Raw genomic sequence first — 55,146 nt, 5'->3', positions numbered from 1 at the left:
ATCCCGCCGACCGCCTTCAGGCTTCCGGCGCAGCGGGCGCCGTGCCCGACGAGGTCGATGTCCTCATCGTCGGCTGCGGGCCGGCCGGCCTCACGCTCGCGGCTCAGCTCGCGCAATTCCCCGACATCAAGACCTGCATCGTCGAGCAGAAGTCGGACCGCCTGCTGGTCGGGCAGGCCGACGGCATCGCCTGCCGTACCATGGAGATGTTTCATGCCTACGGCTTCAGCGAGCGCGTGCTGAAGGAGGCCTATTGGGTCAACGAGACGACGTTCTGGAAGCCCGACGAACGCAGGCCGGACACCATCATCCGCAGCGGCCGGGTGCAGGACGTCGAGGACGGCCTGTCTGAATTCCCGCACGTCATCCTCAACCAGGCACGTATCCATGACGGCTTTCTCGACGTCATGCGCAAATCGCCGGCCAAGCTCGAACCCCATTACAGCCGCCGTCTTCTCGACCTCCAGGTCGATCCGGCCGCAGGTCCCGGCGATCATGCCGTGACGGTGCGTCTCGAACGCGTCGATGCCGCGAACGAGGGCAAGGTCGAGACGGTCAAGGCGCGCTATGTCGTCGGCTGCGACGGCGCGCGCAGCACGGTGCGCAAGTCGATCGGACGCGAGCTGCACGGCGATTCCGCCAACCACGCCTGGGGTGTGATGGACGTGCTGGCCGTGACGGATTTTCCGGACATCCGCTTCAAGTCGCTGATCCAGTCGGCCAGGGACGGCAGCCTGCTGATCATTCCGCGCGAAGGCGGCTACATGGTCCGCATCTATGTCGAGCTCGCCAAGCTCGAGGTCGGCGAGCGCGTCGCGAGCCGCAACATCACCGCCGATGACGTCATCGCCAAGGCGCAGCGGATCCTGAAGCCGCATACGCTGGAGGTGAAGGAGATCGCCTGGTGGTCGGTCTACGAGATCGGCCAGCGCCTGACCGACAAGTTCGACGACGTGCCGGACGCGGAGACCGCAACGCGCCTGCCGCGCATCTTCATCGCAGGCGATGCATGCCACACCCACAGCCCGAAGGCGGGGCAGGGCATGAACGTCTCGATGCAGGACGCCTTCAATCTCGGCTGGAAGCTCGCGGCCGTCATGCGGAAGCAGTGCGCCCCACAGCTGCTGCATTCCTATTCGGCCGAGCGCCAGGCGGTCGCCAAGGAGCTGATCGATTTCGACCGCGAATGGGCGGGCATTCTTGCCTCCGCCGCAAAGGCCGGCGGCGCCGATGCTGCCAAAACCCAGGACTATTTCGTCCGGCACGGCCGCTACACCGCGGGCACGGCGACGCATTACAGGCCGTCGCTCCTCACCGGCGCGGCGTCGCATCAGCACCTCGCGCAAGGCCTCGTCATCGGCAAGCGCTTCCATTCCGCCCCGGTGATCCGGCTGGCTGACGCCAAGCCGGTGCATCTCGGTCATGCCGGGCAGGCCGACGGCCGTTTCCGGATCTATGCCTTCTCTCCCGCGGAAGATCCTGCAGCCGCAGGCTCGGCCCTTCGCGCGCTCTGCAATTTCCTGACCGAGGCGCGGGAGTCGCCGGTGAGGCGCTATACGCCTGGCGGCGCCGACGTCGACAGCGTGATCGATCTGCGCGCGGTGTTTCAGCAGAACCATCGTGAGCTCGCCGTCGAGGCAATGCCGCCGCTGCTGCTCCCGCGTAAAGGCCGTTACGGCTTGCGCGACTACGAGAAGATGTACTGCCCGGACCTCAAGAGCGGCCACGACGTTTTCGCCATGCGGGGCATCGATCGGACAGCCGGTTGCATGGTCGTGGTGAGGCCGGACCAGTATGTCGCGAACGTGCTGCCGCTCGACGACTTTGCCGGGCTTGCATCGTACTTCGACGCGTTCATGTTGCAGGTCAACTGACGATCGGACAGCGACGCTGGCGCGTTGCGCCGATGAACGGCGAATGAATATTGAACCGCGACCGACTGCGTTTCAATCTTTCGGGCAGATGCGGCCCTCGCGCACGGAACGCCCATTCCGCCAGCGCGTTCCGACTCGAAAGAAGAGGAACACGCCATGAAATTCAAGAGCGTTTTGATTGCCGCATTGCTGTTCGCGCCAACGGCCGCACTGGCCGCGCCGGGCATCGTCACCGTCTCGACCGGCCTGCGGGCCGGCCCGGGCGCAGGCTTTCCCCTGGTCGATCGCATCCCCGGAGGCGCCCGCGTCAACATCCATGGCTGCCTGCGCGGCAACGCCTGGTGCGATGTCAGCTTTTCCGACGATCGCGGCTGGGTGTCATCGCAATATCTCGAATATCTCTATCGCAACCGCTACGTTTATCTGCCCGACTATGTCGACGAGATCGGCGTGCCCGTGGTCCCGTTCGTGCTGACATCGTACTGGTCGAACCATTATTCGGGGCGTCCCTGGTATCGCCGCCACGCCTACTGGAGCAGCTACTGGACATCGCACCGGAGCATCGCGACCCGAATGACGCTTGACCCGCGCGCGGCCCGTATCGGTCGCGCGGCGACGCGCGATGCGGCGGTTGCTTTGGAGCGGGAAGGCGTGCGGGGCAGGGGCGCCGCGATCTCCGGACGCAACGCCGCGAACGCGCGGCCCGACGCCGCGATCGCCACGCGTGACGCTGCGATCACGAGACGTGACGCTGCGACCACGAGACGTGACGCTGCGATCACGAGACGTGACGCGGCGATCACGAGACGTGACGCGGCGATCGCGAAGCGCGACGCGGCTGTTGCCGCCGACCGGACGCGTGCCGGACGGAGCGAGCGCGCCGCGCATGAGCGGACCCATGTGCAGACTCGCAGTCCGCGCGATGCCCAGGCCCGCATGATACACGAGCGGGCCGCAAGCCCCGCTGCGGTGCGGACCCGGCCGATGGCTCGCGCGCATGAAGCCCCGCGTGGCTCGGCCGCACCTGCCGAGCGACGCGCAATGCCGCATGTCGCGCAGCCGAATGTGAGCCACGGCGCGCCGATGAATGCCCGAGCGCAGATGCCGGCGCCCCGTGCCGCTGCGCCTGCAATGCCGCAGGGCGGTGGCGGCGCTCCGCACGTCAACGCCGCGCCCCGCGGCGGCGGTGCTCCGGCCGGCGGCCCCGGCGGCGGCCATCAGAAGCGCTAAGAAGCCCGAAGGAAAGCCCGGCCCGCGCGCCGGGCTTTCTGCAGGATCGAGTCGGGTTCCCTGCGCGTACAATTTAAGAAAGTTCTTCGCGGGCAGATTTCATCGATCGTAAGATGTGTACCCAAAGATGCAAGCATCCACTCGGGGCAGCGGGGCACGGGAGGATGAAGATGAGACAAAGCCAGGCGGAGACGCGCCGCCACAACGTCGCGAAGCGGTCGATGACCAAAGAGGCCAAGCAGCTGGCGGGTCTGATTGCCGGGCTGCGCGAATCCCTGGAAGGGATTCACAAGGAGCGGATGGGCGCGAAGCTCACCGGCGCCGAGATCGGCATGCTCGACGAGCGTCGCAACAATCTGCTGCTCACCATCGCAGCCCTCGACGACCGCCTCTCGGCAGTGCAGGGACTGATCGATCTCGGCCGTCCCCATATCATCCGCGTGCATTAGCGGAGCGCGAGGTTGGGACGCTCGGTTCCGTTGCAGCTGATGTGACGGACCAGCTCCCGTGCCCGATTCAGGACGACATGAAGGCGGCTCGGCGCCGGCCGCCGGCGTCGCGCCTGCGGATGGCACCAAATTGCCACGCTCCCGGCGAATTGCCGCCAAAGCCCGCTGCCACGAGGAGGGCGGGTGCAGGGCGACGCAAGGGGACGCGAATTGGCCTACAAGATGATCGCAGAACGCGACAATGAGAAGTACAGTTTCGCCCGCGAGAGCCGGCTGCTCATCGTGGCAAAGGCCAGGGTGTGGGCGAGCGAAGGGTGGCGCGTCGTCATCACCGACCAGGATGGCAAGGCCTACGCGCCGCCCGAATTCGATCAGCTGTCGGCGGCGTAACCGACGCGCGGCCGAGGGGACGTCATTTGACATCGCTGTTTGGTCCGGGGCGCGCGCCGATCGCGGCCTTGATGAGTCTTGCAGCCGCGGCCGTTTTCACGGCGACGGTCGCGGCCGCGCAAAATCTCGACGCCGGCAAGTCGCCCGCCAAGCTCTTCGCTGACAGCTGTGCGACCTGCCATCGCAGTCCGCGCGGCCTTGCCAAGGGTCGCTTTACCCTGACGCTGTCCTGGTTCCTGAAGGACCATTACGCGACCAGCTCGGACTCGGCGAGGATGCTCGCCGCCTATCTGGAATCGGTCGACGAGCCGCCGCCGCGCGCTGCGGCCAGGCCCGCGAAGAAGCCGGCGCGATCCACTCCGAATCAGCCCAAGCCGGCGCAGAGCCAGTAGCTCTGCGCGCCGCAGCTTGCCGGGATCAACGCACCGCACTCTCCGAGAACAGGTTGATGATCACGACGCCTGATACGATCAGGGCGATACCGACGAAGGCTGCGGAGTCCAGGATCTGGCGGAACAGCACGAACGAGACGGTGGCGGTCAGGATGATGCCGACCCCGCCCCAGATCGCATAGGCGATGCTCAACGGAATGACCCGGATCGCGACCGACAGCGCATAGAACGAGGCGACGTAGAACATCACCATCGCCAGCGTCGGCCAGGGACGGGTGAACTGCGCGGACTGCTGCAGGAGCGCCGACGCGATGACCTCGAACACGATGCCAAGGGCGAGGGCCGCGTAAGCATTGAAAGCGGAGGTCATGAGCCTCTCGGCGCAAGAGAGAAACCGCAGGGGCAGCCAAGTCAGCCCCATGGATGGCTTTTTGCCGCGAGCAGATATCATGTGTGAGTGACGAACCTGCGACACCGGTTGGAATGCGAACGGGGCCGCGAGACGCTATGACCGACATGTCTGCGCCTATCTTGCGAGGTTGTCGCGGCGCTGAGGGATTGCCAGCAGCAGCGTTCGAAGGTTGATTGTTGTTCAGATCTCGGGGGATTATGGGTTAGCCTCGCCGCATTCGTCATCCATTCATCGAGTCCCCGCGCCATGCACGTTCTCCGCGCCCAGTTCCGCATCGAGACACAGCGCGCGCTGGAGTTTGCCGCATCTCGCGGCTTCGGCGTGATCGTGGCGGCGGACGGGCGCGGGCCGCGGGCCTCGCACGTGCCATTCGTGCTGACCGAGCGCGGCGGGCGCACCGTCGTGCAGATTCACTTCACCGCCAAGAATCCGCTTGTGGCGCTGGCCGATGGCAGCAGACGATTTCTGCTGATCGTTACGGGCGACGATGCCTATGTCTCCAACGACTGGTATGCCTCACGCGACAACGTCTCGACCTGGCTTTACGAAGCGGTGCACCTGTCGGGCGTGGCCCATCTGCGCGGGCTCGACGAGAACCGCGGACACGGCGATGCGCTGCTCGCAATCTCCGAGGCGCGCTTACCGAAAGAACCCTGGGACCTCGCGCAGATGGAGCCGGGCAAGCGTGAGAGCATGCTGGCTGCGATCCGCGTCGTCGATCTCGTGGTGGATGAGGTCGAAGGCCAGGCCAAGCTCAACCAGCACAAGAGCGATGCTGACCATGTCGCGGTCGTCGATCGATTGGCGCGGTCGGAGGAGTCGGGTCACCGGCGGCTGGCGCGCAAGATGCAGGCGCTGCGGCAGGGGCTTGGATACGAGATGCCGTAGCGCTTGCCTCGCGCAACGTTTGACCTTACGGACCTTCCTCATGCTCGTGATCTCCATTCAGAGCCAGGTTGTCCACGGCCATGTCGGCAACAGCGCGGCCGCCTATGCGATGCAGGCGGAGGGGGTGAACGTTGCAGCGGTGCCGACGACGCTGCTGTCCAACCATCCGCGCTATCCGAGCCTGCGCGGCCGGGTGCTGGAGACCGAGCTCGTCGCCGATCTCCTGAGGGGTGTCGAGGAGCGCGGGCTGGTCGACGAAGCCGCCGTGCTCGTGACCGGCTATCTCGGCTCACCGGGCAATGCCGCCGCGATCGCCGATTTCGTCGAGCGGGCGCTGACGCGGAATCCGAAGCTCGTCTATCTCTGCGATCCCGTGATCGGCGATGACGGCCGCGTCTATGTCGCCGACGGCATTTTGGACGTGGTCCGGCACCGGCTGCTGCCGGCGGCGAAGCTGACGACGCCGAACCAGTTCGAGCTCGAGCTGCTTTCCGGCCTCACGATCGCGGATGCGCAGGGCCTGCGCGCCGCGTGTGCGGCGCTGGCGGGGACCGGTCGCATCGACGTCGTCGCGACCGGCTGCACGCTCGCCGATACGGCGGCAGGGCAGGTGGAGACGATCCTGTGCGCCGGCGGGCAATTATCGCGCTTTGCGACTGCGCGCCTGCCGATCCGCCCTTACGGCACCGGCGATCTCCTCACCGGCCTGATCGCAGCACATTTGGCCAAGGGCCAGGCGACGGAGGCAGCGGTGCGGCTTGCGGTCGACACCGTCTTTGCGGTGCTGGTACGCACACAGGACGCCGGCACGGCCGAGATGCGGCTGGTGCCGCTGCCGACGCCGGGACGCGCGACGTAACGGCTTCAGGTCGCGGGCTTACCGGCCGATTGCGCCGACTTCTGCGGCTTGGCGGGACTCTTCTGCTCGCGCGCGACCTGGGCCTTTGGCGGCTTGGCATGCGATGCGGCACGCACCGCCTGCTTGGGCTTCACGCTGGCGACTTGCTTGCCGTCGCCGGTGCCGCGGCGCGAGATGTACTCCTTGCCGTCGATGGGACCGACATGCGGCGGATCGCGGCCGAGATAGGGCCGGCCGATGCCATACGCCTTGCCGTTGGCGTCGACCCACTTCCACAGGATTTCGGTCGAGACCCAGCGCTGCGCACGGTTGTTGCCTTGCGTGCTGACGATGTCGGCCGCCATGCCGTGGCCGTAGCCGCCGCGCAAGCTGCCGCCGTGATAGGACCGGTCGGAGGCCGCTTTCAGGCCGCTCGCGATCGACTGGCGATAATCATCGCGGAACGCGCTGGTGATGCCGGGCGAGAGGCCGGCGGCCTCCGCGGCGAGCAGCGTGCGGAACAGCTTCAGCTTGAAGCTCTTGTCCATGCCGCCGATGACGTAGTCCATCATCGACATGCCGGCGTGCTCGGCCGCCTTCGGATCCTTCCAGGTGAAGTCCTGATCGACCAGCTTGGTGAAGTTGCGCATCACCGTGACCGTCTTGCCCTTGCGCTTGATCGTGACGGCGCGGCGCTCCTGGACCTTGATCGTGTCTTCCTTGGCGGTGCGTTGATAGAGCGCCCAGAGATAGCGGTCGACGCAGGCCTCCATGACGAAGCATTCGTCGAGCACGGCGACGGTGTCGGCCGGCGGCGATGGCTTGCTCACGGGCGTGACCGGGCCGCTGGCGATTGCCGCGGGCAACAGCGCGTCGGTCGTCACGATCTCGGTGGGATCGGCCGAGGCAAGCTTGATGGGCTCCGGCACAGCGACCGGGGCAGCCTCGCCGACGACGGGCTCCGGCTCGGGCGACATCTGCAACGCAGGCGGCGCCTCCACCGGCAGGATCAGCGCCGGATCGGCCGAGGCGAGCTTGATGGCGGGAGCGGGCGTCTCAGGCGCTGCTTCGCTCGTGGGAGCCGGTGCCGCGGCCACGGCAGCCGCGATGTCGGCGGTCAAGGCGATACCGTCCTCGATCGTCGCAGCGCGCGGCACGTCGGCGAGGTCGAGCCGGCTGACATCCTTGACGAGATCCTTAGCCAGGTCCTTGGCGCGCGAGACGGCAGCCGCATTGGCACCGCTGTTCTCGATCAGAGCAGGGGCATAGGCGGAGAGGGAGAGCGCCAGCCAGCCGGCGAGCACGGCCGAGGGGCATGTGACCGCCACCAGAAGAGACTGCCGATCGTTCATGATCCCTGCCTCCAAACGGTCTGCCCGAACCCGTCTTGTCCGGACAGTCATGATGCAAACAGCCTGACGCAAACAGCCTGGCACGGAAAGGCACGCAGTGCGTCGATTGTTCGGAGGACCGTGTGGCGGCGCAATGGCGCAAATCGGCAAAAATGGGCTTTTCGCAGCACTGTTGCTGAGGCGCAACGCCGGTTCCACGAAAGCAGCTTGATTGCCGCGTCGCGGCAACTTTGTTGCGGCTGGCACGTTTGGTCGGCCATGACGCATGCCTCGCTTCGTCCCATGGACGCCTTCGATCCCACCGAACCCGCCATCCTGCACGACCGCCTCACGGACACGATCATCACCTGGACGGCTGACCAGGCCGACGATTACAGGCGGGCCAGCCGGCCGGGCCCCGAGGGAACGGTGGCCTGGAAAACCTATCTGTTCGATGGCTGGGGCAACGTGCTCGGTGGCTGAGCACCGTCCGCCGGTGCGCTTGTCGCGGCCGGCGTGATTCGGCCAAAGCCTTGAACGCATTAAACATCTTGTCATGCGCGGGACGCGATGTTGCAATGCGACAAAGTATGTCGCAATGCAGCAAATTCGACCTAACTATGCTCCGACTCTTCCACTTCCGGAGCATCACCAATGAACAAGAAGACTTTGTCGATCGCCGCAGCCATCCTGACGATCGCGGGCAGCACCGCGGCTTTTGCCGCCGAGCTGCCGACTTACGAGACCAACGGATTTGCGGTCTCGCCATTGCAGGTTCGCGTCCTCGGCGCCGCCCATGTCGAGCAGCAGGCTGCTGCGCCGACCACGGTCGCCTCGGCCCACCAGACCAACGTCCTCAGCCCGCGCAAGCTGACGACCGCGAACGTCACCACGGGCGCTGCCCGCTGAGCTGACACGCATGAAGGCAGGTGGGTTCCGCGGAGGCGCGGGATCCACTGCCTTCGTTTACGTCCGCCGCTACGCCTTCCTGACGAACTCCGACTTCAAGTTCATGGCGCCGATGCCGTCGATCTTGCAGGCGATGTTGTGGCCGTCGCTGGCGTCCTGGAGACGGATGTTGCGCACCTTGGTGCCGCCCTTGACCACCGAGGACGAGCCCTTGATCTTGAGATCCTTGATCACGATGACGCTGTCGCCATCAGCGAGCGCATTGCCGTTGGCATCGCGCACGCCGGCATCCGGCGCACTCTCCGCGGCCGCTTCCGCCGCGCCGCTCCATTCATGGCCGCACTCCGGGCAGACCCAGAGATCGCGGTCCTGATAGGCGTGCTCGGAGCTGCAGGCGGGGCATTTCATCGCGTCGGTCATGGCAAGTCTCGTCTAACCCTTTGCTCGTCTCACGTTCGCGGCGCGACCGTAGGGGCCGGGAACAGGAAAGCAAGGGAAAGCTGCCGACGGCTGTGCCGGCCCATCGCCTGCCGGTGCGATATCACCGAAACAGCGCAACGAAGATCACGTAGAGCCAGCCGAGGATGCCGTGGATGATCGCCCACAGGATCGAATGGTTGTCGGCATAGGAGATCGCGATGGCGAGCGCCGAGCCGAAGCCGACACCGTATTTCGCGCCTTCGACGCGCACGCCGTAATAGCGATTGCCGTTCATGATGATCCCTCCTGACCTCAATTGAGCGCGAGCTTATGCATTCGTCTCGACCCTGGCGAGCATGATCGATGAGCCAATGTCGCGCGCGCAGGTCGTATCGCGAGCGCCGTCCTTGACGCAGATCAACCTGGCCTTGCCGGGCAAATCTAGGCTGGCTCCATGATTCAATCACGGTGAGGTTGGGCGATGTCGCATAGTGCTCGAATCTATCTCGGCCTCGCTCTCCTGGTCGTGTTGTCGCTGCTGTTCCTGTTCAGCGTGGTCCACACCGCCGCGGGCGCGCCGCGGTCCGGCCCGCGCGCGGTCGCCGAGGGGCATCGCTTGGCGCAGGCATGGTGCCAGAGCTGTCACGCGGTCGAGCCGGGCATGGCCGGATGGTTCGACGAAGCCCCGAGCTTCCAGGCCATCGCCGACCGCAGCGGCACCACCGCGCTGGCGCTCAAGGTGTTCTGGCGCACCAGCCACCACAACATGCCGAACATCGTGATCTTGCCGGAGCAGGCGGACGTGCTGTCGGCCTATATCCTCAGCCTCAGGCGCAGGTGAGCACCTCGCCGACACGGCGGACACGATTTTTGCGAAAACAACCCCATGCACAGTAGAGCGGGCCTTGATAAGGCTCGCGTTTTCGGCTGCGCCGAAATTGGGTTGCGGCGTCGGGCAAAACAGCGGCATCATCCCGGATGACGCTGACGCGCCATCCGGGCTAGGCTTGCGACGCAATTGCGCAGCGAGTCCGACATGAGCTTCCTTCTCAACATCGATGTCCCCGATATCGAGCAAGCCACCCGCTTCTACACCGAAGCCTTCGGCCTCACGGTCGGCCGCCGCTTCGGCACCGGCTTCGTCGAGCTGCTCGGCTGGCCGGCGCCGGTCTATCTCCTGACCAAGCAGGCCGGCACGGTGGGCGCCGGCGGCGACCGCCGCCGCTACGCCCGGCACTGGACGCCGGTGCATGTCGACGTCGTCGTCGAGAATGTCGATGCGGCCGTCGAACGCGCGCTGCGGGCCGGCGCGGTCCTGGAGGTGCCGGCGCGCGATGCGCCCTATGGAAGGATCGCGATGCTGGCCGATCCGTTCGGGCACGGCTTCTGCCTGCTGGCGTTCAGCGCGAAGGGATACGACGCGCTTTTGGAGGCTCGTAGCCCGGATGGAGCGCAAGCGTAATCCGGGAAGCTTCACCCAGCGACACAAGACCCCGGATTGCGCTACGCTCCATCCGGGCTACGTTCGCATGCGGAAGCCAGGATCGGGGCGGCATGGCAAAACGAGCGAAAAGCAAACCGACACGGAAGCTGAAGACCTACCAGACCTCGCTCGGCTTCTACGACCAGGCCATTGCCGCGCCCTCGATGAAGGCGGCGCTCGAGGCCTGGGGCGCCAGCTCCAATCTGTTCCATCAGGGCGCCGCGAAGGAGACCGACGATCCTGATGTCGTCGCGGCGACGCTGGCCAAGCCCGGCGTCGTGCTCAGGCGCCCGGTCGGATCCGACGGTCCCTTCACCGAAAGCGCCGAGCTGCCGACCGATCTTGCCGAGGACGATGCCAGGCCCCGGCGAAAATCCGGCAAGCGTCCGGCCAAGACCGCAAAGAAGTCCGCCAAGTCCGCAAAGACGCCGTCGCGCAAGGTCGACGAGCAGGCGGCCCGCAAGGCCGCGGCGGCGTTCGAGAAGGAGGAGCGGCGGCGCGAGGCCGCGCGCCGCAAGGAGGAGGCCGCCCGCGCCAAGCAGCGCGCGCGCCGCGACAAGGCCGTCGCCGCAGCGGAAGCCGCGCTGGACAAAGCGCGACGCGAGCACGAGGCGAAGGCGGAGGAGATCGAAGCCGCGCGCGCCGCACTGGACGAGCGCTCTGAAGCGGAACAGTCGCGATGGGACAAGCAGCGCATGAAGCTGCAGGAGGCGCTGCGCCGCGCGCGTGAATGAGGCGTGCCTGCTGAAGCTGTTGCCCCGCACTCCGCCCTCATCCTGAGGAGCCCGCCCAAAGCGGGCGTCTCGAAGGATGGCCGCGGAAAACATCTCGCGCGAAATTCGCTTGCCTTGCCTGATATCCTTTTGCACTCTTCGCTGCGAAGGAGACAATGCATGACAAGAATAACCGCCGCCTGCGCGCTCGGAACCGCCCTGGTGCTGTGCAGCCTTGCAACATCAGGCGCCGAGGCGAAGCCGCGCAAGGCCGTCGTCGTTCGCGCCCCGCAAGAGCGGCTCATCATCACCGCGCCCGTGCTGCGGCCGACGCCGTGGGATTACAACATCGTTCCGCGCTATCGCTATCGCCCCGAGGACGACAAGGTCGATCCCTACGGCCCGCCGCTGGTGCCGTCCTACGTTCGCTACGAGGGCTGGCGCTGGCCGTATTGGTGGTAGCTGACGACAATTCGTAGGGTGGGCAAAGGCGCGCTTGCGCCGTGCCCACGTTCTTTCTCCGATATGATCAAGGTCGTGGGCACGCTTCCGCCTTCGCTCTTCGAGCTACGGCGGACAAGCCGCTTTGCCCACCCTACGGCACCGTGCAAGTGCAACCGCAGCGCGACGCTCTCCGTCTTCAGCCCGGCTTGCATGGAACGGCACTCTCGGCGTTGTCCACAGGGGCAATGCGCGGGCCGCGCGGTTAACAGATTGGTTATGTCTTTGCGGGCATTTTCGCGACCTCAGTCAGCGAGGAGGCACCATGTCCGACATCACCATTCCCGGCGGCAAGATCCGTTCCTTCGTCGAGCGGATCGAGAACCTCGACAGCGAGATGCAGGAGCTGAGCGAGCAGAAGAAGGAAGTCTTCGCGGAAGCCAAGGGCGAGGGCTTCGACGTCAAGATCCTCAAGGAGATCATCAAGCTGCGCAAGGAAGACAAGAACGAGCGCGACGAGCGCGAAAGCCTGCTCGACCTCTACATGCGCGCGATGGAGACGGCTTCGCCGGAGCAGGCGAAAGCGGCGTAAGACGATCGGGTTGATGCTCGATGGTAGCCGCGATCTGCGGATGGCGGCTACCGCGTAGGGTGGGTTAGCCGAAGGCGTAACCCACCACCGGGTGTCTCCGAGAACGCAAAAGAGGTGGATTACGCTTCGCTAATCCACCCTACGCGCCGAGACATCGCGCGTCACTTTTCCTTCTTTTTCACGCTGATGTTGCCGTCGCCTTCGATATAGGCCTCGATCACGTCCGCAGGGCTGTCGACGCCTTCTTCCCGAAGCTTGCTCAGCAACTCGTCCATCGTCACCAGCTCCTGTCGCAAATGGCGGCGAAGCACCTTTCCGTTCTTGATCAGAAGCAGCGGCGGGGGCCGAACGAGTCGCTCCACGAAGGGCACGTGATAACCGAGCCAATCGATGGCAAGGTTCCAGAAGATAATGGTGGCAACGAGCACCAGGCCTTCGGTGATCGACCGGTATTCACCCGCCATGCCGTTCTGTGCGGCGTCGGCCAGGAGCACGACGAGCAGCACATCCGGGATGCTGATTCCGCCGGTTTGTCGCTTCAGGATGAGGCGCATCAAGATGAAGATGCCGAAATACATGATGGTGCCCCGCACGAGCATTTCCAGGAGCGAATGCGTCGGAGCAAAGATCTCGTGCCAGGGCAGCTCGAAGTTCAACATGGGGCCTCGCATCTGGACGGAAGCAACGTGGTGGAGCAGGTTCGGGCTCTTCAGCTCCGGCGCCGCTTGGTGGCTTGGCCGATCACCCTGGGATGGGAGAAGTCGGCTTCGCTTTCGATGGATTGCGCGGGGTTGCTGACGGGACCTGTGAAGGCGTCCGTCCACTCGCCCAGCATCTCGTCGCGGTCCGGCCAGGTGTCCATGGATTCCTGGTCGCGATACATCGCGAAGGGGCGCAGCGTGCTCTCGTAGAAATCGACCTGGGCGTGGCGGCGATATTGCGCGGGCTGGTAGCCGTTCCAGTGCAGGAGCTGCTTGAGCGGCCGGCGGTAGCGGCGGTCCTGGTCGACGGCGGGATAGCCGATCGGGATCGTGCCAAAGGCCGTCATCCATTCGGGATAGCCCAGCACTTCTGCGAGCTCGCGATTGGTCTCGGCCTCGCCGCCGCCGGACAGCCAGGCCGAGGTCAGCCCTTCCGCGGTGACGCCGAGCTGGATGTTCTGGATGGCCGCGCCGAGCGAGCAATAGAAGATCGCCTCGTTGTTGTCGCGATATTCGGCATCGAACTCGGGCGAGGTCGCCTGCGGAAAGCAGACCTTCCAGCGGGGATCGCCGAGCACGAGGATGATCGCGACGGTGTTGGCCAGATAAGTCTTCTTCACCGCCGGAAAGCCCTTGGCGTGATCGACCAGCCGCTGCGCCTGCCGCAGGAACACCGCGAGCACCTTCTCGCGCATCGCGGGATCGTCGACGACAACGATATCCCAGCACTGCACGTTCGCCCCCGACGGCGCCCAGCGCCCGCAATCGACGATCCGCTCCAGCAAATCCCGCCCGACGCTGCGGCCCGGCTCGAACTTCCGCACGCTGCGGCGCTTGCGAATGACGTCCTGGAATAGCGGGGCGTCGGTCATGGAGCGGTTCTCCCGGTGTTGTCGTTGGGAGGAGTGTAGGGCGAGAGGAGTGGGGGAGGAAGGCGGGACCGCGTGGGGTCCGACGGATATCGCGCCTCTCGATGTCGTGTGAGGAACCAAGGGCGAAAGCATTCGATTGAATGGCATCGCCTCACACGCAATGGAGACAACGGATGGAACTGTCCGGGAAAAGAATCGCGATCCTCGCCACCCACGGCTTCGAGCAGTCCGAACTCGAAGTGCCGCGTGACACCCTCAAGGCGGCCGGCGCGACAGTGGAGATCATTTCGCTGCAAGCCGGCGAGATCAAGGGCTGGGACGAGAAGGACTGGGGCCGCCCGGTCAAGGTCGACAAGACCCTCGACCAGGCCTCTGCCGGCGATTATGACGCCCTCGTGCTGCCCGGCGGCCAGATCAACCCCGATCTGCTGCGTGTCGAGCCCAAGGCGCTTCAATTCATCAAGAGCGTTTTCGACGCCAAGAAGGTCGTCGCCGCAATCTGCCATGCGCCCTGGCTGCTGGTCGAGACGGGCATCGCGCGGGGCCGCAGGATGACATCCTACAAGTCGATCAAGACCGACGTCGCCAATGCCGGCGCGAAGTGGGAGGATGCGGAGGTCGTCGTCGACCAGGGCCTCATCACCTCGCGCAACCCCGGTGACCTCAAGGCCTTCAGCGCGAAGATCATCGAAGAGGTGAGGGAAGGTCGCCACACGCAGCGGAGCAGTGCAGCGTAGTCGCCATCGCAGTGATGATGCACGCGACGACATCGAGCCGTATAGCGGCGGTGGAATGCAGCAGCGGCCATCAATAGCGGCCGCCGCTGCCCTTTTGCTGATCGATCCAGGCTGACAATGATTTCGGCGCGGGTTTCGCAGTCCGGCCGGTTGATGCCTTCGGATTGCTGCGAACGCCTGTCGCCGAACGGGCGCGAGAGGCTTCGGCTGCGCCAGCGCCCTTCAAGGCCGCCACCGATGCCTCCGCGGCTTCCTTCTCCAGGCGCAACTGCTTCAATCGCGCCATCTTGAGGCGCTCCGCCTCGACTTCGGGGCGTTCGGCGAGTAGCGGCTTGGCTTGAGCAAACTCCTCCGTGACGACGACCCCGAGAATGGTGGTCTCGCCGAGCGCCTTGCAGGCCTCTAACCGATGCAGTCCCTCGACCAGCACGAGGCGATCTCCGTCGCGCTGAACGGAGATGGGTGTCTGTTGTCCGATGTCCAGGATACTTTCCGCGATCTCCGCGACGGTGGCGGGCTTGATGGCTTTCCTCTGCTTCGTAGGTACGAAGATCTTCTCGATCGGGAAGCTTTCCGGTTTGGGCATAGCTCGACTCCGCTTCTACCGACCGTCAGGACACATGCCGGCGGAGTCAGTTTAGGAGGGAAGGGTTCGACGGCAAAGGCAATTTCTGCTCATACGATGGGCTGAGCTCTTGCGAAACTCATCAATGGTCTTGGGTGGAAAGTTGGGTTTCGCAAGGGCTTTATCCATCCTACGGTCTTTAAGACGCGACAATGGGAGGGAGTATCCCTCTAATAACCTCGGAGACGCCGGGCGCACTGTTGTTACGCAACGCGCGTACAATCCATTGCTCGAATTGTCTCTTGGTCGTTCCCTTTGCCTTGCAAGCAATTCCGAGAATGCCTTTGTTGTCATACCACTTGAGCAACTCGGGGGCATTTCGATCTTCGATGGCTTTTTGGATGCTTCTCGTCGCCAGTCTAGCCAGATCCTCGACGTTAATGGCGGTTGTTTTTGACACGAAATCAGCGGCAAGCGTCGAAACGTCTTTGGCACTCTGGAGATCTAGCTTCTTTAGCGTACGATCTATCCTTCTTCGACAGTACCTCAGGACGACCGGAGTTTGATTTGCGGGCATTTTAGCTTGATCGAAGAGTTCATCTAGAATGTCAGAGACTTTCGACTCGACTGTTGCTCCCTCAAAACCCTCTGCACACCCAATTGCTCTGAGGACGTCCGGTAGAAGAAAGAGATTTTCTATCTCGGAAACTGGAAGAATAGCGATACCTTTGCTCATCAGAAATTGGATTTCATTAGAGTCATAGGCGTCGGAATCGACGATGCCAGAACACATTGTCGCGGTAAGGGCAGCGTTGGCCCGCATCGAGGTAACCGCGTGAATGACCTCTTCGCACGAGCCTCGCGGGATTATGGTCCAATCTGGATAACAAGCCCGATAAATGGCTCGGTCCAGACTTTCGCTCAAGCCTTCGACAAACAGGATCGGTTTGCGGCTCCCAAGAATGAGGGTCGCGATATCTTCAGGAAAACCCGTGTCTTCTGGCACGGGTTCGATCGTCCAGTTTCTCGGCGGCTCATAGTCTCTAAGAATGTATTTTCGTCCGTCCCGCGAGGCGACAAATTCCAAATCATGCGAGATAAGGACTATCGCGCAGTCAGACCTAGCCGCTTCCAGTTCATCCCACAGCCGCGACATGATTGAACGATGGATGTGAAGTTCCGGCTCATCAAAGATAATGAGACTATCCGGCGGCGCCATCAGTGCTTGACCGATCAGATAGAACGTTGCGCGTTCGCCGTCGCTCATTTCCGCTGCGGAATACTGCGCGCCTGAGGCGGCAACGACCACAATATCATCACCACTAACCCGAAGCTTTCTGTGCGGAAGCAGGCGATCCCATATTTCGATCAATTTCTTAAACTTGGTCGAGCACTCCGGGTAAACGCCGTTCCCTGAACGATCCTTGCTGGCCCTATACGCAGCCAGAGCGACGTTTGTTTGGTCGGCAAAGAGTGCCTAGATCAGATATTGATAGTCATCGAGCAGGGTCGTCGCGGCCTTACTGTTCCATCGGGCAATCGCCCGATCAGTGATCAAAAAGGAGTCTTGTCTATTGCCGGTATGAAGGGCACGAAGCGCGAATTCTTCGTTTATCTTGATAACGGTGGGATCGAGCTTCAATGCGCGGTGAGCGGAAATTCGGTGAGCCTTTCGCTTTAAGGCATCCTCGATGAATACCGCGAGTCGGGTCTTGCCACCACCGTTCGCTCCGACAAACAAAAGGGACGTCCCCGGAGCGACTTCGAATTTCATTTCTCCCGTTGAGGTCGGAATAGAAAAATTGAACGTCATGGCAAGCAGTCCGGATGAGCGAAGCGCGTAGGATGGGTTGAGCCCCTGCGAAACCCATCGTTGCCTTGGTTGCTGTTGATGGGTTTCGCTTTCACGCTACCCATCCGACGGGGTCCAGGCTCGATCCGGCAGAGACCTTCAAGTCCTTCGTCGATTGGAGGGGCCGGCCAGCGGATCATCCCGCTAGACTACGCCGCATGCTCCGTCGATCGCGTAACATCCCCGCGTCCGGCAAGCAGGCCAGCGATGGAAATGTCCTCGTCGAGTGCGTCCCAATGCAGCCCGACGCGGCTCAATTCGACCTGGTCGCGCTCGGCGGGCGTGGCGTGCAGCAGCCGCGGAAACCAGGCGAGGGGGACACCGAGCGTCCGGCCGTCCGACAATTCGACCCACATCGTATGTTCGTCAAAGCGAACGCTAGTTGCCGAAATGCTCATGCCAAGCCTTCAGGAGAAGATCGCGGTTGTCCTCGACGACGCGCAGGATATTCGAAAGTTCCCGCGGATTGAAGCCGTAACTGTCGGCGATCGATATGGCCGGCTCAAGCCAGACCTTGGCATCACGGCCGCCGCCTTTGACGTGGACATGCGCCGGCTCGGGCGGCTGCCCCTCGTTCGAGAAGAAGTAGTAGCGCAAGCCGCCCTGGCGTAATGCAACCGGCATCGATGCCTCCGGGCGACTTGCGCTGCTGGTATCAGCTACACCCCGTCGTGCTGCCGCACGTATCACACTTCATGCAGGTCCCATTCCGCACCAGCGTGAAGTTGCCGCACTCGCTGCACATCTCACCCTCGTAGCCCTTGGCCTTGGCTTCGGCGCGGCGCTCCGCCTTGGAGGGCACCGCAACCGCGGCGCTGCCAGCCTTGCTCCATTGCAGGGCTTCCAGTTTCTCCGTCGGCGAGAGGTCGTGCTGGACTTCCTGCTTCAGGGCAACGGCGCCTTCGATGGCGTCGCCGGCGCGGGCTGAGGCACCGTGCGCCAGGGCCGTGACCTTGCTGCCACCGCTAGGCGCGCTGTCGTTTCCTTGCGTGACCGCGGCCGAGCCGCCGCGCATCACGACGAGGTTGTCGGTCCGCGAGCGGGTGAGGCCGCGCGAGACCAGGCGGGTGGCGTGGTGGCCGCCGTCCTCGTCCGGCTCCTTGCCTTCATCGACGCCCTTGCCGAGCGCGTCGAAGCCGGTCTCGTTGGGGTCGACATGGGCGAGGTCGAAGCGCGACATGTAGCTCACCGCGAGCTCGCGGAAGACGTAGTCGAGGATCGAGGTCGCGTACTTGATGCTGTCGTTGCCCTGCACGGGGCCCGCCGGCTCGAAGCGGGTGAAGGTGAAGGCGTCGACATATTCGTCCAGCGGCACGCCGTATTGCAGGCCGAGCGACACCGCGATGGCGAAGTTGTTGATGAAGGAGCGCAGCGCCGCGCCTTCCTTGTGCATGTCGATGAAGATCTCGCCGAGACGGCCGTCGTCGTATTCGCCGGTGCGCAAGTACACCTTGTGGCCGCCGACGACCGCCTTCTGGGTGTAGCCCTTGCGGCGGTCCGGCATCTTCTCGCGCTCGCGCATCACGATGATGCGCTCGACCAGCTTCTCGACGATCTTTTCCGAGACCTGGGCGGTGCGGGCGGCAAGCGGCTTCTCGTAGAGATGGTCGACCGCATCGTCCTCGTCCTCATCGTCGCTGATGAGCTGCGAGTTCAGCGGCTGGCTGAGCTTGGAGCCGTCGCGATAGAGCGCGTTGGCCTTCAATGCGAGCTTCCACGACAGCATATAGGCGGACTTGCAGTCCTCCACCGTGGCGTCGTTCGGCATGTTGATGGTCTTGGAGATCGCGCCCGAGATGAAGGGCTGCGCCGCCGCCATCATGCGGATGTGGCTCTCGACCGACAGATAGCGCTTGCCGATCTTGCCGCAGGGATTGGCGCAGTCGAACACCGGATAGTGCTCAGGCCTAAGGTGCGGGGCACCTTCCACCGTCATCGCGCCGCAGATGTGGACGTTGGCCGCCTCGATCTCGCGCTTGGTGAAGCCGACGGCCTGGAGCAGGTCGAAGCCGGGCGCCGCGATCGCCTCGGCGCCGATGCCGAGCTGGTCGCGGATGAAGTCCTCGCCGAAGGTCCACTTGTTGAAGGCGAACTTGATGTCGAACGCGGTCGGCAGCGCCTTCTCGACCTTGGCGATGGCTTCGTCGGTGAAGCCCTTGGCCTTCAGGGTCGAGGCGTTGATGCCGGGCGCGTTGGAGAGCGAGCCGTGGCCGACGGCGTAGGCCTCGATCTCCGCGATCTCGGCTTCGCGATAGCCGAGCGCGCGCAGCGCTGCGGGGACCGCGCGGTTGATGATCTTGAAGTAGCCGCCGCCGGCGAGCTTCTTGAACTTGACCAGGGCGAAGTCGGGCTCGATGCCGGTGGTGTCGCAATCCATCACGAGGCCGATCGTGCCGGTCGGCGCGATCACCGTGGTCTGGGCGTTGCGATAGCCGTGCTGCTCGCCGAGCTCGAGCGCCGCATCCCAGGCCGCCTGGGCATGGCTGACGAGGTCGGCTTGCGGGCAGGAGACGAGGTCCATCGGCACCGGGTTGACGCTGAGCGCCTCGTAGCCGTTGGACTGGCCGTGGGCGGCGCGGCGGTGGTTGCGGATCACGCGCAGCATATGCTGGGCATTCTTCTTGTAGCCGGGGAAGGTGCCGAGCTCGGAAGCGATCTCCGCCGAGGTCTTGTAGGTGATGCCGGTCATGACGGCGGTCAGCGCGCCGCAGAGCGCACGGCCTTCCTTGCTGTCGTAGGGCAGGCCCATGGTCATCAAGAGGCCGCCGATATTGGCGTAGCCGAGGCCGAGCGTGCGGAACTCGTAGGAGAGCTCGGCGATCGCCTTCGACGGGAATTGCGCCATCATCACCGAGATTTCGAGCACGATGGTCCAGAGCCGGCAGAGATGCTCATAGCCCTCGACGTCGAAGCGCTTGGTCTCGATGTTGTAGAACGTCAGCAGGTTGGCGGAGGCGAGGTTGCACGCCGTGTCGTCCAGGAACATGTATTCCGAGCACGGATTGGAGGCGCGGATGTCGCCGGACGCCTTGCAGGTGTGCCAGTCGTTCATGGTGGTGTTGAAGTGCAGGCCCGGATCGGCCGAGGCCCAGGCGGCGTAGCCGATCTTCTCCCAGAGGTCGCGCGCCTTCAGCGTCTTGGTGATCTTCTTGGTCGTGCGGCCGACCAGATTCCAGTCGCCGTCGGTTTCGACCGCGCGCAGGAAGTCGTCCCGCAGCGAGACCGAATTGTTGGAGTTCTGGCCCGACACCGTGAGGTAGGCTTCAGAGTCCCAGTCGGTGTCGTAGGTGTCGAACTGGATGTCCTTGTAGCCCTGCTTGGCGAACTGGATGACGCGCTTGATGTAGTTGTCGGGCACGAGGCTGCGGCGCGCGAGCTTGATCTCGCGGCGCAGGGCAGGGTTCTTCTCGGGGTCGAAGCAATCGTCGCCCGAGCCCTCGCAGTTGACGCAGGCCTTCAGCACCGCCTTGAGGTGTTTCTGGTTGATCTTGGATCCCGTGACGAGGGCGGCGACCTTCTGCTCCTCCTTCACCTTCCAGTCGATATAGGTCTCGATGTCGGGGTGATCGACGTCGACCACGACCATCTTGGCGGCGCGGCGGGTGGTGCCGCCGCTCTTGATCGCGCCGGCGGCGCGGTCGCCGATCTTGAGGAAGCTCATCAGGCCGCTCGAGCGGCCGCCGCCGGAGAGCTTCTCGCCTTCGCCGCGCAGGCGCGAGAAGTTGGAGCCGGTGCCGGAGCCGTACTTGAACAGGCGGGCCTCGCGGACCCAGAGGTCCATGATGCCGCCTTCGTTGACGAGGTCGTCACCGACGCCCTGGATGAAGCAGGCGTGCGGCTGCGGGTGCTCGTAGGCGGATTTGGACTTGGTCAGCTTGCCGGTGAAGGGGTCGACGTAATAATGGCCCTGGCCGGGGCCGTCGATGCCATAGGCCCAGTGCAGGCCGGTGTTGAACCATTGCGGCGAGTTCGGCGCGACCATCTGCATCGCGAGCATGTAGCGCAGCTCGTCGTAGAAGGCCTGGGCGTCCTCGTCGGACGAGAAGTACTTGCCCTTCCAGCCCCAATAGGTCCAGCAGCCGGCGAGGCGGTCGAACACTTGCTTGGCGCTGAGCTCGCTGACATAGCGCTCCTTCTCAGGGAGCGCGGCGAGCGCCTCGGTGTCGGGCACGGAACGCCACAGGAAGGAGGGGACGGATTCCTCCTCGACCTTCTTCAGGCGCGCGGCAACGCCGGCCTTGCGGAAATACTTCTGGGCGAGCACGTCGGAGGCGACCTGCGACCATTCCGTGGGCACCTCGACATTGTCGAGCTTGAACACGACCGAGCCGTCGGGATTCCTGATCTCCGACGTGGTCAGCCGGAAATCGATTCCGGCGTAAGGTGATTGTCCCTGGGTGGTGTGGCGCCGCTCAATCCGCATCGTCTTGCCCCGTCCTTAAGTTTTGACCGGTCTCGCCTCCGTTCAGGCGTGCCGGTCGACATTTCGTTCGCGGCGCCTTTGGCCGTTCGGCCTTGCAGCTCCGCAGTTCAGCCGGTGGACCCGGCCCTTGTTCTCCCGACGCGATGGCTGGTGCGCGCACCTGACATCCCGCCTGCCTGTCCAGGCCCCTCCGCCCCCAAGGGGATGAGCCCGACACGCGTTCAACGCCCCACCGTCACAACGTCTTTCCGTGCCATCCGAGCCTGTCGCCGGCCCATTCTGGCGCCCGAAGAATCCGCCCTTCGCGGGCAGACAAGCCCTCATCCGCTGCCTTTGGCTGGCCTGGCGGAGTGCCGATTTGCGAGACCCTTTGGGGGAGTGCCGGCGGGACGCAAACTCACTCGCGCCGAACGGATCGAAAGCTAGGACTCTCCGCTGCGCCCGTCAAGAACTAGTGCGGGTTCCTGAATCAAATACTAAATATGGTGGATTGTGGGGGATAACAGGGGTCTTGGCCGCGCCTGCTATGGAGACAAGTATCAGTGAGTCCTCACGGATTCCCAACTGAAAAAATTTGTATCTGATCATGCTGCGCAGGCTTCATCCCGCTGTTCACAGGGCAGGTATATTTTTGGGCGAAGGGATTGCGTCAGCTGGACTCACGTAGCCCTACGGAAGGTGAGGGCAGGCATGCCCGCCGAGATGGTGGCTTGGGCGACGAATCCGCGCCAAGCTGACCCTGATTTTGCCGGATACCCCACATGCTTGATTCGACTCGTCGGGATGCGCGGCCGCGCATCGCCCCGGCCGGCCTGATGTTCCTCGCCATCACCTCGATCGGCTGGGGCTTCAACTGGCCGGTGACCAAATTCCTGCTCGCCGAGCTGCCGCCGCTGACCCTGCGCGGGGTCACCGGCGTGCTCGGCGCCGTGCTGCTGGCGGCGCTGGCGGTGATGCGCCGGCAGAGCCTGCAGGTGGACGCCGCGATCTGGCCGCGCCTCGTCACCTCCGCCGCGCTCAACGTCACCGGCTGGATGGTGCTGATGGGCCTCGCGCTGCTCTGGCTGCCGGCGAGCGAGGCGGCGCTGATCGCCTACACCATGCCGGTCTGGGCCTCGATCATCGCTTGGCCGGTGCTGGGCGAGCGGCCGACGCTGCTGCGCACGCTCGGGCTGGTGATGGCCTTCGTCGGTCTGGCCTCGATCATGGGCGGCAACGGCATCGCCGCCAGCGTCGAGAAGCTGCCGGGCATCATCATGGCGCTGGGCGGGGCGTTCGGCTTCGCCGTCGGCACGGTGTTCTCCAAGAAATATCCGATCCACCTGCCGCCGATCGCGGCCGCGGCCTGGCAGATCGGGATCGGCTGCCTGCCGATCTCGATCATCGGCCTCCTGGTCGAGACCACGGATCTGTCGAAGGTGACGCCGCTCGGCTGGTGGCTCCTGGTCTATTCGGTGGTCGGGCAGTTCTGCATCGCCTATGTCAGCTGGTTCGCCGCATTGGCGCGGCTGCCGGCCTCGGTCGCCGCGATCGGCACCATGGCTGTGCCCGTCATCGGCGTCGTCGCCTCGGCGCTCGCGCTGGGCGAGCCGCTCGGCGCAGGGCAGATCGCCGCTCTGATCTTCACGCTGGCGGCGGTGGTGCTGGCGACGCGGTGAGGCCTCCTATTTGCGCATGATCTTGCCGGAGAACCGCTGCGCACTTTTCCGGATCATGCGCCCAGCGCCTTCCGGATCATCTCCGCGAGCTGGTTGCGCCGGTAGGGCTTGGTCAGCAGCATCACGCCGTCGTCGAGCTTGCCGTGATGGACGATGGCGTTGTCGGTGTAGCCGGAGGTGTAGAGCACCTTCACACCCGGCCGCAGCTTGGCCACCTCGTCGGCGAGATCGCGGCCGCTCATGCCGCCGGGGATGACGACGTCGGTGAAGAGCAGGTCGAAGGTCTGGCCGGCCGCGATCAGGTCCAGCGCGGTCTTGCCGTCGGGCGCGGCGATGGTCTTGTAGCCGAGGCTCTGCAGCTGCGCGGTGACGAAATTGCGCACCAGCGGATCGTCCTCGACGACGAAGATGATCTCGGCGCCGCCCTCGGCCGGCGGCGCGGCGGTGACCGCGACCTCCGCCGTGCCTTCGCCTGGCGGCAGATAGAGCTTGATCGTGGTGCCGTGGCCTTCCTCGCTGTAGATCTTGATGTGGCCGCCGGACTGCTTGACGAAGCCGTAGACCATCGAGAGGCCGAGGCCGGATCCCTTGCCGACCTCCTTGGTGGTGAAGAACGGCTCGAACGCCTTCAGCTGGATGTCGGGCGACATGCCGGTGCCGGTGTCGCTGACCGCGAGCATGATGTACGGGCCGGCCCTCACGTCCGCATGGGCCTGCGCATAGGCCTCGTCCAGCACGACGCGGTGGGTCTCCAGCAGCAGCTTGCCGCCGTTCGGCATGGCGTCGCGCGCGTTGATGGCCATGTTGAGCACGGCATTGGTGAGCCGGGACGGATCGATATGCGCGGTCATCGGCCCCTGTTCCAGCACGGTCTCGATCTGGATCTGCTCGCCGAGGGTGGGGCGCAGCAGCTTGGCGATGTCGGCGATGGCGGCGTTGATCTCGACGTTGCGCGGCTGCAGCGGCTGCCGGCGCGCAAAGGCGAGCAGATGCTGGATCAGCTCGGCGCAGCGCTCGGCCGCATCGTCGATCAGCCGCGCCACGCGCTGCAGCTCGGGCTGCTGCTTCAGGCTTTCCACCAGCGTCTCGGTGTTGCCGGAGATCACGGTCAGCATGTTGTTGAAGTCGTGCGCGACGCCGCCGGTCAGCTTGCCGATCGCGTCCAGCTTCTGCGACTGGTACAGCTGCCGCTCGGTCTCGCGCGACATGGTGGCGTCGTGATAGACCAGCACCGCGCCGGAGATCTCGCCGTGCCCGTCCAGCATGGGCCGGCCGCTGACCATGAGATGACGGGGCGCATTGCCGCTGTGCGGCCGGACGATCATCTCGAGGTCTTCGAACTTCTCGCCCCGCAGCACGCGCACCGATGGCAGCTCGTCGGCCTGCATCGGCGTGACGCCGTCGCCGTGGAAGACGTCCGACAGCGCCCGCAGATTGCGCAGGTTCATGCCGGTGCGATGCAGCAGCATGCGCTCCGCGGCCGGATTGGACAGCAGCACGTTGCCGTCGGCATCGATCACCAGCACCGCCTCCGCCATGCTGTCGAACGTGCTTTGCAGCACGTTGACCGACAGGCGCAGCTCGTCATGCGCGGTCACCAGATGCTGCGTGCGATCGGCCACCGCCGCCGCGAGCGCGTCCTTGGCGGCCGTGGTCTCGCTCAGCGTGCTTTGGAGCTGCACCGTGGCGCGCCGGCTCTCGCGCATCACCAGCGCGACCAGCAGCAGGATCAGCACGGCACCCGCGACATCGATGCCGAGCAGCACGACGCCCGTGCGGCGCGAATCCTGGGAGCGCGCGGCGAGCAAGCGTTCCTCCTCCGCGCTCAATCGGTCGAGATTGCCCATCACCGTGTCCATGAGACCGCGGCCCTCGGCCCTGCCGTTGAGCGCGGCAATGCCGGCCTGGTCGTTCGCCGCGCGCAGCCGCATCGCCTCGGCCGCGATCTCGACCCGGCGCAGCGCCAGCGGTTCGGTGCCCTCCAGCAGCGCGACCTGATCGGGATTGTCGCGGACGCCGCGCTTGAGGTCGGCCAGCGCCGGCGCGATCTGGGCCTGCACCGCCTGGAACTCGGCGCTGAAGCCCGGGCTGCGGTAGAGCTCGTAGCCGCGCGCGGCGCTCTCGGCGCGGCGCAGCAGCACGCGCAGATCGGAAATCTTCTTCTGGACCTGGACCGTCTGATTGACCCAGGCCGCATCCGAGCGCGACTTGACGTCGAGGGCGATCGAAGCCGCGGTGATGATCAGGAGGATGGCAAGTCCGGCACCCAGAATGACGCGCTGCGTTGGAATCAAGGGGCTTCTTTCTTGTCCTTCGGCTGCACGCTCTCGCTTGCGAGGCATTCCCGGATCGTGGTCAGCAACGCCTCCGGCGTGAACGGTTTGCGCAGGCAGCGCGTCGCGCCGAGCTCCAGCGCCATGCGGAGGAAATCGGGAGAGGGCGAGGCGGATGACGCGAAGGCGTAGCCGGACATCGCGATCAGCGGAGTTGCCGGTGCGCGCTCGTGAAAGATGCGGATCGACTCGAAGCCGCGCATGTGCGGCATGAAGATGTCGACCAGCATCGCGTCGAAGGTCTGCGTTTCCAGCGCAGCCAGTCCAGTTTCACCACCGTCGGTCAGCGTGACGTCGAAGCCCTGACGTTGGAGGAGGACCTCGATGGTCGCGCCGACCATCGGATCGTCATCAACCACGAGAATACGCGGCATGACACTTCCCAGTAGATCGAAGTCCCCACTGGGATTGGTGATATCCGCGAATCGTGTGTCGGGTCAATTTTGGATTGGGTCCGGGTACATATGCACGGTGCGATGCATACAGGTCCATTTACATGCAATTGTACACGTCATCGCCGGCGCTGGGCTCGCTCGAGGCGGCATCACGGAGATGTGCCCGATGCACGGAAAAGGCGTCGCAGCGCTGCGACGCCTTCCGTTACGCGTGGCTCGAGTGGTTACGGGCAGGGATGCCGCCGGCCGTCATAACCGAGATAGGTGCCTGAAGCCGGGTCATACGACTTGAAGCGCTGCGCGCAGTAGGCTGAGGAATCGCCGCCGCCCGGGACCACCGCGACCGTCGGTTCGTCATAATAGCTGTCATAGTAATAGGGGTCGCTGTAATAGCCATAGTTGCTGCCGTAATAGGCGTACGAGCCCAAGCCGCCGATCGCCGCGCCGGCCGCGAAGCCCGGCCAGAAGCCGCCGCGACGGTGGTGATGATGGTGTCGTCCTCCGCTCCAATGACTTCCGCCGCTCCAGCTGCCGCCACGGTTTTGCCAGGTGCCGCCGTTGGCGGTTGCGAAGTTGCGAGCTGCATCACCGGTGAAGGACGTGCCGCCGCTCGGGCGAACCGCTGCACCGGCTGAGAAAGTGCCGCCGCCGGGACGTGCCGCGGCACCCGCGGCGAAACCGCCGCCACCGCCGTGCATCGCGGCGCCGCCGCCCATCCGGGCTCCGCCGCCCATGCCGCCGCCGCCGACTTGCACGCCAGCACCGCCGCCACCTCCGTGCATCGCGGCGCCGCCGCCCATCCGGGCTCCACCGCCCATGCCGCCACCGGCACCTGCGGCGCGATCCTGCGCGAAGCTCGGTGAGGTCATGGGTAGAACGAGCGCCAGCGTAGCGGCTGCGCTCAAAACTTTCAGATTGTTCATGGTAAAACTCCTTTCCCGGAAGCAAACCCTATGAAAGAGCTATGGTTCCTGGGATCACGCGGGTTTGCGCGTCAAAGGAAGCCTCGCGCGCGGTCGCTGTACCCGGCAGGAACGTATCGCGTCCGATTTGCGGCAACGGCCTGGGTCGCCGCTGCCCATGTGCCGAGGGCAGCAGCGCGCCGCCGAACTGGACATTTCGCCGGCCGGATGGCATCAGGGCCCGACGAAGCAGGGCCCTTGCCGCATGAAACAATTCTTCCTCAAGTTCTTCACCTGGTGGAATGGCCAGACCTTTGGCACCCAACTCTGGACCAAACGGTACGGGGAGCTGGTCGGCCAGGACGAGCAGGGCAATCTCTACTATCGCACCCGCGGCGGGGCGATCGATCCGACCCTGGGCTTCGAGCGGCGCTGGGTGGTCTATAACGGCTATGCCGAAGCGAGCCGGATCCCGCCGTCCTGGCACGGCTGGATTCATCACGTCGTCGATGTGCCGCCGACCGAGGCCAATTATCAGCCGCGCGAGTGGGAGAAGCCGCACCAGCCGAACCTCACCGGCACGGCCAAGGCCTATCGTCCCTCGGGATCGACCCTCGCCAGCGGCAAGCGTCCGAAGGCGACCGGCGACTATCAGCCCTGGACCCCTGGCTAGTCCTTTCGGCCCGCGATCTTCATCGTTCAATTGGATGCACCCGCATCCGCCTCGCGCCGCTGTGGACAACGGGAACAGCGGGGATGGCGTCTGCACGGACGTTGCAGCCGCGCAAGCGATGCGGCTCAATGATCCCATCTTACGGAGATGGGAGACCATTGCGTTCGGTTCGGGCAACAGTTCGCGACTGTCCCGAGATGCAGCGGCCGCCGAGTAGGACTCGATCGGGAAATAGGCCCCCGGTCTGGAAGCTCCGACATCGCCCGATGTGAATGTGCAGCCGCCGTAAGACAGGAAAGGCCGCTTGGGAAACCGAGCGGCCTTTTTCTTTGAGGAGATCTCGTGCCCCGGACGCAGCGCAGCGTCTCTTCGACGGTGCGCTGCAGAGCCGGGGCCAATGTCGCGGTGTGCCGTGTTGCTTATGGGTCCCGGCTCTGCGGAGCGTCACTGCGTGCCGCACCGCGTCCGGGACACGGGGGCATCGACGCGCACTACGTCACCCGCTCGGCCGCGCGCTTCACCGCCTCCAGCCGGCGCGCGTGGTTTTGCGCGCCGCGCTCGCGGAGCAGGGCCATCACTTCGGCCGGCGCAGTATCGGGCGACCCGGAATTAAACGGCGGAGCCGGGTTGTATTCCATCTGGAGCTGGATCGCTTGCGCGGTGGTGCGATCGATCAGGATCGACACCAGCGTCAGCGCGAAATCGATGCCGGCGGTGACGCCGCCGCCGGTGATGCGGTTGCGGTCGATGCAGACGCGCGTCTTTGTTGGCGTCGCGCCGAACTGGCCGAGCATCTCCATCGCGCTCCAATGGGTCGCGGCGCGGTAGCCCTTGAGCAGGCCGGCGGCGCCGAGCGCCAGCGATCCCGTGCAGACGGAGGTGACGTATCTTGCGCCTTCGGCCTGCCGGCGCAGGAAGTCGAGCACCTCGTCATCGTCCAGCAAGTCGTTGGTGCCGCCGCCGCCGGGCACGCAGATCACGTCGAGCTGCGGGCAATCGACGAATGTCGTGGTCGGCGTCAGCGTCAGCACGGAATCGCTCGGCACCGGCTCGATCCGCTTCCAGATCAAGTGCAGCTTTGCGCCGGGCACCATGGAAAACACCTGCAAGGGGCCAGTGAAGTCGAGCTGGGTCACGCGCGGGAATATCAGAATTCCGATCTGGAGCGGGGACGACATCGGCGGATCCTCCAAAGATGAGCTTGACGGGCGAAGATTGGCATGCTGCCTTTGTGTCCGAAATGGCATAATTCCCACTATTTCGGACAGAGCTATGATCGGCATCCTCATCTTCCCGGATTTCCAGCTGCTCGATGCGGCCGGCCCGATCTCGGTGTTCGAGGTCGCGGCACGCTGCGCCGGCAAGCCGCTTGCGCTGCGGGTGCTGGCGGTGAATGCGGGAGCGGTGCGAAGCTCGTCAGGCGTCGAGATGATGGCGCGCGATTTCAAGTCGGCGAATGCGATCACCACGCTGGTGATCGCGGGCGGCGTCGGCGTTGCAGATGCCGCGCGCTGCGAGGTCACGCGGGCCTTCGTGCAGCGGCTGGCGCGGCGCGGCGTGCGGGTCGCGAGCGTCTGCTCGGGCGCCTATGTGCTGGCTGAAGCAGGTCTGCTCGACGGCCGCCGCGCTACCACGCATTGGGGGCGGACGCGCGACTTCGTCGCGCGCTATCCGAAGGTGAAGTTCGAGCCCGACCAGATCTTCACCCGCGACGGCAATGTCTGGACCTCGGCCGGCATCACCGCGGGCATCGACCTCGCGCTCGCGATGGTCACCGAGGACCATGGCGAGGAGGTTGCGCGGGCCGCCGCGCGGCAGCTCGTGCTCTATCATCGCCGGAGCGGCGGCCAGTCGCAGTTTTCTTCGCTGCTGGAGCTGAAGGCGCCGAACGGCCGCTTCGGCCCGCTGTTGTCCTGGGCACGTGAAAATCTCGACGCGCCGCTGACGGTGGAGGATCTCGCCGACCGCGCCGGCATGAGCGCACGGCATTTCGCCCGCGCCTTCGCGGCCGAGACCGGCACGACGCCATCCAAGGCGATCGAGCGGCTTCGGCTCGAGGTCGCGCGCGAGCGCGTGCAGTCCTCGCGCGAGGGCATCGAGCTCGTCGCGGAGGCGACCGGCTTTCGCGATCCCGAGCGCATGCGCCGCGCCTTCATCCGTGCCTTCGGTCAGCCGCCGCAAGCGCTGCGGCGTGCGGCGCGGGCGGGCTAGGGCGTGTACTCCTGAACTCGGTGCGCCCCGCGGAGTCGCGACGTCCGCGTGCATCAGCCATGTCTGGCGGCCACATCGAGCACAGATGCCTAGCGATCCGGCTTTTCGCTCACGATGGCGCCGGACTTGGGGTCGGCATGGAATTCCATCTTCTGTCCGTTCTTGACGCCTTCGCCCTCCCATCGGCCGTCGTCGGCTTCAAGCTTGGTCACCTGCGAATAGCCGGATTCCATGACCTTGGCCTTGACCTGCTCCATCGGCATCCAGTCAGGCCCGGGTTGATCTGCTCTTGCTGCCGAGGCCATGGCGAGCGAGCCGAGAACCAGGATTGTGGCAAACTTCATCGCGAACCTCCTTGCGGTGAGAGGCTTCAACGGGATCGCCGAATTGAGGTTCCTCAACTATGCCGGTGCAAATGAGGGAACGGCCGTGGCTCACCTCGACATCCCCAATTGATGAGGGCCATCCCTATGGGGTGCCCTTTGCCGGCACGCGGCGGGATGCCTCTGCGCGCGCGGTCAGGCGCCGTGCGATCGGCATCAGCATGTACGGCGCAAGATGAATGGGAAACTGCGTCAGCGCGAAATAGAGCCAGGTCGTTGGCGGCAGCACCCCGGCGGTGGCTGCCAGCATCAGGCCGAGATTGCGCTGTGACACCATCAGTCCCAGTGCCAGCGCGCGCTCGGTGCCGACGCGGCGGAATAGCAGCGTGGTGATGGCGAGCAGGGTGAAGTAGATCGCGAAAGACAGGGCTGCGAGGCTGATGGTGAACAGCGGCTGCGCCAGGAGGTCGCTCACGACGTCGCCCATGATCGCCGCGGCGAAGATGAAGAGGATGATGATGTTGAGACCGTCGATCGGCGTCTTGTGACGCTGGATCGCCTCCGCGCCGAAGATCCACCGGATGGCTGTCGCGGCCAGCAGCGATGCGGCGAGGATGCCCAGCAGTTTCAGGCCGAGTGTGAGCGGCGTGATGCTGAGCATGTCGCCGAGGAAGAGGCCTGCGAACAGCGAGGCCGTGAAGGGCACCAGCGCGGTCGAGGTCACCAGCGTGATCAGCACGAGCGTGGCATCGAGCCCCATCAGCGCGGCGAGGGCCGGCGAGGCCATCATCGGCGAGGCCATGCTCTGCAGCATCAATGCGAGCGACAACCCGGGCGCGCGAGCCGTGAGGCCGGTTGCATGCGCGATTAGGCCGACGATCAGCGGCACGCCGATCGTGGTCCAGGCCGTGGCGGTCGAAACCAGCGCCGGTCGGCGCAGATGGCTGTAGAGCGCGGCCAGGTCGACCCGCATGAAGGAGATGCAGAGCAGGCAGAGGATCGCCTCGGTGAGATAGGGACGCAGCAATGCGCCGAGCGGCGGCACCGCGGCTGCGATGAACACGATGGCGGCGACCCCGCGCGTGCCCTGGCTGCCCAGCCAGGTCAGGACGCGCAGCGGCAGGGCGGCGATGGTTTGGAGCGGAGAAGCCATGCGGAACGGCGTTTCAGCCCAATCCCTTCAACCACGCGCCGATCTCGCCGACGGCAACATTGGCCTCTCGCAACAGCTTGCCCATGGTGAAGAAGCCGTGGAATTGGCCGGGATAGTGCCTGGTCGTCACGGGCACGCCAGCTTTCTTCAGCCGCACGGCATATTCGTTGCCTTCGTCGCGCAAGGGATCGGCGCCGGCGGTCAGCACATAGGCCGGCGGCAAGCCGGCCAGGCTTGGCGCGCGCGCAGGCGAAGCGCGCCAGTCGTGGATATCGGCGGCGCCGTTAAGATAATGGTCGCGGAACCAGCGGATCACCGAATGCGTCAGCAGCACGCTGGTCTCGGGCTCGCTGTGGGAGCCGTGCGTCATGGCGAAATCGGTGGCGGGATAGATCAGCACCTGGCCCGCGAGTGCAGGGCCGCCAGCGTCGCGCGCGGCGAGCGCGACGACCGCGGCAAGATTGCCGCCGGCGCTGTCGCCCCCGATCGACAGGCGTGAAGCGTCGATGCCGAGCTCGCGCGCGTTGGCGGCAACCCATTGGGTCGCGGCCACCGCGTCCTCGGTGGCGGCGGGAAATTTGTGCTCGGGCGCAAGGCGGTAGTCGACCGAGATCACGATCAGCGCGCCTTCGACCGCGAGCTGACGGCAGACGACGTCGTGCGAGTCGAGATCGCCGATCACCCAGCCGCCGCCGTGGAAGAACACCAGGGCGGGCGACAGGCCGTCGTGCCGGCGTGGCTCCTTGGGAACGTAGAGACGGGCGGGAATCGTGCCGTGCGGGGCCGGGATCGAGAGCGAGGCGACGCGGGCAAGCTCGGGCGCGTCAGGATTGGTGGCAAAGCGCGCCTGCGCATAATAGGCGCGGGCCTCCGGCGCGGTCAGGGTCTCGTAGGCCGGGCGGCCGGCGTCCTGGAAAGCCCTGTAGACGGCGGCGGCATCGGGATCGAGCACAACGGGCATGGGGCGACCTCGGGGTTTCCAGTCTGGTTGGATGTGGTTTGGGGGGCGATGCCGGCCCCGCGCCCCTGGGAGGGGCTGATTGACTATCCCATTCGGGACCCGGTCTGGCCAGATGGGGCCGGGAAGGGCAGGGTTGCCGCCCTTCCCCCGCCGTATTCGCCGTGTTAACCGGATGGCCTGCGAGCGGCGGTAACCCCTATAGAATGTCCAACAAGCCCGATTCGCTGTTGAAGCCGCGCGAGATGTTTCGAACCATTACCCTGACAGGTCTTGCGGCGCTTTTGGCCGCCACCGCGCTGACGGTTGCGACGCCGGCTCAGGCGCAAATCGGCACGATCTTTTCCGATCCGCCGCCGCTGCGGCCGCCCGGCACCATTCCGCGCGGCCAGCCGCAGCCGCAGCAGATCCCCGACGACGACGAAGAGGTGCCGGAGCTGCCGCCGCAGGGCCGCGTGCTGCCGTCGCGCCCGATGCCGCCGCCGCCGGGCCGGCAGGGGAACGTGATGCCGGGGCCGGTCGAAACCCAGCCGCTGGCGCCCCCGCCGGGCTCCACCGTGGCTCCGCCGAACCAGCCCCCCTCCGCGGCGATCGCGCCGCCCGGTGTGCCGGGCGCGCCCGGTCGTCAGCCGCAGCAGAAGGGCGCTCCGGGCGCCGTGCCGCAGACCCCGGCAAGTCTCCAGCCGGGCGACGAGGTCGTGACCGAGCCGCCGGCGCAGAAGATCGTGAACAAGAAGGCGACCTTCTCCGGCCTCGACAAGATCACCGGTCGCATCATCAATTTCGACGAGGAGATCGGCGAGACCGTTCAGTTCGGCGCGCTCAGGGTCAAGACCGACGCCTGCTACACGCGGCCGGCCACGGAGGCCACCAACACCGATGCCTTCGTCGAGGTCGACGAGATCACCTTGCAGGGCGAGGTGAAGCGCATCTTCTCCGGCTGGATGTACGCGGCAAGCCCGGGCCTGCACGGCGTCGAGCATCCGATCTACGACATCTGGCTCACCGACTGCAAAGAGCCGCAGCAGACCATTGCGACGGCGGCGCCGGATCCGGCGGCCAAGCCGCCGCCACCGCCGCCCGCACAGAAGAAGGCTGCGCCCAAGCAGGTGCAGCAGCGTCCGCCGCAACCTCTGCCGCCGATCCAGCAGCAGCAACCGGCGCCACCGCCGCCCCCGCCGCCGGAGCAGCGGCCGGGTCTGTTCGGAATTCCCGGGTTTGGCCGCTAGGCCATGCTTCATCTCTCCCTTCGGGAGAGATGAAGCATCAGCGCTTAGCTGATCGGGTCCTATTGCCTTGAAGCGATGATCTCGAGTGCGCGCGCGCCCGGGATGGCCTCGCCGGGTGAGAGCCTGAGGAAATCGCCGGGCTCGCCGGCCAGCGCCTTGTCGAGCATCGCGGTGTAGCGCCGCCGCGAGATCTCGACCGCGCCAAAGCTCTTCAGGTGGTCGGTGACGTACTGAGTGTCGAGCAGCTCGAAGCCGCCGTAAATGAGCCGCGCGACCAGATGCACCAGCGCGACCTTCGAGGCGTCGCGCGCGGTGTGAAACATGCTCTCGCCGAAGAAGGCCCGCCCGAGGCTGACGCCGTACAGCCCGCCGACGAGATCATCGCCCTGCCAGGCTTCGACGCTGTGGCAATGGCCGAGCTGGTACAGGCCCCCATAGAGGTCGCGGATGCGCTTGTTGATCCAGGTGTCCTCGCGGCCGGCCTGCGGCGCGGCGCAGCCCGCGATCGTCGCCTTGAACGCGGTGTTGACGGTGACGCGAAACACGTCCGAGCGCACCGTGCGCGCAAGCCGCGAGGCGACGCGAAATCCGTCGAGCGGGATGACGCCGCGAAATTCCGGCTCGACCCAGAACAGGGTCGGATCGTCGGCGCTTTCCGCCATCGGGAAGATGCCGCAGGCGTAGGCGCGCAGCAGCACGGCCGGGGTGATTTCAGACGGAGCGGAGTCGCGCGAAGTCATGGTTCGCGATGATAGCAGGATCGCGAGGCCGTTGCGATGGGGCGCAACGGCAGCGCGAGGTCAGCCGGCGGCAGCGGTGCTGGTCTTGCCCGGGCTTGCGGGGACGCGCGCGAACTTCAGCACGACCCGGGTTCCGGAATGCGCGGGATCGCGCTCGACCGAGGCGTCGAGCTTGGCGGCCATGGCCGCAACGATGCGCTGGCCCATGCCGGTGGAGCGCGGATCGGCCTTGACGGCGTCACCGACGCCGTTGTCGGCGATCGACAGCAAGAGATCGTCGCCTTGCGCGGTCAGATCGACATGGATCGGGCCGGCGCCGTCGGGATAGGCGTATTTCACGGCGTTCATCACCAGCTCGTTGACGATGATGCCGACGGCGACCGCGCGGTCCGGATCGATCTCGATCGGCTCGGCCTTCAGCGTCAGGCGCGACATCCGGTTGCCTTCGGCCGAGCGGCGGAGATCCTCAAGCAGGGACTCCAGATACTGGTTCAGCACCACGCTCTTGAGGTCCTGCGAGGTGTAGAGGCGCCGGTGCACTTGCGCGACCGCGGCGACACGGCCCATGGCGTTGGTCAGCGCTGCCTTGACCTCGTCCTGCGCGGCCGAGCTTGCCTGAAGGTGCAGCAGGGAGGCGATGATCTGGAGCGAGTTGCCGACGCGGTGATTGACCTCGCGCAGCAGCAGCTCGCGTTCGGCGGCAAGAGCTGCGTAGCGGTCGCGCGAGGCATGGATCTCGGCTTCGGCTTCCTCGCGCGCCTTCTGCAATTCGGCCTGGCGCAGCGCCCCCTCGGCCGCGACGTGGAGCAGGGGGATGAAATCGCCGGTGACGTCCTTGACGAGATAATCGGCCGCGCCGGCCTTCAGCGCGGTGACGGCGATGCTGGAATCCTGCGAGGCCGTGACGAACACGACGGGCGGAGCGTTCGGGATCGCCATGATCTGCTCGAGCGTCTCCAGCCCGTCGAGACCCGGCATGTACTGGTCTAGCGCGACCACGTCGATGCCGCCCTCGGCACGAGCGCGGCGGATGCGCTCCAGGCCTTCCTCGCCGCTCGCGGCATGGACGACCCTGTAGCCGCGCCGCGTCAGGCCGCGTTCGACCAGGTGCGCCAGCGCACGGTCGTCGTCGATGTAGAGCAGGGTTGGCGTGCGCTGGTTCATGGGGCGGCGGGCGGGACCTGGATGACCGAGAAGAACAGGCCGAGCTGCCGGATGGCATTGGCGAAATTCTCGTAGTTGACGGGCTTGGTGATGTACACGTTGCAGCCGAGCTCGTAGCAGCGCTTGATTTCCTGGGAATCGTCGGTGGTGGTCAGGACCACCACGGGCGAAGCCTTCAGATATTTGTTTTCCTTGATCTGCCTCAGGATGTCGATCCCGGTCATGTCGGGCAGGTTGAGATCGAGCAGGATCAGAAGCGCATTGCCCTTCTGGACGAGGCCGCTGCCGTCGGCGCCGAACAGGTGCTGCATCGCGTCGGTGCCGTTGGTGAAGGAGACGATCTCGTTGTTGACGCCCGAGCGGCGGATGTTGCGCTCGATCAGGCGGGCGTGTCCCTCGTCGTCCTCGATCATGATGATGGTGACAGGCTGGGTCATCGATCTCTGTTCCGGTTGTTCACGTTCCAGGCGATCGGCAGCGTGATCGTGAAGGTGCTGCCCGCGTTCAGTTCCGATGATACCGACATGGTGCCGCCGAGGCGACGCACAAGTGCACGCACATGCGCAAGACCAATGCCCTGGCCGGGCTTGTCCTGGGTTCCGGCGCGGCGGAACAGGTCGAATATCCGCTGGTGATCCTTCGGGTCGATCCCCCGGCCGTTGTCGCTGATCTCGAAGATAGCGTACCCGAGCTTGGTCCGCCCGCGAATTCTGATCTCTCCGGGCACGCCGGGCTTGAGATATTTGATGGCATTGTCGATCAGATTGGAGAAAATCTGCTCGAGCGCGAGCCGGTCGCTCACGACATTCGGCAGCGGCTCGACATGAATCTGGGCCTGCGCCTCGTCCGCCTGGTGGGCCAGCGTGGTCACAATGGCCTCGATCAGCTCGCGTGTGTCGATCTTGACCGGCTGGAATTCGCGGCGGCCCTCGCGGGTGAGGTTGAGGATCGCCGAGATCAGCCGGTCCATCTTGGCGATCGAAGACTTGATGAAGCCGAGCGCTTCGGAGAAGTCCTCGGACAGCTGCTTGTCGGCGCCTTCGAGCGCGATCTCGCCAGGGCCGGCGGGGGCCAGCGGCGCACCGTCGGCAGAGACATGGGCGAGGCTGCCGATGCGGCGGAAGATGTCGCCGCCGAGCTCTTCCAGCTCGCTGGTGAAGCCCATGATGTTGACGAGCGGCGAGCGCAGGTCGTGGCTGACGATATAGGCAAAACGCTGGATCTCGTCGTTGGCCTCGCGCAGGTCCGCCGTGCGCTCGTCGACGACGGACTCCAGATTGACGTTGGCATCGCGCAGGCGCGCTTCGGCCTCGTCACGGGCGCGGGCCGAGCGCCGCACCAGCCAGGTCGAGATCATGGCCAGCAGCACGACGAGGCCGGAGCCGATGCCGGTCATCGATGCGGCCAGGGTCTGGCTGCGGTCGGAGTTGACGGTGCGGAGCCGAAACAGCCGCTCCTCCTCGCGGATCATCGCGTTGGCCTGGTTGGTGATCGTGGTCGTGGTGTTGCCGCGGGCGGCCTCGCGGACGAGCTCCGTGGCGCGGTCGAGCTGCCCCTGCTTGACGAGGCTCATCTCCCGCGAGAACTGGTCGAGCCGGGTCTCGATGGCCGCGCTCAGCTTCTCGATGCTGTCGCGTTGCGCCGGATTGTCGCCGATCTGGCGCGTGAGCTTGTCGAGCGCCGGAATGATCGCGGCGACGGCTTTCTCGTGATCCGACTGGAAATCCGAGCCTTGTGTCAGGAGAAAGCCGCGGGCGCTGCTCTCGGCACGGCGGATCTCGAGCAACAGGGCGTTGATCTGGCTCTGCGCCTCGATGGTGTGGAGCACCCATTTGCTGTCTTCCCGCGCCTCGTTGACGAGATAGACCGAGCCAGCGCTGATCACGGTCAGCACCAGAAGACCCGCCGCGATCAGCAGGATCTGCCAAAAAGCCCGCCGTCGTTGCGCCTCGGCCGTCACCACGGCCTCGCTTTGTCACGTCTCGCGGAAGTCAAAACGCCCCCTTGGAACTGTCCCCGCGTCCAGAACGCAATCGGGGCCAAAGGGTTCCACGGGGAAGTGGATTATCGCGGGGCAGGTTCCACCTTGCCGGCCAGATACTGCTCCAGCCAGTGGATGTGGTAATCGCCGTTGATGATGTCGCCTTCGCGCACCAAAGCGCGGAACAGAGGCAGCGTGGTCTCGATGCCTTCCACCACCATTTCGTCCAGCGCCCGGCGGAGCCGCATCAGGCATTCGGCGCGGGTCTTGCCGTGCACGATCAGCTTGCCGACCAGGGAATCGTAATAGGGCGGGATCGTGTAGCCCTGGTAGACGGCGGAATCGATCCGCACCCCCAGCCCGCCCGGGGGATGGTATTGCAGGATGCGGCCGGGCGAGGGGCGGAAGGTCTGGGGATTTTCGGCGTTGATGCGGCACTCAATGGCGTGGCCGATGACCTGAACCTCGTCCTGCTTGGCCGGCAGGTCGCCGCCGGCGGCGATGCGGATCTGCTCCAGCACGAGGTCGATGTCGGTGATGCTCTCGGTGACGGGATGCTCGACCTGGATTCGGGTGTTCATCTCGATGAAGTAGAATTCGCCGTCCTCGAACAGGAATTCGATGGTGCCGACGCCGAGATATTTCATCTCGCGCATCGCCTTGGCGCAGGTTTCGCCGATCTTGGCGCGCGCGGCGGCGGCGAGCACGGGCGAGGGGCCTTCCTCCCAGACCTTCTGGTGGCGGCGCTGCAGCGAGCAGTCGCGCTCGCCGAGATGGATCGCGCCGCCGCGACCGTCGCCGAGGATCTGGATCTCGATGTGGCGCGGCTTCTGGAGGTATTTCTCCAGGTAGACCGAGGCATCGCCAAAGGCGGATTTGGCCTCGTTGGCCGCCGTCGACAGCGCCACCTGCAGATCCGCCTCGCTGTGGGCGACCTTCATGCCGCGGCCGCCGCCGCCGGCCGCCGCCTTCACCAGCACGGGAAAGCCGATCGTCCTTGCGATCGCCAGGGCGTCGTCGTCGGGGCCGACGGCGCCGTCGGAGCCCGGAACCACGGGAATGCCGAGCCTCTTGGCGGTCTTCTTGGCCTCGATCTTGTCGCCCATCAGGCGAATGTGCTCGGCCTTGGGGCCGATGAAATGCAGATTGTGCTCGGCGAGGATCTCCGCGAAGCGCGCATTCTCCGACAGAAAGCCGTAGCCGGGATGCACGGCATCGGCGCCGGTGATCTCACAGGCCGCGAGCAGTGCGGGCACGTTGAGATAGCTGTCCTTGGATGCCGGCGGGCCGATGCAGACGCTCTCGTCCGACAGGCGCACATGCATGGCGTCGGCGTCGGCGGTGGAGTGCACGGCGACGGTCGCGATACCGAGCTCCTTGCACGCCCTGAGGATGCGAAGGGCGATCTCGCCGCGATTGGCTATGAGGATCTTGTCGAACATGGTGCCTCAGGGGCGAATGGGGAATGGCGAATGGCGAATAGGGTGGAGCAGCTGGTCGCTACGCGCTATTCGCCACTGCCTCACTCGATGATGACGAGCGGCTCGCCGTACTCGACCGGCTGGCCGTCCTCGACCAGGATCTGCGTCACCGTGCCGGCGCGCGGCGAGGGGATCTGGTTCATGGTCTTCATGGCTTCGATGATCAGCAGCGTCTGTCCGACCGAGACCTTGCTGCCGACCTCGATGAACGGCTTGGCGCCCGGCTCGGGCGCCCAATAGGCGGTGCCGACCATCGGCGAGCTGACCGCGCCGGGATGCTTCGACAGGTCGGGCCCGGCGGCGGCCGTCGCGGCGGGGACGCCCGGCAGGGCCGCGGGAGCCGCAGCCATCGGCACGGGCATGGTCGCAGCCACGCTGATGTTGCGGGCGACGCGCAGGCGCAGGCCCGCGCGCTCGATCTCGATCTCGCTGAGGCTGGTCTCATCGAGCAGGAGCGCGAGCTCGCGGACGAGCGCGGAATCCTCGCTGGAAAACTTTGCGGCTGCTTTGTCGTCTGGCTGGCGCGCCATGTTGTTTGATCCGAATGTTCTGTTTGATGAGGGAGCTTCAGGCTTTGGGCTTGATGGCAAGCTTGGCGGCGAGGCCCTGGATGGCGAGGCGGTAGCCCTCGATGCCGAAACCGCAGAGCGAGGCGAAGGCCGCGCGTGCCGTGTAGGAGTGATGACGAAAGCTCTCGCGGGCGTGGATGTTGGTCACATGCACCTCGACCGTCGGGATCTGAACCGCGAGCAGCGCGTCGTGCAGCGCGATCGAGGTGTGGGAATAGCCGCCGGCATTGACGATGATGCCCTTCATCTTGCGCCGATGCGCCTCGTGGATGAAGTCGATCAGCTCGCCCTCGCGGTTGGACTGCCGGCAATCGGCCTTGAGGCCGAACGTCGCCGCCGTCTCTCGGCACAGCGCCTCGACGTCGGCCAGGGTCGCGTGGCCGTACTTCTCCGGCTCGCGCGTCCCCAACATGTTGAGGTTCGGGCCGTTCAGGACGAGGATCGTGTCGGTTGCGGGTTCTGCCATTCCAATCCCGGAAGAGGTGCTTCGGCGTGGCGGGGTTATAGGTAACAAAGCGTCCCAGGGGAAGCCTTGAAGGACCTTCGAGGGGCCCTCAGGTACCTCATCCTGGCTGCAAAAATCTGTGCGGAAGCTACGGAAATTGCTTGTTAACCAGCCCGAACCATGGCTGCCGGCAAACCCAAAGGGGGCGGGCATTGCTGCCCGCCCCCTGCGGCTGCCGGTGATCCGGCTTAGACGTTCAGGACCGCCACGATTTCGTAGGTGTCCGGATTGATGATCACGATCTCTTCCTTGACCAGGATGTACTTGTAGGTCCGCCACTCCGGATAGATCGACACGACCCGGGACGGCAAGGCGTGGAAGGTAATGCCCTCGCGCGGCACCCGGGTGCCGACCGAGATCGAGAAGTTCACGTTGGTCACCGGGGTCACCCGCTGCTCGCGGATCACCGAGGTGATCTGGGTCCGCTGCTCGGTCGAGAGCTTCGCGGCGGCGCCAGCCTGGCCGACCGTGGTCGAGGTCGAGCTCTGGCCCTGGGCGTTCTGGTTGGTGCTGGTGCCGGTCTGGCCCTGAGCATTCTGGTTGGTGCTCGTGCCGGTACCCTTCTGGGTCTCGGCGTTGTTGGTCGAGGTGCCGCTCTTGCTGCCCTCAGCCTTCATGTCCTTGTCCTTGCCGGACTTGGTGGTGTCCTGGCTCATGCTCTTGGACTTGTCTTGGGACTTGTCCATCTGGGACTTGTCCATTTGGCCCTGCGCGCGATCGTCGGTGCGCTGGCCCTTGGTGCCGGCCTTGTCTTCGGCGTTCTTGTTCATCGCGCCGCCCGAGGAACGCTCGTCCTTCATCGCGCCGGACTTATCTTCGGACTTCATGGAGCTGGAGCCGCCGGACTGGCCGACAGTGCCCTTGTCCTGGCTCATGGAATCGCGGCCCATCGAGCCGCCGCGCTCTGCGGCGCCGCCGGAAGGCTGCGACTGCTGCATCTGTGCGCCACCACCGCTGTCGCGGCCCATGGTGCCCTGTGCGTTGGCCAGACCGGTGCCCGCGACGAGTGCGGCTGCGGCAACTGAGATCATAAAGCGGTTCAACATCGAAATTCTCCTCACGTGTTTCTTTGCGTCATTGCCCGCGCCGACAACGAAAGGAGATTTGAGTTGTTCCGGAACTTCGTCTGTTCCGCGGCATTTGTTTGTTGAACGCCAGATGAATGACTTTGCGCGAAGACGCCAAGGTTCGGCGCAAGAAGAAAGGCCGGCTTTCCAGCCGGCCTTGTCGCGTTTTCCGAATATCGAAAAACCTGTGATCAGCAGGTTGCCTTGCCGCAGCGGGCGATGCCGATCTTTTCCCTGAGGCTTTCGACGCCGACGGCGCCGATCACGATCTGCTTGCCGATGACGTAGCTCGGCGTGCCGTTCATGCCCATCGCTTCGGCGAGCTTGAAGTTCTCCTCGATGGTGGCGCGCACCTCGGGGCTGCCGATGTCCTTCTCGATCCTGGCGGTGTCGAGGCCGGCTTCCTTGGCCGCCTGGAGCGCGCGCGCCTTGTCGGCGGCGCCGCGGCCGGTGAGCAGCTTCTGGTGGAAGTCGAGATATTTCTTGCCGGTGGGATCCTGCATGCGCACGGCGACCGCGACCTGCGCCGCTTCGACCGAGCCCTGGCTCAGCACCGGAAACTCCTTCAGCACGACCTTCAGCTTCGGATCGCTCTTCATGATGGTCAGCATGTCGTCCATCGCGCGCTTGCAGTAGCCGCAATTGTAGTCGAAGAACTCGACGAAGGTGACGTCGCCGTCCTTGTTGCCGAGCACGACCTGTCGCGGCGAGTTGAAGATCGCCTCGGCGTTCTGCGCGACGCTCGCTTCATGCTTTTTCGTTTCGGCCGCGGCCTGACGTTTGCTGAGCTCGGCCATGGCCTCCTCGAGCACCTCGGGATGGCTCACGAGATAGTTCTTGATGATCTTCTCGATCTCGGTGCGCTGCGGGTCGGAGAAGCTGTCGGCAGCGGCCGGCGCGACTGCGCCGAACATGGCGAGCGCAATCAGCGCGGGAGCAAGCGAGCGCAGCGAAGGCATAGGCAAATCCTCTTGTCCAAAGCAGGTTTCGTGAAACGTCCCGGCGGCGTCAAAGCTCGGTGTCGTGACGTCGTGGTGCAAGGCGTCTTTAGGTTTGGCGTCGTTCTCGTCAGTTGCGCGGCGGCTTGGCCGCCACGATGTCGTCGGCCTTGACCCATCCAGGCGTGCCGACGGCAAAACGGGTTTTCGCGCGCGTGGCGAGCTCGCGGGCGGTCTTGTTGTCGCCGCGCAAGTAAGCGGCCTGGGCCGATGCGAGATCCGCCTCGGCATAATCTCCCTTCCGGCCATAGGCCATCGCGAGCTGGCTGTAACCGAGGATGGCCTCGGGCTCCCGCGCCACCGCGGCGCGGAGAATCCGAACGGCGTCGTCGGTGTAGGCCTTATTATCGGTTCCAACCAGAGCCTGCCCAAGTAACATCTCGATGAGGGGCGAGTTGTTCGAGAGTGCGGCAGCCTTGCGCAGGGGCGCGATAGCCTCGGCGGCCTTGCCGCTTTCCAGCAAGGCCTGGCCGCGCACCTCGTAGAAGTACGGATTGCTCGGCTGAACCTGGATCAGCGCATCGACCTGGGCGAGGGCGCTGCGCAAGTCCCCGTGCAGATAGGTGCTGATGGCGCGGGCATAGCGCGCCGGCATGCTGTCGTTCGAGAGCGGATAGCGGCGGTACACCGTCTCCGGCCGCTCCATGAAGGCGGATATCTTGGCGCGAACCATGTCGTGGCGAAGCTGAAGCGCGGGATCGTCCTTCTTGCTCCAATAGGGGCTGGAGCTTGCGAACTCCTGCAGCGCGGCAACGCGCTCGGCCGGCATCGGATGCGACTGGAGATAGGGGTCGGCGCCGCGCGCGGCGAACAGGCTCTCGCTGGTGAAGCGCTTGAAGGTCTCGTACATGCCCTTCGGCGATTGCTGGGTCGCGGTCAGGAATCGCACGCCGGCGCGGTCGGCGTTCTCCTCCTGCTGGCGCTGATAGGACAGCAGCGACCGGCGGATCACCTCCTGGGGAGCCGACATGGCGGCAGCGCCGACATTGGCGAGCCCGTTGTTGCCGGTGCCGCGCTGGGTGCTGCCCGCGGCGATCGCGCCGGCGCCGAGCAGCATCGCGATGATCATCTGGGTCTGGGCGGCGGCGAGCTGCTCGCGCAGCTTGGACAGATGGCCGCCGGCCAGATGCCCGGTCTCGTGCGCGAGCACGCCGATGATCTGGTTCGGCGTCTCCGATTGAAGGATCGCGCCGTAATTGACGAAGATGCGGCGGCCATCGGCGACGAACGCGTTGAACGAGCCGTCGTTGAGGATCACCATCTGGATGTTCTGCTTCTCCAGACCCGCGGCGCGCAGGATCGGGCGCGTATATTCGCGCAGCAGTTGCTCGGTCTCGGTGTCGCGCAGGACCGGCGGCCCTTTGGCTTGCGCGTGCGCGGCGGAGAACGGCGTCAGCGCGATCGCCGCGGCCGTGACGAGGGCGGTGAGGGCGGAAGCCTTCTTGCGCAATGCGATCTGGAGCGACATCAAACGGTCTTGGTCAAACGGTCTGGAAAGCAGTTTCGTGATGGGTTTGGCGATTGGCGGCGGACCGGATACGCGATATGCCCTTGTGAGCCGTTCCCCTTATGAGCCGCACAATGCGGCCAGTCTGGGGCGCAAGCGCCCCGTTCCCGGGCCGGAGGCACCGGCCCGCCAGCGAAATAGCAGAAATCGATGCACGATGCGACTTTAAGGAACCGGTTGGGGCAGTGGCTCGAGCCCTCCCGCCGCAGCGATGTTCCCCCGTTCATGGTGATGGACGTCATGGCCGCGGCGGCCCGAATCGAGGCCGCCGGCGGCCATGTCATCCACATGGAGGTCGGCCAGCCCGCGGCCAGCGCGCCCAGGACGGCGATTGCCGCCGCCCATATGGCGCTCGAGACCGGGCGGATCGATTATACCTCCGCGCTCGGCATCCCCTCCTTGCGCGAGCGCATCGCGCGCCATTATCGCGACGCCTATGGCTGCGACGTCAGCCCCGAGCGGATTGTGGTGACCACCGGCTCCTCGGGCGGGTTCATCCTGGCCTTCCTGTCGATGTTCGAGCCGGGCGACCGCGTCGCCGTGACGGTGCCGGGTTATCCGCCCTACCGGCATATCCTGACCGCGCTCGGTTGCGAGCCGGTGCTGATCGAGACCACGAACGAGACGCGCCATGCGCTCACCGGCGAGGCATTGCTCGCCGCCCATCGCAAGGTGCCGCTGAAGGGCGTGTTGGTCGGCAGCCCCGCCAATCCGACGGGGACGATGATGTCGCGCGAAGCGCTCGCCGGCCTGATGGCGGCCGCTGAAGACGCGGGCATCCGCTTCATCTCGGACGAGATCTATCACGGGCTGGATTATGCGTTTCCAGCCGCCACGGCGGCCGCGCTGTCCGAGCACGCGCTCGTGATCAACTCGTTCTCGAAGTATTTTTGCATGACGGGCTGGCGCGTCGGCTGGATGGTCGTGCCCGAAATCCTGGTGCGGCCGATCGAGCGGCTGCAGCAGAACCTGTCGATCTCGGTGCCGGCGCTGTCGCAGATCGCGGCAGAGGCCGCCTTCGACGGTGCGGCCGAGATGGAAGCGATCAAGCGCGGCTATCAGGAAAACAGGCAGATTTTGATCGAGGGATTGCCGAAAGCGGGCCTCAGCAAATTCCTGCCGGCCGATGGTGCATTTTATCTCTATGCCGACGTCTCGGACTTCACCTCCGACAGTTTCGAGTTCGCCAAGCAGATGCTCGAGCAGGCACGCGTTGCGGCGACGCCCGGCCTCGATTTCGATCCCGTTCACGGCCGATCGTTCATTCGTTTTTCGTATGCACGCTCGCCGGGAGAGATGCGCGAGGCAGTTGACCGGATCGCTCACTGGCTTAAATAGCCGCCAGTTTTCGACCAGCTCCGGAGTTCATCTTGCCCGACCACCGATCCGTCCCGACCGCTGCCGCACCACATTTTTCTCTCGCCGCATTGATGTGGCCGACCCGGCCGGGCGAAACCGTCGGCGCAGTGCGTGCCGTCGTGCTGGTTGGGCTCGGCACCGCATTGATGGCGCTGTCAGCCAAGGTCAGCCTGCCGCTGCCCTATGTGCCCATGACGTTGCAGACGCTGGTGGTGCTGATGATCGGCGCGGCCTATGGCTGGCGTCTTGGCAGCGCAACGATGATCGCCTACCTCGCCGAGGGCGCGCTTGGCGCGCCGGTCTTTGCCGGACCGGTGGGTGGGATTGCGCCGCTGATTGGCCCGACCGCAGGCTATCTGTTCGGCTTCATTGCGGCCGCCTTCGTAACCGGCTGGCTCGCCGAGCGCGGCTGGGATCGCAGCGTGGCGCGGTTGTTTGCAGCCATGGCTGTTGGCCATGTCGTCATTCTGGCCGCCGGCTTCGGCTGGCTGGCGTTCGGCCTCGGGCTCGGCGCTGCGAAGGCCTGGCAGGTCGGCATCGTGCCGTTCGTGGCGGCTTCGCTGATCAAGAACGCGCTTGGCGCGACGTTGATGCCGGCGGCGCGCAGGCTGATCGAGCGCCGGCGATAAAGCGCGAAACCCTGATCGCCATCGTGCTCGGCGCACGCGTCGGCTGACTCTGGCCGACCGTTGCCACCAACGATGAGATCAAGGCGCTCGTCATCGCCCACATCCAGGGAACGCTCGAAGTAACGGGGCTGGTCGACATTCTCGATCAGCCCTTTTCTTTGAGTCTAGAACCGCTCTGGCCGATATGGCAGCGGATCGATCGCCGGCGTCTCGCCGCTCATGATCTCGGCGAGCAGGCGTCCGGTCGCGGGTCCCAGGGTAAATCCCTGATGGCCGTGGCCGAAATTCATCCAGAGGCCGGGATGACGCGGAGCTTGCCCGAGCACCGGCAGCATGTCGGGGGTGCAGGGGCGGGTGCCGAACCACGGATCCGGCTCGACGCGTTGGCCGAGGTCGATCAGCTCGCGTGCGGAGCTTTCCGCGCTGGCGAGTTGCACGGGCGTGGCGAGGGCGTCCATGCCGGTCAATTCGGCGCCGGTGGTGATGCGGATTCCCTTCGCCATCGGCCCCATGGCGTAGCCGCCGCCCTTGTCGACCAGCGGCAGATCGAGCGAGGCGCCGCCGCTGTAATGCATGTGGTAGCCGCGCTTGCGGACCAGCGGAATGCGATAGCCGAACTTGTGCAGCAGATCGGGTGACCACGGTCCGAGGGTCACGACGGCGTGGGCGGCGTCGAGGCACCCCTGGTCCGTCGCGACCGACCAGCCGGTTGCGGTCTGCTGCAGCGACTGCGCATCGCCGAGCACGATGGTGCCGCCGAGGCGCTCGAACAGCTCGGCATAGGACGTGACCAGGGCGCCGGGATCGGACACGGTCCAGGTGTCGAGCCAATGGATCGCGCCGGGAAGATCGTCGCGCAGGATCGGCTCGGCCTTGGCGAGCTCGCTGCCGGACAGCACGCGAAAATTCACGCCGAATTCGCGCTGGTCTTCCTCCGCGGCTTTGATCGAGAGCTCCAGCTCCCCGGCGTTGCGGTACAGCGCCCGGTAGCCTGCGCGGCGGATCAGATTGTCGGCATGAGCCTCGCGAACGAGGATGTCGTGTTCCGAAGTCGCGTAGGCGATCAGTCGCGCCCAGGCCTCGATCGCCTCGCGATGCCGTTTCGGCGCCGAATGCCACCAATAGCGGAGCAGGGGCTCGATATGGCGGTGAAGCGACGACAGGCTGTAGCGCACGTCGTTGGTGCGGCCTGTCGCGATCTTCAGCAGCGTCGCAAGGTCGCGCGGCATCGGATAGGGACGGACCGCTTCGGCCTGGATCATCCCGGCATTGCCGTAGCTGGTCTCGCGACCGGGCTCCCTGCGATCGACGAGCGTGACGGTCCAGCCGCGCTGCTGCAGGTGCAGTGCGGCGCTCACACCGATCATGCCGCCGCCGAGAACCATTGCGCTTTGCATCGGAAGACTTCTCCTGTCGGATCGCGTTATCCCGGGATCATTCCCAGGTGAGGAAGCCGGAGGCAGCGGAGAGCGGCGGCGCCGCGGCAAGCCGCGCCAGATCCGGGACGGGCCGGCACAATTGCGCATCGCCCGCGAACGCCGCCTCGATGCCCGCGGCGACCGAGAGCACGATGGCGTCGCCGCCACGCTGACCGATGATCTGGAGGCCGAACGGCAGCCCGACTTCATCGAGGCCGAGCGGAATGCTGATCGCGGGATGACCGGGGAGCGTGACGGCGTAGGCCAGCGCGAGCCAGTGGAAATAGGACCTGGTCGGCACGCCGTCGATCTCGGCCGGATGAGGCTCCGACCACGGCCGCGGGCTCAGCGTAATGGTCGGGCTGATCAGCACGTCGCAGGTTTCGAAGAAGCTCTGATAGGCGCGATAGATCCGCGTCTGCGTCGCCGTGGCCCGTGCGTGGTCTTCGAGCGTGTAGCCCAGCCCTTCCTCGACATTGGCGCGGACATTGGGGCCGAGCATCTCGCGGCGTTCCTTGTAGTTCTTGCCGTGCATGGCCAGGAACAGGCCTGCGCGCAGCACGGCGAAGGCGTCGTCCGCGCCGGAGCAATCCGGCGTCGCCTCGCGGGATTCCGCAAACAGCGGCGCGAGCTTCTTCACCCGCGCGCGGAACACGCGCCGGATCGCCTGCTCGGTCGGGGCAAAGCCAAAATCCTCGGTGAAGGCGAGACGCAGCTTGCCGAGCTCTGCGGGGCGCGGGGCGGCCCAGCGCTCGGCGCGAGCGCGCACGGGCTCGCCGGGCAGCGTATAAGCGAGCGGATCGCGGCCATCATCGCTCGCCATCACCGAGAGCATCAGCGCAGTGTCTGCGACGTTGCGCGCCATCGGCCCGTCGGTCGACAGATTGGACCAGCCGAACGCACGCTTCTCGCTGGCCACGAGGCCGTAGGATGGACGCATGCCGACGATGCCGGCGAAGCCTGCCGGATTGCGCAGGGAGCCGCCGGTGTCCGAGCCGGAGGCGAGCGGAGCCATGCCGCAAGCCAACGCCACCGCCGAGCCGCCGGAGGAGCCCGCCGCCGAGCGTAGGGGATCGAAGGGATTGCCGGTCGCGCCGAATACGGGGTTGCGGGTGTTGCCGCCCGCCGCCCATTCCGGCGTGTTGGTCTTGCCGAAGATGACGGCGCCTGCCGCGCGCAGGCGCGCGACCGAGCCCTGGTCGACAGCCGGGACGTTGTCCTTCAGCAGCGGGCTGCCATAGGTGGAGCGCATCCCGGCGGTGTCTTGGGTGTTCTTGATGAGAACGGGAAGCCCGTGCAGAGCCCCGCGATCCTCCCCGCGCAGGATGGCGGCTTCGGCCACCTTGGCGGCGGCCCGTGCGCCCGGCTCGTCCAGCGTCACGACGGCGTTGACGGCGGGGTTGATCGCGGCGATGCGGGACAGACAGGCGTCGAGCAGCTCGACGGGCGAGATCATCCGCGCGGCCAACAGGCGGCGCAGTTCGACGGCGCTGGAATCGCAAAGCTCTGACAATGCCGGTCCCCATTCAGATTGCGAAAACGGCTTAGCACATCGACGCAACGACGAAACGAAAACGCCCGGCGGATGCCGGGCGTTTTGCATTTTGGATGTTCGGCCTTATTCGCCGCCGCCGAAACGGCGGGACCACCAGCCGGCGCGGCGCGGGACCGCGGGCGTATCGCTTGCCGGTTGCGGCGCGGGTTCAGCTGCCGGCGCGGGCGGCGTGACCGGCTCGGCCGCCTGCGCAAGCTGCGACACCTGCGTTGCCGGCTCGCTCGGGCCGCTCGACAGGAAGCTCACCTTTTCGCGCACCGTGGAGCGGCGCCGTGCGGCCTTGTCGTCGACGGGCTCTTCCTCCGCGGCAACGGGCTCGGGCTGAGCCGGCGCCTCGGCCTGCACCTCGGCGCGCGGTTCGGGCTGCGAGGCTTGCGGTTCAGGCTGCGAGACTTGCGGTTCTGGGCTGTGCTCGGCCTGTGCAATCGAGGGCGCAGCCTCGTTGCCGAAGCCGTCGAAATCGGCGACCGCCTCGGCAGCTTCCGATGGCTGATTGGTGCCGAGCTCGTCGCTGATCGAGCCGGCGAGACCTTCCTCGCTGCCACCGCGACGGCGGCGACCGCCGCGGCGACCGCGCCGGCGCCGGCGCTCGCCGTTGCCTTGCTGCTCGCCGCGGGCTGCTTGTTCCTCGCCTTCCTCGCCGTCCTGCTCGGATTCGGCATCGTCCTCGCCTTCGCCGGCCGCTACGGCCGCCTCGGGAAGGGTGGCAGGGCTATCCTCGCGCAACTCGCCGTCGCGCGGGCCACCGCGGCCGCGGCGGCGACGTCGGCGCTTGCGGCGCTGGCCGTCCTGGTCGGACGCGGCTTCGCCGGACGCCTGCTCCTCGGTGAGACCTTCGGTCTCCTCGGTTTCGACCTCGGATTCGGTCTCGATGTCGAAGGCGTCCTCATCGTCGTAGGGCTCTTCGGCCGCCGGCGGCGGGCTCGCAGCCGCCTGCGCCACAAGCAGCGCCTTGGCGGCTTCCAGCGTATGGACCTGCTCGCCGCGGTCGATCACGTAAGCCTGAGGTCCGCTGACGGACTGATCGGCAATGACCGACAGCGTCACCTTGAAGCCGTTTTCGAGGTCGCGCAGGTGGCCGCGCTTGTGGTTCAGCACATAGAGCGCGACGTCGGTACGGGTGCGGACCACGAGATTGTGGGTCGCGCCCTTCATCAGGATTTCTTCGAGACCGCGCAGCAGCTGCAGCGCCACCGAGGACACCGAGCGGACATGGCCGGTGCCGCCGCAATGCGGGCACGGATCGGTCGAGCTCTCGAGCACGCTGGCGCGGATGCGCTGGCGTGACATCTCGAGCAGGCCGAAATGCGAGATGCGTCCGACCTGGATGCGAGCGCGATCCTGCCGGAGGCAGTCGGACAGCTTGCGCTCGACCGCCCGGTTGTTGCGCTTCTCGTCCATGTCGATGAAGTCGATGACGATCAGGCCGGCGAGGTCGCGCAGGCGAAGCTGGCGGGCGACCTCTTCGGCCGCCTCCAGGTTGGTCTTCAGCGCAGTGTCCTCGATATGGTGCTCGCGCGTCGACCGGCCGGAGTTGACGTCGATCGAGACCAGCGCCTCGGTCTGGTTGATGACGATGTAACCGCCGGAGCGCAGCTGCACGGTCGGCGAGAACATCGCGTCGAGCTGGCTCTCGACGCCCATGCGCGAGAACAACGGCTGACCGTCGCGATATTGCTTCACCGCGCTGACATTGGCGGGCATCAGCATCTTCATGAAGTCGCGCGCTTCGCGGTAGCCGGACTCGCCGGCCACCTGAATCTCGTCGATCTCCTTGTTGTAGAGGTCGCGCAGCGAACGCTTGATCAGCGAGCCTTCCTCGTAGACGAGGGTCGGGGCCTGCGACTTCAGCGTGAGGTCGCGCACCGTCTCCCACATCCGGATCAGATATTCGAAGTCGCGCTTGATCTCCGGCTTGGTCCGGGCGGCGCCGGCCGTGCGCAGGATGATGCCCATGCCCTCGGGCACGTCGAGATCCTGCACCACTTCCTTCAGGCGGGAACGGTCCTGGGCGCTGGTGATCTTGCGGCTGATGCCGCCGCCGCGCGCGGTGTTCGGCATCAGCACGGCATAGCGGCCGGCGAGCGACAGATAGGTCGTCAGCGCAGCGCCCTTGTTGCCACGCTCTTCCTTGACGACCTGTACCAGCATCACCTGGCGGCGCTTGATGACTTCCTGGATCTTGTACTGGCGGCGCGGGCGGAACGTGCGCTCCGGCACTTCCTCCAGCACGTCGTCGCCGCCGACGGATTCGACGACTTCCTCTTCGGCTTCATCGCCGTCTTCGTCCTCATCCTCGTCTTCGTCGTCTTCGCCGGCTGCGTCCCCGGCGTCGGCATGCGGCGCTTCGGTGCTCTCGCCGTACACGGCGTCGGCCGGCTCAGCGGCGGCGGTCACGGCTTCGGCAAGGGCCTCGGCATGCGCTTCGGAAGGGGCGGCCTCCTGCGGCTCGGCAACATTTGCGGTCGCGACCACGGGCTCGGCGCCGACGGCCGCGACAGGCGCAGGCGTCTCGCCGGCGTGATCATGGTCGTGATGATCGTGCGGATGGTCGTGATCGTGACCATGGTCGTGATCGTGGGCGGGCGCGTCAGCATGGGCATGACGATCGTCGCGATCATGCTCGGCATGATCATGTCCGTCGTGATCGTGGTCGTGGCTGTCGTGCTCGCCGTGATGCTCGGCATCGGCATGCAGCTGCTCGCCTTCCTGCAAGGCACCCTGCAAGGCACCCTCGCCATGCTCCGGCTGCGCCGCGCCCTCGATCGGCTGGGCGGCGGGATCGGCGCCGGCCTCGAGGCCCTCGACGATGTCGCTGCGCACGCGCTCGCCGTGACCGCGGCGGCGGGCATTGCGGTGGCGTGAACGGCGGCGCCCGTGGGAGCGGTTCTCGCTCTCCTCTTCGGCCTCGCGATGGGCCTGTTCCTCGGCCTCGATCAGCGCCTGCCGGTCGGCGACCGGGATCTGGTAATAATCGGGATGGATTTCGCTGAAGGCGAGGAAGCCGTGGCGGTTGCCGCCATATTCGACGAAGGCGGCCTGGAGCGAGGGTTCGACCCGTGTGACCTTGGCGAGGTAAATATTCCCGCGCAGTTGCTTGCGTTGCGCGGTCTCGAAATCAAACTCTTCGACGCGATTGCCGCGGACCACGACGACCCGGGTCTCTTCCGGGTGGGTGGCATCGATCAACATCTTGTTGGGCATGTCTTAACTCTTGGCGGCGGCGGGCGCGATTCACCGTGGGCGCGTATCGCGCCGCCGGGTGACGCGACGGTCCACCTGATTCGGGGGTGAGGGGAAGGCCGAAACGCCGTCTCTCGCGCCTTGCCGGACCGGAAGCTTCAGGACCATTGCGGCGCGCGGGATTTTCACTCCGCAGCGTCGCGAATGGTCCTTCAGAATTCGTCGGCACAGTCTGGCGCATCAAGCGTCGGCCCGTATGAAACATTGGGCGGCGAGGCCACCCTTCAATCAGTTGCTGTTGGCCAGGCATGGCGCGAGCGCGCTCGCCTTGGGGATCAAGAACCGCTCCCTTGGGATCAAGGGAACGGGTAATGGGTTACGTCGCTGTCAGAACCGTCCCGGTAACGTGAGTGGTAACCCGGGACCGGTCCGCCGCCGACGCGTGACCCGTTCCACCCGCTGCCGCGCACCGCGCTGGCCTTAGAGGGAAACGGAAAACGCTGGAATTCCCAATCTTGGGAGTTCCGGCGCTGCGCCGGGAGGCTGAATGCGACACAACCGAGAATATCGGCCGTCAGCATTCCGTACATACGAGGAATGAGCCATCCGTGCAAGGGAGCGTCGCACGGCGGTCACAGTCGAAGAGTTTCGCACGTCCGTCATTAAGGATCGATTAACCGTGTGGTTCTATTGCGTTAAGAGGGCTGCTCGGAGGCACGGAATCGGTGGCGAGCCGCACACATCGACGGGTTTTGCTGGGATGCGCGCTGTTGTGCGCTGCGGTATTGCCATGTGCTGATTCCTCGCGCCTGAGGGCAGCGGAAAGCCAATCGCAACCCACTGTTGCAGCGGCGAATTTTCCGATCGCCTCGGCCGCCCGACTGGCCGGCGACGGCAAGCAGACCCGCTTCATTCTCGACATCAACCAGGCCGTGACCTTCCGCGCAGTCACGCTGGCAGACCCTTACCGGGTCGTCATCGACGTGCCGCAGGTCAATTTTCAGCTGCCCGCGGGCACCGGGGCCGGAGGGCGCGGACTGGTCAAGGCCTTCCGCTACGGGCTCGTCATGCCCGGCGGCTCGCGAATCGTGTTCGACCTGACGGGACCGGCCAAGATCGCCAAGTCCTACGTGGTCGAGGCGGCCAACGGCCAGCCGGCCCGGCTTGTGCTGGAGCTTGAGGAGGTCGACCGTACCGCCTTCATGCAGGCGCTCGCGCCTGAAAGCCGCCCCGAGCTGCGGCCCACCATCGCCGAGGCGCAGCCTGCAACGGCGCCGGCGACCACAGCTCCGGACACGGCGCAGCAGAAAGCCGATGGCCGCCCGGTGGTCGTGATCGATCCCGGCCATGGCGGCATCGACAATGGCACGCAGTCGAGCGGCGAGAGCGAGAAGAACCTGGTTCTGGCCTTCGGGCTGGCGCTGCGCGACAGGCTGGAGAAGGCCGGCAAGTACCGTGTGGTCATGACGCGGGACGACGACACCTTCATTCCCCTCAATGACCGGACCAAGATCGCCCGCAACCACAAGGCGGCGCTGTTCGTCTCTATTCATGCCGATGCGCTGCCGCGGGCCGAGGGCGATGCGCAAGGCGCGACCATCTATACGTTGTCCGACAAGGCGTCCGACGCCGAGGCCCAGCGGCTGGCGGATGCGGAAAACCGGGCCGATGCGATCGCCGGCTTCAACCTCGCGGAGGAGCCGAACGAGGTCGCCGACATCCTGATCGACCTCACGCAGCGAGAAACCCGCACTTTTTCAAACCGTTTCGCCCGCCTGCTGATTGGCGAAATGAAGTCGACCGTGCGGATGCACAAGCATCCCCTGAAATCGGCTGGCTTCCGGGTCCTGAAGGCGCCCGACGTGCCCTCGGTGCTGGTCGAGATCGGCTACGTCTCCAACAAGGGCGACCTCGAGCATCTGGTGTCCGAGGGCTGGCGGTCCCGTGCCGTGGGCTCGATGGCGCAGGCGATCGACGGGTTTTTGACCAAGCGGATGGCCACGGCGGGATCGTCAAATTGACCGCCCCGAGGGTCTTCGAAACTGAAAGGGTTGTCCGCCCCCTCGCAAAGGCCCTAGTTTGGCCACAGCGGGCGCTTTATAAAAATGCCGCAGGGGGTTCCGGAATCGGCGAGAATCCTGTTCGGCAAGCGTCTTAAGTCCGGCACTGATAGTATTGTGTAGGCGGGCGAATTCGCGACGTGAGGTTGGTGCCAGTTTGGGGTGCCAGTTTTTTGGGTCCAATGGGATCGATACTGGGCTGATCCAGACTTTGAACGGATAAATAGATAATGCGCTTGCTGGTGCGGTTCATGGGCTTCCTGTTCGCCGCGGGAACAGTGGTGTTCCTTGTCGGTGTCGGGGCCGTGGCAGGCTTGATCTGGCATTTCTCCAAGGACTTGCCGGACTATTCTCAGCTTCAGGATTACGAGCCGCCGGTGATGACCCGCGTGCACGCGGTCGATGGTTCGCTGGTCGGCGAATACGCCAAGGAGCGGCGCCTTTATCTGCCGATCCAGGCGGTGCCCAAGCTCGTGATCAACGCGTTCCTCGCGGCCGAGGACAAGAACTTCTACGAGCATGGCGGCATCGACTACACCGGCATGGCGCGCGCGGGCCTGGTCTACATCCAGAACTACGGCTCCAACCGCCGTCCGCAAGGCGCCTCCACCATCACCCAGCAGGTCGCCAAGAACTTCCTTCTGACCAACGAGGTCTCGTTCGCCCGCAAGATCAAGGAAGCCTTGCTGGCGATGCGGATCGAGAAGACCTATTCCAAGGACAAGATCCTCGAGCTGTATCTGAACGAGATCTATCTCGGTCTCGGTGCCTACGGCATCGCTGCCGCTTCGCTGGTCTATTTCGACAAGTCGGTGAACGAGCTGACCGTGGCGGAAGCGTCCTATCTGGCGGCGCTGCCGAAGATGCCGGCGACGCTGCATCCGGTCCGCAACCGCGACCGCGCCATAGAGCGCCGCAACTATGTCGTCGACCGTCTGCTGGAGAACGGCTGGATCAAGCAGGCCGACGCCGACAAGGCGCGCAAGGAGCCGCTCGCCGTCACCAGCCGTTCCAACGGCGCCCACACTTTCGCCGGCGAATATTTCGCCGAGGAAGTTCGCCGCGACATCTTCGAGCGCTACGGCGAGAAGAAGCTGTATGAAGGCGGCCTGTCGGTCCGCACCACGTTGAATCCGAAGATCCAGGTCATGGCCCGCAAGGCGATGGTCACCGGCCTCGTGAACTATGACGAGCAGCAAGGCTATCGCGGCGCCATCAGCAAGCTCGACATCTCAGGTGACTGGGGCGTCAAGCTCGCCGAGATCAAATCGCTCTCCGACATCTCGCCCTGGCGCATGGCGGTCGTGCTGGAAACCAGCGACCAGTCGGCGCGCATCGGCTTCCAGCCGAGCCGCGAGCTTGGTGGGGCCGTCAGCAAGCAGCGCGAGACTGGCATCATCACGGTCGACGGCGTCAAATGGGCACGAGCCGTGCAGGGCGGAACCAAGGGCAAGACGCCGACGGCGGTGTCGCAGGTGCTGCAGCCCGGCGACGTCATCTATGCCGATCCGCTCTACAAGGATGGTCAGCCGGTCGAGGGCCAGTACCGGCTGCGCCAGATCCCCGAAGTGTCCGGCGCCATG

At 65.5% G+C, this 55,146-nt stretch carries 55 protein-coding genes (2 of these 55 running past the window's edge); 23 read left to right on the top strand and 32 right to left on the bottom strand.

Annotated features, from left to right (window positions below):
- From DCM79_RS13515 to DCM79_RS13495, 5 genes are all read left to right on the top strand, one after another.
- Positions 1-1,874 carry the 3' portion of an FAD-binding monooxygenase gene (locus DCM79_RS13515; protein ID WP_257180252.1) on the top strand. The gene continues 49 nt to the left of window position 1, outside the view, so 1,874 of the gene's 1,923 nt are visible here — the last part of the coding sequence; its start codon lies off the left edge, out of view; the stop codon is at positions 1,872-1,874.
- Positions 1,875-2,030: 156 nt separating this feature from the next.
- Positions 2,031-3,104 (top strand): SH3 domain-containing protein, encoded by a 1,074-nt coding sequence (locus DCM79_RS13510; protein WP_257180251.1) that lies wholly within the window; start codon positions 2,031-2,033, stop codon positions 3,102-3,104.
- Between the two features lie 170 nt (positions 3,105-3,274).
- A complete protein-coding gene (locus DCM79_RS13505; protein WP_257180250.1) occupies positions 3,275-3,553 on the top strand; it encodes a hypothetical protein in 279 nt (92 codons plus the stop codon).
- Positions 3,554-3,736: 183 nt separating this feature from the next.
- Positions 3,737-3,943: a hypothetical protein gene (locus DCM79_RS13500; protein WP_257180249.1), complete on the top strand. Its 207-nt coding sequence runs from the start codon at positions 3,737-3,739 to the stop codon at positions 3,941-3,943.
- A gap of 71 nt (positions 3,944-4,014) precedes the next feature.
- Complete coding sequence (locus tag DCM79_RS13495; protein ID WP_257180248.1) at positions 4,015-4,335, top strand: hypothetical protein; 321 nt, start codon at positions 4,015-4,017, stop codon at positions 4,333-4,335.
- A 25-nt stretch (positions 4,336-4,360) separates the two neighbouring features.
- Here the strand turns inward: DCM79_RS13495 and DCM79_RS13490 are convergent, their stop codons facing one another.
- Positions 4,361-4,705 (bottom strand): multidrug efflux SMR transporter, encoded by a 345-nt coding sequence (locus DCM79_RS13490; RefSeq protein WP_257180247.1) that lies wholly within the window; start codon positions 4,703-4,705, stop codon positions 4,361-4,363.
- Between the two features lie 288 nt (positions 4,706-4,993).
- Between DCM79_RS13490 and DCM79_RS13485 the strand changes: the two genes are divergently transcribed.
- Entirely contained in the window at positions 4,994-5,635 is a 642-nt protein-coding gene (locus DCM79_RS13485) for an FMN-binding negative transcriptional regulator (RefSeq protein ID WP_257180246.1), read from the top strand.
- Positions 5,636-5,675: 40 nt separating this feature from the next.
- Complete coding sequence (gene pdxY / locus DCM79_RS13480) at positions 5,676-6,494, top strand: pyridoxal kinase (RefSeq protein ID WP_257180245.1); 819 nt, start codon at positions 5,676-5,678, stop codon at positions 6,492-6,494.
- A 5-nt stretch (positions 6,495-6,499) separates the two neighbouring features.
- On the opposite strand, the gene DCM79_RS13475 is transcribed toward pdxY, so the two are convergent.
- Positions 6,500-7,825: a hypothetical protein gene (locus DCM79_RS13475; RefSeq protein WP_257180244.1), complete on the bottom strand. Its 1,326-nt coding sequence runs from the start codon at positions 7,823-7,825 to the stop codon at positions 6,500-6,502.
- 258 nt (positions 7,826-8,083) lie between these two features.
- Here DCM79_RS13475 and DCM79_RS13470 point away from each other — a divergent pair, with 258 nt between their 5' ends.
- Together DCM79_RS13470 and DCM79_RS13465 are read left to right on the top strand one after the other, a co-directional pair.
- Positions 8,084-8,287 (top strand): hypothetical protein, encoded by a 204-nt coding sequence (locus tag DCM79_RS13470; protein ID WP_257180243.1) that lies wholly within the window; start codon positions 8,084-8,086, stop codon positions 8,285-8,287.
- 171 nt (positions 8,288-8,458) lie between these two features.
- A complete protein-coding gene (locus DCM79_RS13465) occupies positions 8,459-8,713 on the top strand; it encodes a hypothetical protein (RefSeq protein WP_257180242.1) in 255 nt (84 codons plus the stop codon).
- 69 nt (positions 8,714-8,782) lie between these two features.
- Here the strand turns inward: DCM79_RS13465 and DCM79_RS13460 are convergent, their stop codons facing one another.
- Entirely contained in the window at positions 8,783-9,133 is a 351-nt protein-coding gene (locus DCM79_RS13460; RefSeq protein ID WP_028136708.1) for a zinc ribbon domain-containing protein YjdM, read from the bottom strand.
- 121 nt (positions 9,134-9,254) lie between these two features.
- A complete protein-coding gene (locus DCM79_RS13455; RefSeq protein WP_164718698.1) occupies positions 9,255-9,428 on the bottom strand; it encodes a hypothetical protein in 174 nt (57 codons plus the stop codon).
- Between the two features lie 186 nt (positions 9,429-9,614).
- On the opposite strand from DCM79_RS13455, the gene DCM79_RS13450 reads away from it, so the two are divergent.
- The 5 genes from DCM79_RS13450 (at position 9,615) to DCM79_RS13430 (ending at position 12,362) form a co-directional block, all read left to right on the top strand.
- A complete protein-coding gene (locus DCM79_RS13450; protein ID WP_257180241.1) occupies positions 9,615-9,974 on the top strand; it encodes a cytochrome c in 360 nt (119 codons plus the stop codon).
- A gap of 195 nt (positions 9,975-10,169) precedes the next feature.
- Positions 10,170-10,595: a VOC family protein gene (locus DCM79_RS13445; protein ID WP_257180240.1), complete on the top strand. Its 426-nt coding sequence runs from the start codon at positions 10,170-10,172 to the stop codon at positions 10,593-10,595.
- A gap of 92 nt (positions 10,596-10,687) precedes the next feature.
- On the top strand, positions 10,688-11,350 hold the full coding sequence (locus DCM79_RS13440; RefSeq protein ID WP_257180239.1) for a cell envelope biogenesis protein TolA: 663 nt from the start codon (positions 10,688-10,690) through the stop codon (positions 11,348-11,350).
- Between the two features lie 159 nt (positions 11,351-11,509).
- Complete coding sequence (locus DCM79_RS13435) at positions 11,510-11,791, top strand: hypothetical protein (protein WP_028136704.1); 282 nt, start codon at positions 11,510-11,512, stop codon at positions 11,789-11,791.
- A gap of 304 nt (positions 11,792-12,095) precedes the next feature.
- On the top strand, positions 12,096-12,362 hold the full coding sequence (locus DCM79_RS13430) for a DUF2312 domain-containing protein (RefSeq protein WP_025575662.1): 267 nt from the start codon (positions 12,096-12,098) through the stop codon (positions 12,360-12,362).
- A gap of 161 nt (positions 12,363-12,523) precedes the next feature.
- Here the strand turns inward: DCM79_RS13430 and DCM79_RS13425 are convergent, their stop codons facing one another.
- A complete protein-coding gene (locus DCM79_RS13425; protein ID WP_257180238.1) occupies positions 12,524-13,021 on the bottom strand; it encodes a DUF421 domain-containing protein in 498 nt (165 codons plus the stop codon).
- A 50-nt stretch (positions 13,022-13,071) separates the two neighbouring features.
- The gene (locus DCM79_RS13420; protein ID WP_257180237.1) at positions 13,072-13,935 is read right to left on the bottom strand and encodes a nitroreductase family protein; all 864 of its coding nucleotides are present in this window, start codon (positions 13,933-13,935) and stop codon (positions 13,072-13,074) included.
- Between the two features lie 173 nt (positions 13,936-14,108).
- Between DCM79_RS13420 and DCM79_RS13415 the strand changes: the two genes are divergently transcribed.
- Positions 14,109-14,672, top strand: coding sequence for a type 1 glutamine amidotransferase domain-containing protein (locus tag DCM79_RS13415; protein ID WP_257180236.1), 564 nt, complete (start codon positions 14,109-14,111; stop codon positions 14,670-14,672).
- Between the two features lie 70 nt (positions 14,673-14,742).
- Here DCM79_RS13415 and DCM79_RS13410 read toward each other — a convergent pair whose 3' ends face one another.
- From DCM79_RS13410 to DCM79_RS13385, 6 genes are all read right to left on the bottom strand, one after another.
- A complete protein-coding gene (locus DCM79_RS13410) occupies positions 14,743-15,258 on the bottom strand; it encodes a ParB N-terminal domain-containing protein (protein ID WP_257180235.1) in 516 nt (171 codons plus the stop codon).
- A 178-nt stretch (positions 15,259-15,436) separates the two neighbouring features.
- Entirely contained in the window at positions 15,437-16,609 is a 1,173-nt protein-coding gene (locus DCM79_RS13405; protein WP_257180234.1) for an AAA family ATPase, read from the bottom strand.
- Between the two features lie 105 nt (positions 16,610-16,714).
- The gene (locus tag DCM79_RS13400) at positions 16,715-17,050 is read right to left on the bottom strand and encodes a hypothetical protein (protein WP_257180233.1); all 336 of its coding nucleotides are present in this window, start codon (positions 17,048-17,050) and stop codon (positions 16,715-16,717) included.
- Positions 17,051-17,238: 188 nt separating this feature from the next.
- Positions 17,239-17,487, bottom strand: coding sequence for a DUF2442 domain-containing protein (locus DCM79_RS13395; protein WP_257180232.1), 249 nt, complete (start codon positions 17,485-17,487; stop codon positions 17,239-17,241).
- Complete coding sequence (locus DCM79_RS13390) at positions 17,468-17,713, bottom strand: DUF4160 domain-containing protein (protein ID WP_257180231.1); 246 nt, start codon at positions 17,711-17,713, stop codon at positions 17,468-17,470. The genes DCM79_RS13395 and DCM79_RS13390 overlap by 20 nt, the downstream gene beginning before the upstream one ends.
- 31 nt (positions 17,714-17,744) lie before the next feature.
- Positions 17,745-21,512, bottom strand: a complete 3,768-nt coding sequence (locus DCM79_RS13385; RefSeq protein ID WP_257180230.1) for a vitamin B12-dependent ribonucleotide reductase — start codon at positions 21,510-21,512, stop codon at positions 17,745-17,747.
- Positions 21,513-22,273: 761 nt separating this feature from the next.
- Here DCM79_RS13385 and DCM79_RS13380 point away from each other — a divergent pair.
- On the top strand, positions 22,274-23,170 hold the full coding sequence (locus DCM79_RS13380; RefSeq protein ID WP_257180229.1) for a DMT family transporter: 897 nt from the start codon (positions 22,274-22,276) through the stop codon (positions 23,168-23,170).
- Between the two features lie 53 nt (positions 23,171-23,223).
- Here DCM79_RS13380 and DCM79_RS13375 read toward each other — a convergent pair whose 3' ends face one another.
- The 3 genes from DCM79_RS13375 to DCM79_RS13365 form a co-directional block, all read right to left on the bottom strand.
- The gene (locus tag DCM79_RS13375; protein WP_257180228.1) at positions 23,224-25,464 is read right to left on the bottom strand and encodes a CHASE3 domain-containing protein; all 2,241 of its coding nucleotides are present in this window, start codon (positions 25,462-25,464) and stop codon (positions 23,224-23,226) included.
- A complete protein-coding gene (locus tag DCM79_RS13370) occupies positions 25,461-25,877 on the bottom strand; it encodes a response regulator (RefSeq protein WP_257180227.1) in 417 nt (138 codons plus the stop codon). The genes DCM79_RS13375 and DCM79_RS13370 overlap by 4 nt, the downstream gene beginning before the upstream one ends.
- A 245-nt stretch (positions 25,878-26,122) precedes the next feature.
- Positions 26,123-26,821, bottom strand: a complete 699-nt coding sequence (locus DCM79_RS13365) for a BA14K family protein (protein ID WP_257180226.1) — start codon at positions 26,819-26,821, stop codon at positions 26,123-26,125.
- A 244-nt stretch (positions 26,822-27,065) separates the two neighbouring features.
- Between DCM79_RS13365 and DCM79_RS13360 the strand changes: the two genes are divergently transcribed.
- Complete coding sequence (locus DCM79_RS13360; protein ID WP_028136688.1) at positions 27,066-27,473, top strand: NADH:ubiquinone oxidoreductase subunit NDUFA12; 408 nt, start codon at positions 27,066-27,068, stop codon at positions 27,471-27,473.
- A 491-nt stretch (positions 27,474-27,964) separates the two neighbouring features.
- On the opposite strand, the gene DCM79_RS13355 is transcribed toward DCM79_RS13360, so the two are convergent.
- Complete coding sequence (locus DCM79_RS13355; protein WP_257180225.1) at positions 27,965-28,651, bottom strand: DJ-1/PfpI family protein; 687 nt, start codon at positions 28,649-28,651, stop codon at positions 27,965-27,967.
- A 94-nt stretch (positions 28,652-28,745) separates the two neighbouring features.
- On the opposite strand from DCM79_RS13355, the gene DCM79_RS13350 reads away from it, so the two are divergent.
- Positions 28,746-29,684, top strand: a complete 939-nt coding sequence (locus DCM79_RS13350) for a GlxA family transcriptional regulator (RefSeq protein WP_257180224.1) — start codon at positions 28,746-28,748, stop codon at positions 29,682-29,684.
- 89 nt (positions 29,685-29,773) lie between these two features.
- Here DCM79_RS13350 and DCM79_RS13345 read toward each other — a convergent pair whose 3' ends face one another.
- The 3 genes from DCM79_RS13345 to DCM79_RS13335 form a co-directional block, all read right to left on the bottom strand.
- On the bottom strand, positions 29,774-30,028 hold the full coding sequence (locus DCM79_RS13345; protein ID WP_028136685.1) for a PepSY domain-containing protein: 255 nt from the start codon (positions 30,026-30,028) through the stop codon (positions 29,774-29,776).
- Between the two features lie 124 nt (positions 30,029-30,152).
- Positions 30,153-31,160 carry a Na+-dependent transporter gene (locus DCM79_RS13340; protein ID WP_257180223.1) on the bottom strand — a complete coding sequence of 336 codons (1,008 nt, stop codon included), beginning with the start codon at positions 31,158-31,160 and terminating at the stop codon, positions 30,153-30,155.
- A gap of 13 nt (positions 31,161-31,173) precedes the next feature.
- On the bottom strand, positions 31,174-32,121 hold the full coding sequence (locus tag DCM79_RS13335) for an alpha/beta hydrolase (protein WP_257180222.1): 948 nt from the start codon (positions 32,119-32,121) through the stop codon (positions 31,174-31,176).
- Positions 32,122-32,324: 203 nt separating this feature from the next.
- Here DCM79_RS13335 and DCM79_RS13330 point away from each other — a divergent pair, with 203 nt between their 5' ends.
- Positions 32,325-33,347, top strand: a complete 1,023-nt coding sequence (locus tag DCM79_RS13330) for a DUF2155 domain-containing protein (RefSeq protein WP_257180221.1) — start codon at positions 32,325-32,327, stop codon at positions 33,345-33,347.
- Between the two features lie 59 nt (positions 33,348-33,406).
- Here DCM79_RS13330 and aat read toward each other — a convergent pair whose 3' ends face one another.
- The 10 genes from aat to DCM79_RS13280 all read right to left on the bottom strand — a co-directional run bounded on the left by aat (position 33,407) and on the right by DCM79_RS13280 (position 43,320).
- Positions 33,407-34,087 carry a leucyl/phenylalanyl-tRNA--protein transferase gene (gene aat, locus DCM79_RS13325; protein ID WP_257180220.1) on the bottom strand — a complete coding sequence of 227 codons (681 nt, stop codon included), beginning with the start codon at positions 34,085-34,087 and terminating at the stop codon, positions 33,407-33,409.
- A 60-nt stretch (positions 34,088-34,147) separates the two neighbouring features.
- A complete protein-coding gene (locus DCM79_RS13320) occupies positions 34,148-35,251 on the bottom strand; it encodes a sensor histidine kinase (RefSeq protein WP_257180219.1) in 1,104 nt (367 codons plus the stop codon).
- Positions 35,248-35,688 carry a response regulator gene (locus tag DCM79_RS13315; protein WP_028136679.1) on the bottom strand — a complete coding sequence of 147 codons (441 nt, stop codon included), beginning with the start codon at positions 35,686-35,688 and terminating at the stop codon, positions 35,248-35,250. Before DCM79_RS13315 ends, DCM79_RS13320 begins: the two co-directional genes overlap by 4 nt.
- A complete protein-coding gene (locus DCM79_RS13310; protein ID WP_257180218.1) occupies positions 35,685-37,211 on the bottom strand; it encodes a CHASE3 domain-containing protein in 1,527 nt (508 codons plus the stop codon). Before DCM79_RS13310 ends, DCM79_RS13315 begins: the two co-directional genes overlap by 4 nt.
- Positions 37,212-37,315: 104 nt before the next feature.
- The gene (gene accC, locus DCM79_RS13305; protein ID WP_257180217.1) at positions 37,316-38,674 is read right to left on the bottom strand and encodes an acetyl-CoA carboxylase biotin carboxylase subunit; all 1,359 of its coding nucleotides are present in this window, start codon (positions 38,672-38,674) and stop codon (positions 37,316-37,318) included.
- Positions 38,675-38,754: 80 nt separating this feature from the next.
- Entirely contained in the window at positions 38,755-39,243 is a 489-nt protein-coding gene (gene accB / locus DCM79_RS13300) for an acetyl-CoA carboxylase biotin carboxyl carrier protein (protein WP_028136676.1), read from the bottom strand.
- Between the two features lie 37 nt (positions 39,244-39,280).
- Positions 39,281-39,748, bottom strand: a complete 468-nt coding sequence (gene aroQ / locus DCM79_RS13295; RefSeq protein ID WP_028136675.1) for a type II 3-dehydroquinate dehydratase — start codon at positions 39,746-39,748, stop codon at positions 39,281-39,283.
- Positions 39,749-39,975: 227 nt separating this feature from the next.
- Positions 39,976-40,833 carry a DUF1236 domain-containing protein gene (locus DCM79_RS13290; RefSeq protein ID WP_257180216.1) on the bottom strand — a complete coding sequence of 286 codons (858 nt, stop codon included), beginning with the start codon at positions 40,831-40,833 and terminating at the stop codon, positions 39,976-39,978.
- Between the two features lie 212 nt (positions 40,834-41,045).
- Positions 41,046-41,813: a DsbA family protein gene (locus tag DCM79_RS13285; protein ID WP_257180215.1), complete on the bottom strand. Its 768-nt coding sequence runs from the start codon at positions 41,811-41,813 to the stop codon at positions 41,046-41,048.
- Positions 41,814-41,922: 109 nt separating this feature from the next.
- The gene (locus DCM79_RS13280) at positions 41,923-43,320 is read right to left on the bottom strand and encodes a M48 family metalloprotease (protein WP_257180214.1); all 1,398 of its coding nucleotides are present in this window, start codon (positions 43,318-43,320) and stop codon (positions 41,923-41,925) included.
- Between the two features lie 189 nt (positions 43,321-43,509).
- Between DCM79_RS13280 and DCM79_RS13275 the strand changes: the two genes are divergently transcribed.
- Positions 43,510-44,697 carry a pyridoxal phosphate-dependent aminotransferase gene (locus DCM79_RS13275; protein ID WP_257180213.1) on the top strand — a complete coding sequence of 396 codons (1,188 nt, stop codon included), beginning with the start codon at positions 43,510-43,512 and terminating at the stop codon, positions 44,695-44,697.
- A gap of 92 nt (positions 44,698-44,789) precedes the next feature.
- Positions 44,790-45,347: a biotin transporter BioY gene (locus DCM79_RS13270; RefSeq protein ID WP_257180756.1), complete on the top strand. Its 558-nt coding sequence runs from the start codon at positions 44,790-44,792 to the stop codon at positions 45,345-45,347.
- Between the two features lie 164 nt (positions 45,348-45,511).
- Here the strand turns inward: DCM79_RS13270 and DCM79_RS13265 are convergent, their stop codons facing one another.
- The 3 genes from DCM79_RS13265 to DCM79_RS13255 all read right to left on the bottom strand — a co-directional run bounded on the left by DCM79_RS13265 (position 45,512) and on the right by DCM79_RS13255 (position 51,524).
- Positions 45,512-46,744 carry an FAD-binding oxidoreductase gene (locus DCM79_RS13265; protein ID WP_257180212.1) on the bottom strand — a complete coding sequence of 411 codons (1,233 nt, stop codon included), beginning with the start codon at positions 46,742-46,744 and terminating at the stop codon, positions 45,512-45,514.
- 37 nt (positions 46,745-46,781) lie between these two features.
- Positions 46,782-48,278: an amidase gene (locus tag DCM79_RS13260; protein WP_257180211.1), complete on the bottom strand. Its 1,497-nt coding sequence runs from the start codon at positions 48,276-48,278 to the stop codon at positions 46,782-46,784.
- A gap of 105 nt (positions 48,279-48,383) precedes the next feature.
- A complete protein-coding gene (locus DCM79_RS13255) occupies positions 48,384-51,524 on the bottom strand; it encodes an Rne/Rng family ribonuclease (protein WP_257180210.1) in 3,141 nt (1,046 codons plus the stop codon).
- Between the two features lie 704 nt (positions 51,525-52,228).
- On the opposite strand from DCM79_RS13255, the gene DCM79_RS13250 reads away from it, so the two are divergent.
- Positions 52,229-53,524 carry an N-acetylmuramoyl-L-alanine amidase gene (locus DCM79_RS13250; RefSeq protein ID WP_257180209.1) on the top strand — a complete coding sequence of 432 codons (1,296 nt, stop codon included), beginning with the start codon at positions 52,229-52,231 and terminating at the stop codon, positions 53,522-53,524.
- A gap of 269 nt (positions 53,525-53,793) precedes the next feature.
- A protein-coding gene (locus DCM79_RS13245) for a penicillin-binding protein 1A (RefSeq protein WP_257180208.1) crosses the window boundary here: on the top strand, positions 53,794-55,146 show its 5' portion. Its footprint extends 1,146 nt past the window's final position; only the first 1,353 of its 2,499 coding nucleotides appear in the window; it begins with the start codon at positions 53,794-53,796; its stop codon lies off the right edge, out of view.

Source organism: Bradyrhizobium sp. WBOS07, from assembly GCF_024585165.1.
Classification (GTDB): Bacteria; Pseudomonadota; Alphaproteobacteria; order Rhizobiales; family Xanthobacteraceae; genus Bradyrhizobium; species Bradyrhizobium japonicum_B.
This window is presented reverse-complemented; position numbering and strand designations above follow the sequence as displayed.

Coding starts and splice junctions, on each gene's coding strand:
- DCM79_RS13370 (WP_257180227.1), bottom strand. CDS start 25,877: ATGCCGCGTATTCTCGTGGTTGATGACGATCCGATGGTCGGCGCGACC.
- DCM79_RS13390 (WP_257180231.1), bottom strand. CDS start 17,713: ATGCCGGTTGCATTACGCCAGGGCGGCTTGCGCTACTACTTCTTCTCG.
- aroQ (WP_028136675.1), bottom strand. CDS start 39,748: ATGGCAGAACCCGCAACCGACACGATCCTCGTCCTGAACGGCCCGAAC.
- DCM79_RS13425 (WP_257180238.1), bottom strand. CDS start 13,021: ATGTTGAACTTCGAGCTGCCCTGGCACGAGATCTTTGCTCCGACGCAT.
- DCM79_RS13495 (WP_257180248.1), top strand. CDS start 4,015: ATGAGTCTTGCAGCCGCGGCCGTTTTCACGGCGACGGTCGCGGCCGCG.
- DCM79_RS13315 (WP_028136679.1), bottom strand. CDS start 35,688: ATGACCCAGCCTGTCACCATCATCATGATCGAGGACGACGAGGGACAC.
- DCM79_RS13395 (WP_257180232.1), bottom strand. CDS start 17,487: ATGAGCATTTCGGCAACTAGCGTTCGCTTTGACGAACATACGATGTGG.
- DCM79_RS13435 (WP_028136704.1), top strand. CDS start 11,510: ATGACAAGAATAACCGCCGCCTGCGCGCTCGGAACCGCCCTGGTGCTG.
- DCM79_RS13510 (WP_257180251.1), top strand. CDS start 2,031: ATGAAATTCAAGAGCGTTTTGATTGCCGCATTGCTGTTCGCGCCAACG.
- DCM79_RS13345 (WP_028136685.1), bottom strand. CDS start 30,028: ATGAAGTTTGCCACAATCCTGGTTCTCGGCTCGCTCGCCATGGCCTCG.
- DCM79_RS13440 (WP_257180239.1), top strand. CDS start 10,688: ATGGCAAAACGAGCGAAAAGCAAACCGACACGGAAGCTGAAGACCTAC.
- DCM79_RS13380 (WP_257180229.1), top strand. CDS start 22,274: ATGCTTGATTCGACTCGTCGGGATGCGCGGCCGCGCATCGCCCCGGCC.
- DCM79_RS13290 (WP_257180216.1), bottom strand. CDS start 40,833: ATGTTGAACCGCTTTATGATCTCAGTTGCCGCAGCCGCACTCGTCGCG.
- DCM79_RS13470 (WP_257180243.1), top strand. CDS start 8,084: ATGACGCATGCCTCGCTTCGTCCCATGGACGCCTTCGATCCCACCGAA.
- DCM79_RS13430 (WP_025575662.1), top strand. CDS start 12,096: ATGTCCGACATCACCATTCCCGGCGGCAAGATCCGTTCCTTCGTCGAG.
- DCM79_RS13335 (WP_257180222.1), bottom strand. CDS start 32,121: ATGCCCGTTGTGCTCGATCCCGATGCCGCCGCCGTCTACAGGGCTTTC.
- DCM79_RS13265 (WP_257180212.1), bottom strand. CDS start 46,744: ATGCAAAGCGCAATGGTTCTCGGCGGCGGCATGATCGGTGTGAGCGCC.
- DCM79_RS13360 (WP_028136688.1), top strand. CDS start 27,066: ATGAAACAATTCTTCCTCAAGTTCTTCACCTGGTGGAATGGCCAGACC.
- accC (WP_257180217.1), bottom strand. CDS start 38,674: ATGTTCGACAAGATCCTCATAGCCAATCGCGGCGAGATCGCCCTTCGC.
- DCM79_RS13275 (WP_257180213.1), top strand. CDS start 43,510: ATGCACGATGCGACTTTAAGGAACCGGTTGGGGCAGTGGCTCGAGCCC.
- DCM79_RS13485 (WP_257180246.1), top strand. CDS start 4,994: ATGCACGTTCTCCGCGCCCAGTTCCGCATCGAGACACAGCGCGCGCTG.
- DCM79_RS13340 (WP_257180223.1), bottom strand. CDS start 31,160: ATGGCTTCTCCGCTCCAAACCATCGCCGCCCTGCCGCTGCGCGTCCTG.
- DCM79_RS13415 (WP_257180236.1), top strand. CDS start 14,109: ATGGAACTGTCCGGGAAAAGAATCGCGATCCTCGCCACCCACGGCTTC.
- DCM79_RS13365 (WP_257180226.1), bottom strand. CDS start 26,821: ATGAACAATCTGAAAGTTTTGAGCGCAGCCGCTACGCTGGCGCTCGTT.
- DCM79_RS13465 (WP_257180242.1), top strand. CDS start 8,459: ATGAACAAGAAGACTTTGTCGATCGCCGCAGCCATCCTGACGATCGCG.
- DCM79_RS13450 (WP_257180241.1), top strand. CDS start 9,615: ATGTCGCATAGTGCTCGAATCTATCTCGGCCTCGCTCTCCTGGTCGTG.
- DCM79_RS13320 (WP_257180219.1), bottom strand. CDS start 35,251: ATGAACCAGCGCACGCCAACCCTGCTCTACATCGACGACGACCGTGCG.
- DCM79_RS13420 (WP_257180237.1), bottom strand. CDS start 13,935: ATGACCGACGCCCCGCTATTCCAGGACGTCATTCGCAAGCGCCGCAGC.
- DCM79_RS13400 (WP_257180233.1), bottom strand. CDS start 17,050: ATGACGTTCAATTTTTCTATTCCGACCTCAACGGGAGAAATGAAATTC.
- DCM79_RS13445 (WP_257180240.1), top strand. CDS start 10,170: ATGAGCTTCCTTCTCAACATCGATGTCCCCGATATCGAGCAAGCCACC.
- DCM79_RS13505 (WP_257180250.1), top strand. CDS start 3,275: ATGAGACAAAGCCAGGCGGAGACGCGCCGCCACAACGTCGCGAAGCGG.
- DCM79_RS13355 (WP_257180225.1), bottom strand. CDS start 28,651: ATGTCGTCCCCGCTCCAGATCGGAATTCTGATATTCCCGCGCGTGACC.
- DCM79_RS13285 (WP_257180215.1), bottom strand. CDS start 41,813: ATGCCTTCGCTGCGCTCGCTTGCTCCCGCGCTGATTGCGCTCGCCATG.
- aat (WP_257180220.1), bottom strand. CDS start 34,087: ATGACTTCGCGCGACTCCGCTCCGTCTGAAATCACCCCGGCCGTGCTG.
- accB (WP_028136676.1), bottom strand. CDS start 39,243: ATGGCGCGCCAGCCAGACGACAAAGCAGCCGCAAAGTTTTCCAGCGAG.
- DCM79_RS13255 (WP_257180210.1), bottom strand. CDS start 51,524: ATGCCCAACAAGATGTTGATCGATGCCACCCACCCGGAAGAGACCCGG.
- DCM79_RS13460 (WP_028136708.1), bottom strand. CDS start 9,133: ATGACCGACGCGATGAAATGCCCCGCCTGCAGCTCCGAGCACGCCTAT.
- DCM79_RS13385 (WP_257180230.1), bottom strand. CDS start 21,512: ATGCGGATTGAGCGGCGCCACACCACCCAGGGACAATCACCTTACGCC.
- DCM79_RS13455 (WP_164718698.1), bottom strand. CDS start 9,428: ATGAACGGCAATCGCTATTACGGCGTGCGCGTCGAAGGCGCGAAATAC.
- DCM79_RS13350 (WP_257180224.1), top strand. CDS start 28,746: ATGATCGGCATCCTCATCTTCCCGGATTTCCAGCTGCTCGATGCGGCC.
- DCM79_RS13280 (WP_257180214.1), bottom strand. CDS start 43,320: ATGTCGCTCCAGATCGCATTGCGCAAGAAGGCTTCCGCCCTCACCGCC.
- DCM79_RS13490 (WP_257180247.1), bottom strand. CDS start 4,705: ATGACCTCCGCTTTCAATGCTTACGCGGCCCTCGCCCTTGGCATCGTG.
- DCM79_RS13330 (WP_257180221.1), top strand. CDS start 32,325: ATGTCCAACAAGCCCGATTCGCTGTTGAAGCCGCGCGAGATGTTTCGA.
- DCM79_RS13410 (WP_257180235.1), bottom strand. CDS start 15,258: ATGCCCAAACCGGAAAGCTTCCCGATCGAGAAGATCTTCGTACCTACG.
- pdxY (WP_257180245.1), top strand. CDS start 5,676: ATGCTCGTGATCTCCATTCAGAGCCAGGTTGTCCACGGCCATGTCGGC.
- DCM79_RS13475 (WP_257180244.1), bottom strand. CDS start 7,825: ATGAACGATCGGCAGTCTCTTCTGGTGGCGGTCACATGCCCCTCGGCC.
- DCM79_RS13270 (WP_257180756.1), top strand. CDS start 44,790: ATGTGGCCGACCCGGCCGGGCGAAACCGTCGGCGCAGTGCGTGCCGTC.